At 70.8% G+C, this 56058-nt stretch carries 53 protein-coding genes (1 of these 53 only partly in view); 27 read left to right on the forward strand and 26 right to left on the reverse strand.

Annotated features, from left to right (window positions below; all coding sequences use genetic code 11):
- Positions 1-8: 8 nt before the first annotated feature.
- A complete protein-coding gene (locus ABIE38_RS12025; protein WP_354056560.1) occupies positions 9-1232 on the reverse strand; it encodes an IS30 family transposase in 1224 nt (407 codons plus the stop codon).
- A gap of 58 nt (positions 1233-1290) precedes the next feature.
- Between ABIE38_RS12025 and pta the strand changes: the two genes are divergently transcribed.
- The gene (gene pta, locus ABIE38_RS12030; protein ID WP_354056562.1) at positions 1291-2985 is read left to right on the forward strand and encodes a phosphate acetyltransferase; all 1695 of its coding nucleotides are present in this window, start codon (positions 1291-1293) and stop codon (positions 2983-2985) included.
- Positions 2982-4193 carry an acetate/propionate family kinase gene (locus tag ABIE38_RS12035; RefSeq protein ID WP_354056564.1) on the forward strand — a complete coding sequence of 404 codons (1212 nt, stop codon included), beginning with the start codon at positions 2982-2984 and terminating at the stop codon, positions 4191-4193. Before pta ends, ABIE38_RS12035 begins: the two co-directional genes overlap by 4 nt.
- A gap of 231 nt (positions 4194-4424) precedes the next feature.
- Here ABIE38_RS12035 and ABIE38_RS12040 read toward each other — a convergent pair whose 3' ends face one another.
- Genes ABIE38_RS12040 through ABIE38_RS12050 form a run of 3 tightly spaced genes read right to left on the reverse strand, consistent with a single transcriptional unit; the run spans position 4425 to position 9501 of the window.
- Positions 4425-6944, reverse strand: a complete 2520-nt coding sequence (locus ABIE38_RS12040; protein ID WP_354056566.1) for a serine/threonine protein kinase — start codon at positions 6942-6944, stop codon at positions 4425-4427.
- Complete coding sequence (locus ABIE38_RS12045) at positions 6941-8032, reverse strand: glutamate ABC transporter substrate-binding protein (protein ID WP_502914779.1); 1092 nt, start codon at positions 8030-8032, stop codon at positions 6941-6943. The genes ABIE38_RS12040 and ABIE38_RS12045 overlap by 4 nt, the downstream gene beginning before the upstream one ends.
- Complete coding sequence (locus tag ABIE38_RS12050; protein ID WP_354056568.1) at positions 8029-9501, reverse strand: GlnX family signal transduction membrane protein; 1473 nt, start codon at positions 9499-9501, stop codon at positions 8029-8031. Before ABIE38_RS12050 ends, ABIE38_RS12045 begins: the two co-directional genes overlap by 4 nt.
- A 173-nt stretch (positions 9502-9674) precedes the next feature.
- Between ABIE38_RS12050 and ABIE38_RS12055 the strand changes: the two genes are divergently transcribed.
- A complete protein-coding gene (locus ABIE38_RS12055; protein ID WP_354056570.1) occupies positions 9675-10721 on the forward strand; it encodes an NUDIX domain-containing protein in 1047 nt (348 codons plus the stop codon).
- A 74-nt stretch (positions 10722-10795) separates the two neighbouring features.
- Entirely contained in the window at positions 10796-12616 is a 1821-nt protein-coding gene (locus ABIE38_RS12060; RefSeq protein ID WP_354056572.1) for an alkaline phosphatase D family protein, read from the forward strand.
- Between the two features lie 96 nt (positions 12617-12712).
- Here the strand turns inward: ABIE38_RS12060 and thiE are convergent, their stop codons facing one another.
- On the reverse strand, positions 12713-13438 hold the full coding sequence (thiE, locus tag ABIE38_RS12065; RefSeq protein WP_354056574.1) for a thiamine phosphate synthase: 726 nt from the start codon (positions 13436-13438) through the stop codon (positions 12713-12715).
- Positions 13439-13478: 40 nt separating this feature from the next.
- Here thiE and ABIE38_RS12070 point away from each other — a divergent pair, with 40 nt between their 5' ends.
- The 3 genes from ABIE38_RS12070 to ABIE38_RS12080 all read left to right on the forward strand — a co-directional run bounded on the left by ABIE38_RS12070 (position 13479) and on the right by ABIE38_RS12080 (position 15797).
- Positions 13479-14684 (forward strand): FAD-dependent oxidoreductase, encoded by a 1206-nt coding sequence (locus ABIE38_RS12070; RefSeq protein WP_354056576.1) that lies wholly within the window; start codon positions 13479-13481, stop codon positions 14682-14684.
- Positions 14685-14761: 77 nt separating this feature from the next.
- Positions 14762-14962: a sulfur carrier protein ThiS gene (thiS, locus tag ABIE38_RS12075; protein WP_017837853.1), complete on the forward strand. Its 201-nt coding sequence runs from the start codon at positions 14762-14764 to the stop codon at positions 14960-14962.
- Positions 14963-15026: 64 nt separating this feature from the next.
- On the forward strand, positions 15027-15797 hold the full coding sequence (locus ABIE38_RS12080; RefSeq protein ID WP_354057031.1) for a thiazole synthase: 771 nt from the start codon (positions 15027-15029) through the stop codon (positions 15795-15797).
- Between the two features lie 42 nt (positions 15798-15839).
- Here the strand turns inward: ABIE38_RS12080 and ABIE38_RS12085 are convergent, their stop codons facing one another.
- A complete protein-coding gene (locus tag ABIE38_RS12085; protein WP_354056578.1) occupies positions 15840-16490 on the reverse strand; it encodes a DUF1707 SHOCT-like domain-containing protein in 651 nt (216 codons plus the stop codon).
- Between the two features lie 86 nt (positions 16491-16576).
- Between ABIE38_RS12085 and ABIE38_RS12090 the strand changes: the two genes are divergently transcribed.
- A complete protein-coding gene (locus ABIE38_RS12090) occupies positions 16577-17491 on the forward strand; it encodes an ATP-binding cassette domain-containing protein (RefSeq protein ID WP_182609662.1) in 915 nt (304 codons plus the stop codon).
- Complete coding sequence (locus ABIE38_RS12095; RefSeq protein ID WP_354056580.1) at positions 17488-18252, forward strand: ABC transporter permease; 765 nt, start codon at positions 17488-17490, stop codon at positions 18250-18252. The genes ABIE38_RS12090 and ABIE38_RS12095 overlap by 4 nt, the downstream gene beginning before the upstream one ends.
- Before the next feature lie 99 nt (positions 18253-18351).
- Here the strand turns inward: ABIE38_RS12095 and thiC are convergent, their stop codons facing one another.
- A complete protein-coding gene (gene thiC / locus ABIE38_RS12100) occupies positions 18352-20055 on the reverse strand; it encodes a phosphomethylpyrimidine synthase ThiC (RefSeq protein ID WP_354056582.1) in 1704 nt (567 codons plus the stop codon).
- A gap of 183 nt (positions 20056-20238) precedes the next feature.
- Between thiC and ABIE38_RS12105 the strand changes: the two genes are divergently transcribed.
- From ABIE38_RS12105 to ABIE38_RS12115, 3 genes are all read left to right on the forward strand, one after another.
- Positions 20239-20535 carry a GNAT family N-acetyltransferase gene (locus ABIE38_RS12105; protein WP_179523462.1) on the forward strand — a complete coding sequence of 99 codons (297 nt, stop codon included), beginning with the start codon at positions 20239-20241 and terminating at the stop codon, positions 20533-20535.
- 5 nt (positions 20536-20540) lie between these two features.
- Positions 20541-21695 (forward strand): winged helix DNA-binding domain-containing protein, encoded by a 1155-nt coding sequence (locus ABIE38_RS12110; protein ID WP_354056584.1) that lies wholly within the window; start codon positions 20541-20543, stop codon positions 21693-21695.
- Between the two features lie 91 nt (positions 21696-21786).
- Positions 21787-22224 (forward strand): CD225/dispanin family protein, encoded by a 438-nt coding sequence (locus ABIE38_RS12115; protein ID WP_354056586.1) that lies wholly within the window; start codon positions 21787-21789, stop codon positions 22222-22224.
- A 22-nt stretch (positions 22225-22246) separates the two neighbouring features.
- Here the strand turns inward: ABIE38_RS12115 and ABIE38_RS12120 are convergent, their stop codons facing one another.
- From ABIE38_RS12120 to ABIE38_RS12140, 5 genes are read right to left on the reverse strand one after another with little or no spacing between them, the layout of a single operon-like run.
- Positions 22247-22663 (reverse strand): CoA-binding protein, encoded by a 417-nt coding sequence (locus tag ABIE38_RS12120; protein WP_354056588.1) that lies wholly within the window; start codon positions 22661-22663, stop codon positions 22247-22249.
- 51 nt (positions 22664-22714) lie between these two features.
- Entirely contained in the window at positions 22715-23608 is an 894-nt protein-coding gene (ppk2, locus tag ABIE38_RS12125; protein ID WP_354056590.1) for a polyphosphate kinase 2, read from the reverse strand.
- A gap of 37 nt (positions 23609-23645) precedes the next feature.
- Complete coding sequence (locus tag ABIE38_RS12130; protein ID WP_354056592.1) at positions 23646-24446, reverse strand: exodeoxyribonuclease III; 801 nt, start codon at positions 24444-24446, stop codon at positions 23646-23648.
- Between the two features lie 13 nt (positions 24447-24459).
- Positions 24460-25587, reverse strand: coding sequence for a GNAT family N-acetyltransferase (locus ABIE38_RS12135; RefSeq protein ID WP_354056594.1), 1128 nt, complete (start codon positions 25585-25587; stop codon positions 24460-24462).
- Positions 25580-26242, reverse strand: a complete 663-nt coding sequence (locus ABIE38_RS12140; RefSeq protein ID WP_354056596.1) for a peptide deformylase — start codon at positions 26240-26242, stop codon at positions 25580-25582. The genes ABIE38_RS12135 and ABIE38_RS12140 overlap by 8 nt, the downstream gene beginning before the upstream one ends.
- 98 nt (positions 26243-26340) lie before the next feature.
- Between ABIE38_RS12140 and napA the strand changes: the two genes are divergently transcribed.
- The 3 genes from napA to ABIE38_RS12155 are packed head-to-tail and all read left to right on the forward strand — an operon-like array spanning position 26341 to position 27767.
- Positions 26341-26676 carry a nucleoid-associated protein NapA gene (gene napA / locus ABIE38_RS12145; RefSeq protein ID WP_354056598.1) on the forward strand — a complete coding sequence of 112 codons (336 nt, stop codon included), beginning with the start codon at positions 26341-26343 and terminating at the stop codon, positions 26674-26676.
- 15 nt (positions 26677-26691) lie between these two features.
- Positions 26692-27372 (forward strand): LytR C-terminal domain-containing protein, encoded by a 681-nt coding sequence (locus tag ABIE38_RS12150; protein WP_354056600.1) that lies wholly within the window; start codon positions 26692-26694, stop codon positions 27370-27372.
- Positions 27373-27386: 14 nt separating this feature from the next.
- A complete protein-coding gene (locus ABIE38_RS12155) occupies positions 27387-27767 on the forward strand; it encodes a hypothetical protein (RefSeq protein WP_354056602.1) in 381 nt (126 codons plus the stop codon).
- Positions 27768-27847: 80 nt separating this feature from the next.
- Here the strand turns inward: ABIE38_RS12155 and ABIE38_RS12160 are convergent, their stop codons facing one another.
- The 9 genes from ABIE38_RS12160 to ABIE38_RS12200 all read right to left on the reverse strand — a co-directional run bounded on the left by ABIE38_RS12160 (position 27848) and on the right by ABIE38_RS12200 (position 39125).
- Positions 27848-28216: a cation:proton antiporter gene (locus ABIE38_RS12160; protein ID WP_182610647.1), complete on the reverse strand. Its 369-nt coding sequence runs from the start codon at positions 28214-28216 to the stop codon at positions 27848-27850.
- Positions 28213-28506, reverse strand: a complete 294-nt coding sequence (locus ABIE38_RS12165; RefSeq protein WP_182610648.1) for a monovalent cation/H+ antiporter complex subunit F — start codon at positions 28504-28506, stop codon at positions 28213-28215. The genes ABIE38_RS12160 and ABIE38_RS12165 overlap by 4 nt, the downstream gene beginning before the upstream one ends.
- Entirely contained in the window at positions 28503-29177 is a 675-nt protein-coding gene (locus ABIE38_RS12170) for a Na+/H+ antiporter subunit E (RefSeq protein ID WP_354056604.1), read from the reverse strand. The genes ABIE38_RS12165 and ABIE38_RS12170 overlap by 4 nt, the downstream gene beginning before the upstream one ends.
- Position 29178: 1 nt before the next feature.
- Positions 29179-30804 carry a Na+/H+ antiporter subunit D gene (locus ABIE38_RS12175; protein ID WP_182652306.1) on the reverse strand — a complete coding sequence of 542 codons (1626 nt, stop codon included), beginning with the start codon at positions 30802-30804 and terminating at the stop codon, positions 29179-29181.
- A complete protein-coding gene (locus ABIE38_RS12180) occupies positions 30801-31388 on the reverse strand; it encodes a Na(+)/H(+) antiporter subunit C (protein WP_354056606.1) in 588 nt (195 codons plus the stop codon). Before ABIE38_RS12180 ends, ABIE38_RS12175 begins: the two co-directional genes overlap by 4 nt.
- Positions 31385-34429, reverse strand: coding sequence for a Na+/H+ antiporter subunit A (locus tag ABIE38_RS12185; RefSeq protein ID WP_354056608.1), 3045 nt, complete (start codon positions 34427-34429; stop codon positions 31385-31387). Before ABIE38_RS12185 ends, ABIE38_RS12180 begins: the two co-directional genes overlap by 4 nt.
- A gap of 133 nt (positions 34430-34562) precedes the next feature.
- Positions 34563-35078: a hypothetical protein gene (locus ABIE38_RS12190; RefSeq protein ID WP_354056610.1), complete on the reverse strand. Its 516-nt coding sequence runs from the start codon at positions 35076-35078 to the stop codon at positions 34563-34565.
- Between the two features lie 179 nt (positions 35079-35257).
- Positions 35258-37594, reverse strand: a complete 2337-nt coding sequence (locus tag ABIE38_RS12195) for an AAA family ATPase (RefSeq protein WP_354056612.1) — start codon at positions 37592-37594, stop codon at positions 35258-35260.
- Positions 37595-37658: 64 nt separating this feature from the next.
- The gene (locus ABIE38_RS12200; protein WP_354056614.1) at positions 37659-39125 is read right to left on the reverse strand and encodes a M20/M25/M40 family metallo-hydrolase; all 1467 of its coding nucleotides are present in this window, start codon (positions 39123-39125) and stop codon (positions 37659-37661) included.
- A 105-nt stretch (positions 39126-39230) separates the two neighbouring features.
- On the opposite strand from ABIE38_RS12200, the gene ABIE38_RS12205 reads away from it, so the two are divergent.
- Entirely contained in the window at positions 39231-39989 is a 759-nt protein-coding gene (locus tag ABIE38_RS12205; RefSeq protein WP_354056616.1) for a hypothetical protein, read from the forward strand.
- Between the two features lie 13 nt (positions 39990-40002).
- On the opposite strand, the gene ABIE38_RS12210 is transcribed toward ABIE38_RS12205, so the two are convergent.
- Together ABIE38_RS12210 and ABIE38_RS12215 are read right to left on the reverse strand one after the other, a co-directional pair.
- On the reverse strand, positions 40003-40758 hold the full coding sequence (locus tag ABIE38_RS12210; RefSeq protein ID WP_354056618.1) for a DUF8017 domain-containing protein: 756 nt from the start codon (positions 40756-40758) through the stop codon (positions 40003-40005).
- A 5-nt stretch (positions 40759-40763) separates the two neighbouring features.
- On the reverse strand, positions 40764-41237 hold the full coding sequence (locus ABIE38_RS12215; protein WP_354056620.1) for an SRPBCC family protein: 474 nt from the start codon (positions 41235-41237) through the stop codon (positions 40764-40766).
- Between the two features lie 283 nt (positions 41238-41520).
- Between ABIE38_RS12215 and groL the strand changes: the two genes are divergently transcribed.
- The 7 genes from groL (at position 41521) to ABIE38_RS12250 (ending at position 47150) form a co-directional block, all read left to right on the forward strand.
- The gene (gene groL, locus ABIE38_RS12220; RefSeq protein WP_179523441.1) at positions 41521-43143 is read left to right on the forward strand and encodes a chaperonin GroEL; all 1623 of its coding nucleotides are present in this window, start codon (positions 41521-41523) and stop codon (positions 43141-43143) included.
- A gap of 276 nt (positions 43144-43419) precedes the next feature.
- Positions 43420-43563 (forward strand): hypothetical protein, encoded by a 144-nt coding sequence (locus ABIE38_RS12225; protein WP_182609540.1) that lies wholly within the window; start codon positions 43420-43422, stop codon positions 43561-43563.
- A gap of 51 nt (positions 43564-43614) precedes the next feature.
- The gene (locus ABIE38_RS12230) at positions 43615-43773 is read left to right on the forward strand and encodes a hypothetical protein (RefSeq protein ID WP_179523440.1); all 159 of its coding nucleotides are present in this window, start codon (positions 43615-43617) and stop codon (positions 43771-43773) included.
- Positions 43774-44187: 414 nt separating this feature from the next.
- A complete protein-coding gene (locus tag ABIE38_RS12235) occupies positions 44188-44337 on the forward strand; it encodes a hypothetical protein (RefSeq protein ID WP_179523439.1) in 150 nt (49 codons plus the stop codon).
- Between the two features lie 120 nt (positions 44338-44457).
- Complete coding sequence (locus ABIE38_RS12240) at positions 44458-44619, forward strand: hypothetical protein (RefSeq protein WP_179523438.1); 162 nt, start codon at positions 44458-44460, stop codon at positions 44617-44619.
- A 368-nt stretch (positions 44620-44987) separates the two neighbouring features.
- Positions 44988-46097, forward strand: a complete 1110-nt coding sequence (locus tag ABIE38_RS12245) for an alpha/beta hydrolase (RefSeq protein WP_354056622.1) — start codon at positions 44988-44990, stop codon at positions 46095-46097.
- Between the two features lie 153 nt (positions 46098-46250).
- Positions 46251-47150: an alpha/beta fold hydrolase gene (locus tag ABIE38_RS12250; protein WP_354056624.1), complete on the forward strand. Its 900-nt coding sequence runs from the start codon at positions 46251-46253 to the stop codon at positions 47148-47150.
- On the opposite strand, the gene ABIE38_RS12255 is transcribed toward ABIE38_RS12250, so the two are convergent.
- Positions 47110-49296, reverse strand: a complete 2187-nt coding sequence (locus ABIE38_RS12255; protein ID WP_502914781.1) for a prolyl oligopeptidase family serine peptidase — start codon at positions 49294-49296, stop codon at positions 47110-47112. The two genes, ABIE38_RS12250 and ABIE38_RS12255, sit on opposite strands and share 41 nt — an antisense overlap.
- Before the next feature lie 167 nt (positions 49297-49463).
- Here ABIE38_RS12255 and ABIE38_RS12260 point away from each other — a divergent pair, with 167 nt between their 5' ends.
- On the forward strand, positions 49464-49619 hold the full coding sequence (locus ABIE38_RS12260; RefSeq protein WP_259848424.1) for a hypothetical protein: 156 nt from the start codon (positions 49464-49466) through the stop codon (positions 49617-49619).
- Between the two features lie 123 nt (positions 49620-49742).
- Positions 49743-51137, forward strand: coding sequence for a dihydrolipoyl dehydrogenase (gene lpdA, locus ABIE38_RS12265; RefSeq protein WP_354056628.1), 1395 nt, complete (start codon positions 49743-49745; stop codon positions 51135-51137).
- Positions 51138-51304: 167 nt separating this feature from the next.
- Here the strand turns inward: lpdA and ABIE38_RS12270 are convergent, their stop codons facing one another.
- The gene (locus tag ABIE38_RS12270; RefSeq protein WP_354056629.1) at positions 51305-52087 is read right to left on the reverse strand and encodes a hypothetical protein; all 783 of its coding nucleotides are present in this window, start codon (positions 52085-52087) and stop codon (positions 51305-51307) included.
- A 295-nt stretch (positions 52088-52382) separates the two neighbouring features.
- Between ABIE38_RS12270 and ABIE38_RS12275 the strand changes: the two genes are divergently transcribed.
- Positions 52383-53111: an HAD family hydrolase gene (locus ABIE38_RS12275; protein ID WP_354056631.1), complete on the forward strand. Its 729-nt coding sequence runs from the start codon at positions 52383-52385 to the stop codon at positions 53109-53111.
- On the forward strand, positions 53108-55609 hold the full coding sequence (locus tag ABIE38_RS12280; RefSeq protein ID WP_354056633.1) for a glycoside hydrolase family 65 protein: 2502 nt from the start codon (positions 53108-53110) through the stop codon (positions 55607-55609). Before ABIE38_RS12275 ends, ABIE38_RS12280 begins: the two co-directional genes overlap by 4 nt.
- A gap of 9 nt (positions 55610-55618) precedes the next feature.
- Here ABIE38_RS12280 and ABIE38_RS12285 read toward each other — a convergent pair whose 3' ends face one another.
- Positions 55619-56058, reverse strand: the 3' portion of a protein-coding gene (locus ABIE38_RS12285; RefSeq protein WP_354056635.1) for a carboxymuconolactone decarboxylase family protein. It continues 139 nt past the right edge of the window; 440 of the gene's 579 nt are visible here — the last part of the coding sequence; the start codon falls outside the window, past its right edge — the gene reads right to left on this strand; it ends in the stop codon at positions 55619-55621.

Below are 56058 nucleotides of genomic sequence, written 5' to 3' on the forward strand. Positions count from 1 at the left end.
GCTTGAGTTCAGGTGGTCAGTGCAACGCCTATTGAGGTGTTGAGGATATCGGTCGGGGTCTTCCATCCCAGGGTCTTTCGGATCCGGGCGTTGAGGTTGTCCTGGGCGTAGCGGATCTCCTCGTCGGTGACCTCGGAGAAGTCGGTGCCTTTGGGGAAGAAATCCCGGATGAGCCCGTTGGTGTTCTCGTTCGAACCGCGCTGCCAGGGTGAGTACGGGTCGCAGAAGTAGACCTTGGTGTCGGTGGCCAGGGTGAAGGTGGCGTGCTCGCTCATCTCGCTGCCGCGGTCCCAGGTCATCGTGCGGCGCAACTGCTCGGGCAGGTCCTTGATCATCTCCACCAGGGCGTCGGCCACGGTGGTGCCGTCGTGGCGCTCGGGCAGTCGCCGGATCAGCACGAACCGGCTGGTGCGCTCCACAAGGGTGATCAGGGCGGTCCGGTTGGCCTTGCCCAGTACCAGGTCGCCTTCCCAGTGACCGGGCACCGCCCGGTCGGCCACCTCGGCCGGCCGGTCGGAGATCGTCGCGTCGGCGCCGATCCAGCTCTTGTTTCCGCGCCTGGGCAGCTTGGAGGTCGGCCGCCGGCTGGTCCGGCCCGAACGAAGCGCCTTCTCCACAGTCAGCTCGTGCCGCAGTGCCCCTTTACCCTGCACATACAGGGCCTGGTAGATCGTTTCGTGACTGACGTTCATGCCTTCATCATCCGGGAACAGCAGCCTCATCCGGGCACTGATCTGTTCCGGGGAATCCCGACGATTAAGCCGCCCGGCCACCTGACAGCGAAGCGGCGTGCCCTCCGCGAGCTTGGACACCTTGGGGCGAGCAGCCATCCGTGCGGCACGCTGCTGGGCCTGCTGCGGCAGATAGGAGTCCCGGCCCCCGTTGCGAGCGATCTCCCGACCGATAGTGCCGCGGTGGGTGCCCAGAACTCGCGCGATCTGCGCATCCTTCTTGCCCTTGAGCAGCAAGTGGAACAGCACCCCCCGCCCGTGCGAGTTGAGCTGGCCACGAGCGTCGACATAGCTGCGCTGATCTGCGCTTTCCAGGCGGGGGTCCACGCCGCACAGTCTCTCCAGCAAGACCCGCGCACGCTCACGAGACTCGCTGGTCAACCCCGCATCCGGGCCCATCGAGCACATCAAACCGCGCGAGCGGGTCCACCCCTTCACCCAAGTCCGCGACACCCCCAACTCACGGGCGACCTGAACCTTGTTCTTGCCCTCCAGCAGCAACCTCACGCACCTGGCATGCACCAACACCGACAACGTCACAACACGACCTCCACGATCCGTGTTGCACCGACCACTGGAATTCACCGTGGGGATCGTGGTCAACCGGTGCGATTCCCGCGCGCTGGAGGCCATCCAGGCCGAGCTCGCGCCCCTGGACCTGCCCGCCTGGACACTGCCGAGCCAGGCCCTCCTCACTGCGCCCACGATGGGCGAGCTGGTGGATGCCGTGGACGGCACCCTCTACTCCGGCGACCCGGCCCTGCTGGACCGAGAGGTCATGGGCCTGATGGTGGGCGGGATGACCGGTGAGCGGATCCTGGAGCGGCTGGTGGACGGCATGGTCGTCATCGTCCCCGCTGACCGGACCGACGCCGTTCTCGCGGTCCTCACCGCGCACGGTGCGGAGGGCTTCCCCTCGTTGGCGGGGATGATCTGGAACGGGAGCCTGATGCCGAACGCGGCGATGGATCGACTGGTCCGCGGCATGCGCTCGACGTTGCCGATCGTGTGCACCGACCACGGCACCTACGACACCGCCCGCCTGGCGGCCGAGACACGGGGGCGCGTGTACTCCGGCTCCGGGCGCAAGGTGGAGACGGCGCTGAGCCTGATGGAGAAGTACGTCGACACCGAGGAACTGCTCGCCCGCCTGCGTGTGGACACCCCCGACGTCATGACGCCTCAGATGTTCGAGCACCAGCTCCTCGAGCGCGCCCGCGCGGACAAGCGGCACATCGTGCTGCCGGAGGGTGACGACGACCGTATCCTCCACGCCGCCGGCCGGCTGCTGCGCCGGGATGTCGCCGACCTGACGATCCTCGGCGACCCCGAGGCCGTGCAACGACGCGCGGATGAACTGGGAATCGACCTGTCCGGGGCGCAGGTCCTCGACCCTCGCACCAGCGAGCACGCCGAGCCGTTCGCCAGGCAGTACGCGGAGCTGCGCGAGCACAAGGGCATGACGCTGGACGTGGCCCGCGACCGGATGCTCGACATCTCTTATTTCGCCACGATGATGGTGCACACCGGCCTCGCCGACGGCATGGTCTCCGGCGCCGCGCACACCACAGCGCACACCATCCGGCCCGCGCTGGAGATCATCCGGACGAGGCCGGGCGTGAAGACCGTGTCCAGCGTGTTCCTCATGTGCCTCTCAGACCACGTCCTGGCGTTCGGCGACTGCGCGGTCGTTCCCGCCCCGACCGCCGAGCAGCTCGCCGACATCGCGTTGTCCTCCGCCGAGACCGCGTCCCGGTTCGGCGTGGACCCGCGAGTCGCGATGCTCTCCTACTCCACGGGGGACTCGGGCAGCGGAGCGGACGTGGACAAGGTGCGTGAGGCCACCGAGATCGTGTGCGCGCGGATCGCCGCGGCTGCCGAGGGTGACCCGATGGCGGACCTCGTCGTGGACGGACCGCTCCAGTTCGACGCCGCCGTCGACCCCACGGTGGCCCGCAAGAAGATGCCGGACTCGCCGCTCGCCGGCCGGGCCACCGTGCTGGTGTTCCCCGACCTCAACACCGGCAACAACACCTATAAGGCCGTGCAGCGCACCGCGCGTGCCGTCGCGATCGGGCCGGTCCTTCAGGGGCTCGGCAAGCCCATCAACGACCTCTCCCGCGGCGCGCTGGTGGAGGACATCGTCAACACGGTCGCCATCACCGCCGTTCAGGCGCAGGGCTCGGCCGTTCAGGCGCAGGGCTCCGACGCTGGGTCGCAAGGGACCGCCGAGGTCGGGGAGGGCGACTCGTGACCCGCGTCCTCGTCATCAACTCAGGCTCGTCCTCGCTCAAGCTGCAGATCCTCGACACCGCGCTCGAGACCGAGCTGGCATGGGCGCTGGTCGAGCGCATCGGCGAGCCCGTCGGCACCCTGACCGTGCGGCGCGGTGACCTGGCCGGTTCGCCGGGTGGGGAGCGCACCGTGGAGGCGACGGTCCCCGACCACACCGCGGCGCTCAGCCGGGTCCTGGAGTTGGCGGGCGAGCTCGGCGCCCACCCGACCGACCTGGGGGTCGAGGCGATCGGTCACCGGGTGGTCCACGGCGGGCCGGACTTCCACGATCCGGTGGAGATCACGCCCGAGGTGGAGGCAGGCATCGAGAAGCTCGAGCTGCTGGCGCCGCTGCACAATCCTGCCAACCTGCGCGGGATCCGAGTGGCCCGCGAGCTGTTGCCCGGCCTGCCGCACGTGGCGGTGTTCGACACCGGGTTCTTCCACACCCTGCCCGCCGCGGCTCACACCTACGCGATCGACCGCGCGGTGGCGAGCAGATGGGACCTGCGCCGATACGGCTTCCACGGCACCAGCCACGAGTTCGTCTCGCGCCGCACCGCCGAGATCCTGGGTCGGCCGTACGACGAGCTCGACCAGATCGTGCTGCATCTCGGCAACGGGGCGTCGGCCTCGGCGATCACCGGCGGGCGGGCGGTCGACACGTCCATGGGTCTGACCCCGCTCGAGGGTCTGGTCATGGGTACGCGTCCCGGCGACCTCGACCCCGGGCTGATCATCCACCTCATCCGCGACCGGGGCATGTCGCCCGAGGACGTCTCCACCCTGCTCAACCGCAGCTCGGGGCTGGAGGGGTTGGCGGGAGCCCGGGATTTCCGGGAACTGCTCGCGCGGGTCGATGCCGGCGACGACGACGCCGTGCTCGCCTACGAGGTGGTGATCCATCGCCTGCGTCGCTACATCGGCGGCTACTGGGCGGTTCTCGGGGAGGTCGGGGCCATCACGTTCACCGCCGGAGTGGGCGAGAACGTCGCCCGCCTGCGCGCGGACGCGCTGTCCACTCTCGGCGGCTGGGGGGTGGACATCGACCCTGAGGCCAACGAGAACGGGGCCGGGGAAAGAATCATCTCGCGCGCCGGCAGCCGGGTCACGGTTCTGGTGGTGCCGACCGACGAGGAATTGGCGATCGCCCGGGCGTGCGACAGGGTCCTGGGCCTGGGGGAGTGACCGGGCGGCCTCCCCGAAGAACGTGCTTACGCTTCAGGCCACCCCCTGGACTTCAGCCCGGGCCTGCTGAAACCGGTCGATGCCGAAGCACCCACTATCTCCGCGTGAACCCGAACCCGCCCGAGATACGCGGCCATGGCAGAGACGGGTGTGGGCGCGACCGACCTGCTGTTGTGGGCGCTCACCGCCGCCGCGGCGACCCCGAGGACTGAGCATTCGGGCCGGGACGGGTCAGAACATCGTTCGCGGCCGGATGCTGTTGGCCTGGTCCACCAGGCGGAAGCGCTGCTGGCGGGTCTCGGTGGACCGCGCGAGTGTCCGCAACACGGTCTCGGCACCCGTCCTGAGTCCGAACTCGGTGAACGGCACCCCGCGCATCAACGGGGAGGGCGAGGGCTCGTTGCCCGGGAGCTGGATCCAGGCGAGCGCGGTGGTGAGCACGGTCAGCCGGATCTGGAACGCCCGGTGCTCGCCGGCGGACAGGTTGGTGACCCGGCGCGCGGCCTCCCGCAGGTGGGATTCCTCGGTCTCCTGTAGGGGCCGCCCCTGGCACAGCAGCAGGATCGCAGTGAGGTTGGCCAGCGCCGAATAGCGCGAATTGGGCGGCACCCGGTCCAGTTCCTCGATCGCGGCCGACACCTCCCCACGCCTCTGCAGCTGACGCGCCAGGCCGAACGCGGAGCTGACCGCCGCCCGGTCCACCGACCACACGGTGCGGTAGAAGTGCTCGCTCGAGCGCGCCCAGCGGGTCCTGTCCCCCTCCGGGCACACGTCGAGGATGAGTTCGGCCGTCGCGGCCAGCGCCAACTTGGGGCCGTTCTCGCCCGGCATCGCCGACAACACCTGCTGGAACTTGGGATACGCGCCCACGGGGTCGCCCTTGAGCAGCGCGATCACCCCGACGTACCAGACCAGGCGCCACTCCGAGCGCAGCCGGTGGGCGTTCTCCTCCAGCAGCGCCTCGGCCGCGGCGAGGTCGCCGCTCTCGAGGTAGGCGCGGGTGAGCGACATGATCACGCCCACGCTCTCGTGGGCCTCGGACTCGGAGTCGGAGTACAGCTCACGGAGCGTGTCGATCCGTTGCTCGACGGAGGTGTACGAGGTGGCGGCGAGGATGCGTCCGGCGGGATCGGAGGATTCCATCAGCGGCACGGGCAGGGCGTCGACGAGTTCGGCGCCGGTCAGGGTCGTGTCGCGGGCGTGGCCGTCGACGAGGAAGTCGGTCGGCTCCACCGTGAACAGCGTGCCGAACGTCGACCGCTGCGGCGAGAACACCGAGGAGAACGCGGGGTGGGGGATTCCGGTACGGAGCGCCAGCACCTCCCGCAGCACGCCCATGAGCTGCCCGGCCATCCCGTTGGCGCTACGGAAGCGCATGTTCGGGTCCTCGTTGGTGGCGCGCAGCAGGAACCGGTAGAGCGAGTCGTACCGGCTGAACACCGGTTCCTCGACGGGGGAGGGGATGCCGTCGGCGTATCGGCCGTCGACCACCGGGAGCCGGACGATCAGCGAGGCCAGGGTGCGCCCCACCGTGTACAGGTCGGAGGCGATGGTGGGGCCGGTCACGGGGATCTCCGGTGCCTGGAAACCCGGTGTGCCGTAGATGTGCCCGTAGTCGCCCACGCCCGAGACGGCGCCCATGTCGATGAGCTTGACGTGGTCCTCGGTGAGCATGATGTTCTCGGGCTTGAGGTCGTTGTAGACCAGTCCCACGGAGTGCAGGTAGGACAGCGCTGTGAGGGCCTCGAGGACGTACGCGATCGCCTTCTCCACGGGCAGGACCCGGCCGGGCGCCGACCGCCGCACGTCCCGCAGGCTGGGGCCGCCGACGTACTCCATGACGATGTATCCGCCGTGGGTGGGCGAGGTGGCCCAGTCGTCGTGGATGAAGTTGTAGATCCGGACGATCGACGGGTGGGAGAGCTCGGCCAGGATCTCCCGCTCGGCCACCGCCACCTCCTGCGCCTCCGCCTGGTCGGCGTGGAGCAGGCCCTTGAGCACCACCCACCGGTCGGAGACGTTGTGGTCCACCGCGAGGTAGATCCAGCCCATCCCGCCGTGGGCCAGCGCGCCGCGGACTTCGTACTGGTCGGCCACCACGTCGCCGGGTCGGAGCTCGGGCCGCGGGAGACGGCCACCGGAGGCCTCGCACTCGGCCTCGATCTCCTCGGGCGAGAGCATGGCCGAGTTGGGGTCCACCGGGATGATGTACGGCAGGTCCACCAGCCCCTCCGACGCCGGACTCGGCCGGTCCTCGGGTTTGCTGGGTTGCCGCATCCGGAACGGTGCGGAGCCGGATCGGTCGCCGGTGGTGACCTCGCCGGTCCGGGCGGAGGGGCGCTCGGCGGGGACCGATCGGGTACGCGACTCCGGGTCGTCGGTGGCGTCCGCGGTCGACACGGGCCCGGTGACGGCACCCGCCTCGTCCTCGCGGGTGCCGGACCTGCCGGATGCGTCCGGGGTGCTGCCGGACCCCGAGGTGTCCTCGAGGTATCCCGTCATGGAGACGGCTCCGGTCGCCGAGATGGCCCCGGTGGCCTGCATCACCCCGGTGGCGGGCATCGCCCCCGTGGCGGCGACGGCCGACGTGGCCTCCGTCGGCTCGATGTCCCCCGTCGCGCCGGCGTCCCCCGCCGCGCCCGTCACCTCGAGTGCGCCGGTGACCGACCCGGGCTCGGGGCGGAACGTGGCCTGTGTCCCGGCGGTCGGCTCGTCGACCGCGGGCCCGTCGTCCCATTTCCGGTAGCTCATCTCGGCTCCTCCGGCACATAGGCCGGTGCGGGCATCCCGGGGCTCGGCCCGAGCCCGGAGAGCCACGTGGAGTACATGCGGTTCCAGGTGCCGTCGGCCCGGATCCGCTCGAGGGTCGAGTTGACCTGCCGGACCAGTCCGTCGGTGTTGTTACCTGGAGTCGACTTGGCGATGCCCACCCCGTACGGCTCCGCGTTGAGCTGTGGTCCGACGATCTCCAGGTACGGGTCCTGGGCGGTGATGCCCACCAGGATCGCGTCGTCCGTGGTGATGGCGTCCACCTGGTTCTGTTGGATGGCCACCAGGCAGTCGGCCCACGTGTTGACCGACAGCACCGTGAGCCGCTCGAGCTCCGCCCACAGTCGGGACGCCGAGGTGGTGCCGGCGGCCACGCACACCCGTCGGCCCTCGAGATGTTCGATCTCGGTGATCCCGGAGCCCCGCACCGCCAGCACGCGCTGGTAGGCCTGGTAGTAGGGCACCGAGAAGGTGATCAGCTCGCGGCGCGCGCACGTGATGGACATCGACCGGATCACCACGTCGACCTGGTTGTTCTCCAACGCCTCGATCCGGTTGACCGAGGTCAGTGAGCGGAACTCGACCTGGCCGGGATCGCCGAAGATGTCGCGGGCGATCTCGCGGGCCAGGTCCACGTCGAAGCCGGTGAGCTGCCCAGTGCCGGGGTCACGGAAGGAGAACAGGTTGGAGCCCTGGTCCAGCCCCACGATCAGCCGTCCTCGATCTCTGATGCGGGGGACGCGCTCCTCGGGCGGGGCGTCGTCCGGCCGCAGGCTCGGCAGCGGGTCGCAGGCCTCGTCATCGCTCACCTGGGGTAGCCCTGTCGGGCCCTCGGTGCTGATGACCGCGCCGGCCGGCAGCGGCATCACCGCGGACACCTCCGGGATCCCCACGTGATCCGACTCGGTGGCCTCGGAGATCATCTCCCGGTCCGGCCCGCCGTCGCCGCCGCGCGCCTCGTCGTCGTCGACCCCACACGCGCCGGCCAGCGCCAGGGCGGTGACCAGGACACCCCCGGTCACCACGCGGGCGGCCCGCCGCCCGGCATGCCACCTCACCCGCGGGCTCACAGGTACTCCCTGATCCGGGGCGCGATCCCCACGACCACGGCGAACGCGGCCAGGGCGGACAGCGCCATGATCAGGTCCGGCCCGGTGGCGGAGGTGCGCCGGGCGTTGTCGATGCGCGTGCGCAGCGTGTCGCGGGCCTCCTCGATGGCGTCCTGCATGGACTCGTCGAACTCGTCGAACGCGGCACCGGAATCACCCTCCTCCTGGCCCGAGGAGATGGTGATGGCCCCCTGGTAGTCGCCCTGTTGATAGAGCGAATCGGCGCGGTTCTGGGCGGCCATCCAGTCGTCCAGGGCCTCGATCGCGCTGGTGACGGCCCCGTCGCCGTCCAGGCTGATGCGGCTGCGCGACTGCTCGTCCGGGTCGAGGTAGACGGTCAACGAGTCACGGACGCCGCTGAGGATCGCGGCCCGCTCGGCCGCCGACCCCTCGGGGTCGGTCCGGCGCACCAGGTTGAGCGTCTCCTGCGCGCGCACCTTCTGGGCGTCGATCCGTTGCCGGGTGAGCTCGTTCATAGGTGCCGCGCCCTCGGACAGGCCGCGCGCGTTGTTGTTGGCGGCCAGGAAGCCGGCGATCATGGTGAGCAGGAAGGTCGCCACCATGAGCAGCGAGGCCAGCGCCAACGCGGGGTTGACCCGCCGTCCGGTGATCTTCCACAACCACTGCTGCAGCAGGACCAGGACCGCGATCGCCATCCCCAGCAGGATGAAGGAACCCCACGGCGGCGAGGACCATTCGCGGTCGGATTCGCCCACCGAGGTGGACTGGCGGTCGTACAGGTCGGCGGCCGCGGGCAGGATCGTGTCCTGCATGAGCGTCGACGCCGACGCGAGGTACGCCGAGCCGACCGGGTTGGCGACCCGGTTGTTGGTCCGCGCCGTCTCCACGAGGCCGGTGTAGGTGGTCAACTGGGCGTTGATGTGCGCCAGCTGGTCGATGGACTCCTCGTCCGAGCGGTCGAGGCCCAGGGAGGCGGCGATGATCGACGCCGACGAGGTGGCGATGGCCTGGAGGTAGCGGTCCCTGAGCTCGGCGGGTTCTATCCCGCCGGTGATGAAGGCGGTGTTGGCCGCCGAGTCGGCGATGGTCAGGGAGCTGTACAGCGTCTGGGAGGCGTTGGCGACGGGTTCGACCTCGGCCAGCAGGGTCTCGTGATGACTCTGGCGTTGGGTGATGGTCTGCGACGCCACGGTCCCGCCGAGCAGGATGGTGACGATCGCCGCCACCGCGAACACGGACATCCGCCCCGGTGTGGTGAGGACGTCGTTCCAGAACCGTGCGGCCCGGCGACGGACCGGTCGGCGGGGGCTCGCGGCGATCGTGTCGGAACCGGACCCCGCTGACGTTCCCGCACCGGGCCCGGCACCGGAACCTGCACGCGGACCCGTGGGCGACCCGGAGCGCGCGCCCGTACCGGACCCGGGCCGGGGGCCGGCGTCGCTGTTCTTGGTGAGGGTCGGGAGGCCCATCTGGTCTCTCACCTCCCGGTTCTCTCCCCGCCGGGGTCGAGGATCCGGTGGGCGTGTGTTCCAGGTTAGTGAAGTGGCGGGGCGACGTCGGGCAGACTGGTCGAGGAGTACGCAGTTCCGCCCTATCCGGGGCGGATCCGATCCGGTGGGGCGTTCGGTGGAGTGGAGGACCAGTGGCCACGAGTGAGGGCGACGGGAACGGCTGGGTGGTGTCGGCCGGCGGTGACCGACGGTGGGGCCGCTTCGGTGCCGCGGGCCTCCTCCTGCGCGCGGCCGACCCCACCGACCCCGACACCCCGCTCGTCCTGCTGCAGCACCGCGCGGTGTGGACGGCGTCCGGCGACACCTGGGCGCTGCCCGGGGGCGCGCGCGACTCCTACGAGGATGCGCCCCAGGCGGCCCTCCGGGAGACCCAGGAGGAGGCCGAGATCCGGCCCGCCGACGTGGTGGTCCGCGCCGTCCGGGTGACCTCGCGGATGCCCGGCACGGTGTGGCACCGACCCGGCCTGGACATGCGGCACGTGGCCGAGATGATGCGCCGCCTGCGGCCCGACCAGAAGCACTCGGAGGATCCGGGGGACCGCGGCCGGACGATCCCCCCGCTGGTGCAGGAGTCGACCGACGCGGTGGAGTGGACCTACACGACCGTGGTGGCCGACGCCCCGCGGCCGCTGGAGACCGTGCCGAACAACGAGAGCCTGGAACTGCGCTGGGTGCCCGAGACCCTGGTCGACGAGCTGCCGCTGATGCCCGCGTTCGCCCGCGCCTGGGCTGACGGCCTACGCGCCCGGCCGGTGGAACTCGTGGTGGACGTGGCCAACGTGCTGGGTTCCCGACCGGACGGGTGGTGGAGGGACCGGGCCGGCGCCACCACGACGTTGCTCGACGAGCTGGGCTCGGCCATGCCGCGGACGATCGAACTGCCCGACGGGTTCGGCTGGGTGGCCCGCGCCCACGCCGTGATCGAGGGGGCGGCCCGCCGGGCCGAGCACTCCGGCTCGTTCGTCGTCCACCGGGCACCCGGGTCGGGCGACGACGCGATCGTCGAGCTCGCCGCCGACCTGGCTGAAGGCCGCGCCGCCGACCCCGCCCCGGGTGGCACCGGCCCCGGGGCGGCGGGCGGGTCCCGCCGGGTGGTCGTGGTGACGGCCGACCGGGGACTGCGGGACAGACTGCCGGAGGACGTCGTCGCCGTCGGGCCCCGCGCCCTTCTCGGCTAGCTCCGGCGACCCCTGACGGCCCCCGGCGCACCCATCGCACCCGGCACCCCCCGGCCCGCGTGCACACTGGTGCAATGAGTCAGCCCCCCACGCCGCCCGAGATCCTGGTCGGCCCCATGCTCCGGTACGTCGACAGCACGGACGCGACGGTGTGGGTCGAGGTGTCCGCGCCGTGCACGGTGACGATCCGCGCCGGCGACGGCGAGGCCTCCGAACAGTCGTGGGGTGTCCACGGGCACCACTTCGCGGTGCTGCACCTACAGGATCTCGAGCCGGGCGTGGAGACGCCCTACAAGGTGGCACTCGACGGCGTGACCGCCTGGCCACTGGAGCCGGATCGCCCCAGCGTCATCCGCACCCCGCGCGCCGACGACACGGTCCGCCTGTCCTTCGGGTCCTGTCGCCGCGGGGAGAGCCAGACCCCGGTGGCGCTGCGGCGGATCGGTGCCGACGCCCTGGTGGCGCTCGCCCACCAGATGGCCCACACGGCGCACGACGACTGGCCCGACGCCATGTTGCTGCTCGGCGACCAGGTGTACGCCGACATCCCCAGCCGTGAGATCACCGAGCGGCTGGCCGCGCGCCGCCGGGCCGGGGAGGGGCCGCGGTCGGTGCGGGACTCCGCCGGTGACGGTGGGGACCGGGACGTGTCCGGGGAGATCTGCGACTTCGAGGAGTACTCCTGGCTGTACCACGAGTCGTGGCGCGACCCGGATGTGCGCTGGCTGCTGTCCACCGTGCCCAGCTGCATGATCCTCGACGACCACGACCTGCGCGACGACTGGAACTCCTCCCACGCCTGGCGCCGCGAGATGACGGCCCAGCCGTGGTGGCGCGACCGCGTGCGGGGGGCGTTCGCCAGCTACTTCGTCTACCAGCACCTGGGCAATCTCGCGCCGCGGGAGCTGGAGCAGGACGAGGTCTACCGGGCGGTCCGGGGGGCCCGGTCCGATGACGAACGTGAGCGGATCCTCGACGAGTTCGCCCTGTCCGCCGACGCCGACCGTGGTACCGCCCGGTGGAGCTTCAGTCGCGACTTCGGGCGGGTGCGGGTGGTGATGCTCGACGTCCGGGCCTCCCGCCGGCTGGACCCCACCGACCGCCGCGTGATGGACCCGCAGGAGTGGGAGTGGGCGCGGGAGGCCTGCCTCGGGGCCGAGGTCGACCACCTGGTGATCGCGTCGTCCCTGCCCGCGTTCATGCTGCCGGCGCTGCATCATCTCGAGGGGTGGAACGAGGCGGTGAGCCGCGACCGGCCGGACAAGCCGCTGAGCGCCCGGATCGGCGAATGGGTGCGGCTGACGGTGGACCTCGAGCACTGGGCGGCGTTCCGCAACAGTTTCGACGACCTCATCGGGCTGCTCACCGAGGTGGCGGCCGGCGACCACGGGCCCGCCCCCGCCTCGATCCTCATGCTGGGCGGCGACGTCCACTGCTCCTACCTCGAGGAGGTCGAGCTCACCGAAACGCGGGTGGCAGGGTCGCCGACGCGGGTGCACCAGCTGGTCATGTCCCCGTTCCGCAATCCTCTACAGAAGTCGATCCGGATGGTCAACCGGATCTCGGTGCGGTCTCCCGCGCCCGCGCTGACCCGCCGACTCGCCGAGGCCGTGGGCGTGCGGGAGCCACGGGTGAGGTGGGATGTCACCGACGGGATCTGGTTCCACAACGGGGTCATGACCCTGGTGATGCGCGGCCGCCGCGCCACCGTCAAGGTCGAGCACGCCCACGTCGAGTGGCCGGCCGGAGGCCTGGGGAGGGTGCTGACGTTGGTGCCGGGCCTGGCGCCGGACTCCTGGGGCCGGAGAGGGCGACGACGACGAGGTGGGGACGACCTCGACGCCAAGCCCCGTCAGGTGTTGCGCAGAACGCTGACCAAGGAGCTCACCGACTGACCGGGGCCCCGCGGTACCGCGTTGCTCGCCGGCCAGGACGCTCGCGGGCCCGCGTCCCTCGCCAGCCGGCGTCCCGCCGGTGCTCGTGTGGGCGGTTCAGTCCAGCGCCGAGCGCAGGTCGCGCGCGGCGGCCGCGGGGTCGTCCGCGTCGGTGATCGCGCGGACCACCACCACCCGCCGGGCGCCCGCGGCCAGCACCTCGGGCAAATTCTGCCGGTCGATCCCGCCGATGGCGAACCAGGGCTTGGACCCGGGGTGGTTCGCCCGCTCCGCGGCGTGCCCCACCAGGTCCAGGCCCGGAGCGTGACGGCCGGGCTTGGTGGGCGTGGGCCACACCGGGCCGGTGCAGAAGTAGTCCACCCGCGGATCGGTGGCCGCGGTGTCGACCTCCCCGGCGGCGTGGCAGGAGCGACCGACCACCACGTCGTCACCCACGATGCGACGCGCCCAGTCCAGCGGCAGGTCGTCCTGACCCAGGTGCACCACGTCGGCCCCGGAGGCGGCGGCCACGTCGGCCCGGTCGTTGACGGCCACCAGCGCGCCGTGCTGGTCGCACACCTCCCGCATCACCGCCAGCGCACGCAGTTCATGGGCGGCCTCCAGCGGTCCGAGGTCGCGCTCGCCGGGCGAGTTCTTGTCGCGGAGTTGGACGATGTCCACCCCGCCCACCAGTGCCGCCTCGACGTCCCGGCGCAGCGCGGGGAAGTCACCGGACCACCCTTCGGCCCGCGCCTGCTCGTCGAGGTGACGGCGCGCGTCGATGCAGAGGTAGAGGCGGGCGGCGGCGAGGCGGGAGCGGAGGCGGTCGGCGCGAGCGGTCATGTGCGTAACCGTAGGCGATGGCCCCGATAGGCTGGCCGTCGTGACCGTCGACCCCGGACCCGCCGACCCGAGCAGCGGCGCCCGCAGCGCAGCCCGTCGCGTGTCCGTCGTCGGCGGATCGGTGATCGGACTCGCCTGCGCATGGGCGGTCGCACGCGCCGGGGTCGCCGACGAGGTCGTGGTCCACGAGCCCGACGACTCCGGGCCCGGCGGCGTGCCCGCCTCCGCCGCCGCGTGGGTGGCGGGCGGCATGTTCGCCCCGTTCAGCGAGGCCTGGCCGGGGGAGGAGGCGGTGTTCGCGCTCGGCGTGGACTCGCTGCGTCGTTGGCCGGAGATGCTCCGCGCGCTCGGGCCGCACGTCCCGCCCGGCCCTCCCGTCCGGACCGCGGAGCACACGCACATGCTGGCCGTCGACGAGGCCGACGCCCGCGACCTCGACATGGCCATGGACTGGGCCGCCCGTCAGCCCGACCCCACGGCGGTTGCAGATCGCCCCGGATCGGGCTCCGCGCCCGGCATCACCGCGGCAGACCTGCGCCGCGTGACCCGCCGAGAACTCCGCGACGCCGAGCCGTCCCTGGCCCGGATCGCCCGCGCCGCGTACCGCATGGACTCCGAGGGGGCCGTCGACAACCGCGTCCTGCTGGCCGCCCTGACCCGCGCCTGCCTCGCCGAGGGGGTGACCTGGGTGCGCAGCGCGGTGACCGCGCTCGACCGCGTCGACGCGGACCACGTCGTCCTGGCCGCGGGCACCGGGTCCGCCGCGCTGGCGGGGCTACCCGTCCGACCGGTCAAGGGCGAGGTCCTCCGGTTGCGCGCCAGGCCCGGTTGCGAGGACCCCCCGCGCGGGGTGGTCCGCGCGTTCGTGCGTGGCCGGCCGCTGTACCTCGTCCCCCGCGAGGGCGGTCTGGTCGTGGGCGCCACGCAGTACGAACACGGCGACGACCGGCAGGTCACGGTGGCCGGGGTGCGAGACCTGCTCGCCGACGCCGAGACGGTCTTCCCCGGGATCGGCGAGTACGAGTTGGCGGAGACCATCGCGGGGTTGCGACCGATGTCGCCGGACAATCTCCCGTTCCTCGGCCCCGATCCCACGGACCCGCGCCTCGTCCACGCCACCGGGCATGGCCGGAACGGCATCGCGCTCACCCCGGTGACCGCCGTGGCGGTCGTGGCGCACCTGCAGGGCCGACCGGGCCCGCAGGCGGCGCTGGCGGCCTCGCCCGACCGCGTCCGTCGCGGATGAGGTCCCGGGCACCGACCACTACGCTGGGGGCACACGTCACCACCCCGGTGCGCCACGACCGTGAAGCAGGAGGCCCCATGATCGTCACCGTGAACGGCGAGGACCGCACACTCGCCGACGGCGCGACCGTCCGCGTGCTCGTCACCGAACTCGACCTCCCCGACGAGGGCGTGGCCGTGGCGGTCGACGGCGTGGTGGTGCCCAGCTCGGGCTGGGATCAGGCCGCACTGGGCGCGGGCGCGGAGGTGGACGTCCTCACGGCGGTCCAGGGTGGCTGAGTCCGGCGGCGCGTCCCACGCGGGAGACGGTGCCGAGGAGTCGGCGGCGGCCACACCCGCCGCGGTGCTGGACTCCTCGCTGGTCATCGCCGGTGAGGAGCTGGGGTCCCGGCTCATCATGGGCACCGGCGGGGCCGGCAACCAGGACGTCCTGCGGGAGGCCCTGATCGCGTCCGGGACCGCCCTGACCACCGTGTCCATCCGCAAGGTCGATCTGCGCCTGGGGTCCGACGGGCTCGGGTTGCTCGGGCTGCTGCGCGAACTGGGCATCCGGCCGCTGCCCAACACCGCCGGCTGCCGGGGGGCCGCCGAGGCGGTCAAGACCGCGCGGCTCGCGCGGGAGGCGCTCGGCACGAACTGGGTCAAGCTCGAGGTGATCGCCGACGAGCGCACGCTGCTCCCCGACGCCCTCGAGCTCGTCGACGCCGCGGAGGACCTGGTCGACGACGGGTTCGTCGTCCTGCCCTACACCACCGACGACCCGGTGCTGGCCCGCCGCCTCGAGGACGTGGGCTGCGCGGCCGTCATGCCACTCGGTGCCCCCATCGGCACCGGGTTGGGCATCTGCAACCCGCACAACCTGGAGATGATCGTCGAGCGCGCCGGGGTCCCGGTGATCTGCGACGCGGGGATCGGCACCGCCTCGGACGCCGCCCTGGCGATGGAGCTGGGCTGCGACGGGGTCCTCCTGGCCACCGCGGTGACCCGCGCCGAGAACCCGCCGCTCATGGCGGCCGCCATGCGGGAGGCCGTCCGCGCCGGTCACGCCGCCCGCGCCGCCGGACGGATCCCCAAGCGGTTCTGGGCCCGGGCGTCCAGCCCGCCGGTGGACTGAGGCCTCTGCTACGGCCTGCACGGCCTACGGGGCCCGCGTCGGCTACCGCGTGCGGGGAACCCGGCGCACCTCGACGCCCCCCATCAGAGCGAGCCCGGTGATCCGCACGACCGGCGCGCCCGGGGGAGCCTGGCGGACCGGTCGGGGATCGGGCTTCCACCTGCCCGCCTCCTCGCTGAATCCGCCCATCAGACCGAGGCCCTCGACCACGACGTGGATGTCGTCCGGCACGTAGATCTCGACCCCGCCCATGATCGCGAAGGCGCGGATCGTGGTCTCGTGTGCCTGCAGAGTGGCCTGGCGCAGATCGAGTTCGACCCCACCCATCATGGCGAACGCCGTGTGTTCGGCCGGAACCGTCCACGTGCCCTTGCGCTCGCACCCGCCCATGAACGCCAGGGACGTGGACGGACCACTCCCGCCGGAGACCCTGCGTGCGGGTGCCTCCTCGTGGTGCGCTGCCGGCGCGACCCCGCCCTCGCGACGGGCGGGGGACAGGTCGCGGGTGAGCTCGGCCAGGTCGGACTGGAAGAGCGCCCCGTAGGCCTTGGTGGTCCGCTCGTCGAACTCGGCGAGGGTCAGGCGCCCTTCCGAGAAGGACTGCTGGAGGAACCTCGCCGTCGCCTCACGCTCGTGGTCCGAGGCGCGGATCGACGGGAGTTCGGGACCGGGATCAGGGCGGGCGTCTTCCATGGGACGAGGGTAAGCCCTGACACACCTGTACGGGAGCTGAGTGGGAGGAGCCCGCTTCCCGCGCCCCGGCAGGCACACTGGAGACCATGATCGAGGTACGCAATCTCACCAAACGCTTCGGCGCCGCTACGGCGGTCGAGGACCTGAGCTTCGTGGTGCGGCCGGGCGTCGTCACCGGCTTTCTCGGCCCGAACGGGGCCGGGAAGTCCACCACCATGCGGATGATCGTCGGCCTGGACACCCCCACCTCGGGTGAGGCGCTGATCAACGGCCGGCGCTACCGGGAACTCGAGCGGCCCACCCACACCGTCGGGTGCCTGCTCGACGCGTCCTGGACCCACGCCAACCGGTCAGCGGGCGCACACCTGAAGATGATCGCCGCCGCGGGTGGTCTGCCCGCCACCCGCGTCGACGAGGTGCTGTCGCTGGTCGGACTGAGCGACGTGGCCGGCCGCAAGGTGGGCGGGTACTCGCTGGGCATGCGCCAGCGGCTCGGGCTGGCCACCGCCATGCTCGGCGACCCCGAGGTGCTGCTCTTCGATGAGCCGGTCAACGGTCTCGACCCCGAGGGCATCCTCTGGATCCGCCGCTTCATGCACGCCCGCGCCGCCGAGGGGCGGACGGTGCTCGTGTCGAGCCACCTGCTGTCGGAGATGGCACAGACCGCCCAGGACCTCGTCGTCATCGGTCGGGGCGTCCTCCGCGCACAGACGTCCGTCGAGGAGTTCCTCTCCGCGGCCACGTCCTCCGTCCTCCTCCGGACACCGCACGTCGACGAGTTCACCGCCGCCGCCCGGGAGGAGGGGATCACCGCCACCTTCGATCCCGAGGCCGGCGTGTTCCTCGTCGAGGGACTGCCCGCACCCCGGGTCGGTGACCTCGCCGCGAGTCTGGGGATCACCGTCCACGAACTGCACGAGAAGCGGGCGTCGCTCGAGGAGGCCTTCATGGCGCTCACCGACCAGGACGTCGAGTACCACGGTCAGGAGACCACCCGATGAACCTGCTGAAGTCCGAGTGGATCAAGGTCACCACCACCAAGAGCGCCTACTGGCTGTACGGCCTGGGGATCGCCCTCGCCCTCGGCCTGGCCGTGATCATCGGCCAGTTCGAGCAGCCCTCGGCGGGGGACCCGATCGTCGGGGAACCCGGCGGCGGCGGCGATCCGCTGTTCGCGATCCTGGGGGTCGGCGTCTTCACCGTGATCCTCGCGTGGATCGCGGCGATCGTCGCCGTGACCGGCGAATACCGGTTCCACACGAACAAGGCCACCTTCCTCGCGGTGCCGTCCCGGTGGCCGGCCGTGGTGGCCAAGACGGTGCTGTTCACCGTGATGTCGATGGTCGTCACCGCCGTCGCGGTGGTGGTCTCGCTGCTGGTGGCGGGAGCCCTGTCCGGACTGGACTCGTGGACCCCGTTCTCGGGAGACGGGCTGACGTACCTGGTGCGGTTCCCCGTCTACGCGGCGTTGGGCACGCTCGCCGTGATGGGCTTGGCGTACATCATGCGTAACGCGGCCGGCACCATCTCGCTGTTCCTGGTGTGGACGTTGGCGCTGGAGGGCATGGTCTCCCTGATCCCACGGGTGGGGCAGGACATCGCCGGCTGGATGCCGTTCGCCAACGGCGACTTCTGGACCCAGGGTGAGACCGCGCGCGGGTTCATCACATGGGGAGAGTGGCCGGCCTTCGCGTGGTTCGCGGCGGTCTGTGTGGCGCTGTGGGTCGCGGGTCTGGTGATCACCCTGCGCCGCGACGCCTGAGCTACACCATTCACACGGCCCGGGTGTGCGTACACCCGGGCCGTGTCGCGTCGTGAGTCGGGCCGACGCGCGGGGTCAGGCGCCCCGTGGGACAGAAGGTCAGGTCTGGCTGATCGGCAGGTAGACGCGGGAGCCCTGCTCGGCGAATTCGGCCGACTTCTCCGCCATCCCCGCCTCGATCGCCTCGACCGTCTCCATCCCGTGCTCGGCGGCGTAGTCCCGGATGTCCTGGGAGATCCGCATCGAGCAGAATTTGGGACCGCACATCGAGCAGAAGTGGGCGGTCTTGGCCGGCTCGGCGGGCAGCGTCGCATCGTGGTACGCCAGCGCGGTGTCCGGGTCGAGCGCCAGGGCGAACTGGTCCATCCACCGGAACTCGAACCGCGCGGTGCTCAGAGCGTCATCCCGTCTCTGTGCCCCGGGGTGCCCCTTGGCCAGGTCCGCCGAGTGGGCGGCGATCTTGTAGGTGATCACGCCGGTCTTGACGTCGTCGCGATCGGGCAGACCCAGGTGTTCCTTGGGGGTGACGTAACAGAGCATCGCCGTACCCGCCTCCGCGATCCGCGCGGCCCCGATGGCGGAGGTGATGTGGTCGTAGCCCGGTGCGATGTCCGTGGCCAGCGGCCCCAGCGTGTAGAAGGGCGCCTCCTCGCACCACTCCTCCTCGAGCCGCACGTTCTCCACGATCATGTGCATCGGAACGTGTCCGGGACCCTCGATCATCACCTGGACGCCGTGGCGCTTGGCGATCCCGGTGAGCTCACCCAGCGTGCGCAGCTCGGCGAACTGCGCCTCGTCGTTGGCGTCCGCGATCGATCCGGGCCTCAGGCCGTCCCCGAGGGAGAACGTCACGTCATAGCGCGCGAGGATCTCGCAGAGCTCGGTGAAGTGGGTGTAGAGGAACGACTCACGGTGGTGCGCCAGGCACCACGCCGCCATGATCGAGCCTCCGCGCGAGACGATCCCGGTGACGCGCTTGGCGGCGAGCGGGACGTACCGCAGGAGCACGCCCGCGTGCACGGTCATGTAGTCCACGCCCTGCTCGCACTGCTCGATGACGGTGTCCCGGTAGAGCTCCCAGGTCAGCGCGGTCGGATCGCCGCCCACCTTCTCCAGTGCCTGGTAGATCGGCACGGTGCCCACGGGAACGGGGGAGTTGCGCATGATCCACTCGCGGGTCTCGTGGATGTCCCGCCCGGTGGACAGGTCCATGATGGTGTCCGCGCCCCACCGGGAGGCCCACACCATCTTCTCGACCTCCTCCGCGATCGAACTGGTGACCGCGGAATTGCCGATGTTGGCGTTGATCTTGGTCAGGAAGCGCTTGCCGATGATCATCGGTTCGCTCTCCGGGTGACGGTGATTGGCCGGGATGACGGCGCGGCCGGCCGCCACCTCGGTCCGCACCACCTCCACGTCGATCCCCTCGCGCGCGGCGATGAAGCGCATCTCCGGGGTGATGAGGCCCGCGCGGGCCCAGGCCAGCTGGGTCCGTACCGGAGTGGGGTCCTCCGAGGAGGCGGGCACGGCCTCCGGGTGGGCCCAGCCGTCGCGGGTGGGCGGCAGTCCGGCGGCGAGGTCGTGGCACTCCGCGGCGTCGGCGTACCCGGTGTACGGACCGGAGGTGTCGTAGACGTCGAACGTCGTGTCGTTGGTCAGTGAGATCCGACGGACGGGCACGCGCAGCGTGCTGCCCTCCGCCGGGACCTCGAGGTAGGACTTACTGCTGGAATGGATGGGACCGCAGGTCACCGCATCGATCGAGGCGGTGTGTGCGCTGGTGGTGGACGTGTTTCTGCCCATGATGTTCACTGCTCCCTACGCCGGCATGACCCGGACAGGTTCAACGGTCGACGGCCCGGCTGGCCGTCCTCTCAGCCCGCGCTCCGATGCGGACTCCCGTGTGGACGAGTATGAAATTGTGCCGGGCGAGCGTACCCCGGCGAGTAGCATCACGTGTGGAACACACCCTGCCGAAGGAGCCCCATGTCCCGAGTAGAGTCACTGGTGTTGGTCCACAACACCGATAGAGACCGGTTCGAACTGTGGGACGGCGAGACGTTCATGGGCCTGGTGGGGTACGAGAAGGACGGCGAGGTCTACATCCTTCTCCACACCGTCATCGAAGAGCACTTCGGGCAACAGGGCATCGCCCGCCTGCTGGTCAGTCTGGTCCTCACCCGGATGCGTCTGGACGGGAACAAGATCCGGCCGGTGTGCAGCTATGTCCGCCGCTTCCTCATCCGCTTCCCGGAGTACCAACTCCTCGTCGCCCCTCGCTGACCCCGGTGAGGGAGGCGTCCGGGACCACTACGGTCACCCGACGCGAACTCGCCCGCCTTCGTCTGGCCTCGCAGCGGCTCGTGGGGGAACGCTCCTCCTCGCCCGCCGAGGCGGTGCGGTGGATGGCGTGCATGCAGGGGCAGGACCTGCCCGGCGTCCTCGAATCGGTCGCCCTGCGCTCTCTCGGTCGGGACGGCGGGCCCGCGATGATCACCGACGTGCGCGCCGCCCTCGCCGACGGGTCCGTCGTCCGTTCGTGGCCCATGCGCGGCACCCTCCATCTCGTGCCCGGTGAGGACCTCGGGTGGATGGTCGGGGTGGCCGCGGGGCGGTCGCGTTCCGCCGCGGTGGGGCGGCTCGCCGCGCTCGGGGTCGACGACGCCGGGATCGACCGCGCTCACAGAGTTCTGTTGGAGGAGATCGCCGGAACGCGTGTCCGGACCCGTGCACAACTGCTGGAGCGCTGGCACGCGGAGGGGGTGGACGTCTCGGCGGGCCGCGGCTATCACCTGCTGTATCTCTTCGCCATCGACGGGCTCGTCAGCCAGGTCGACGGCATGGGGTCCGACGACACCGGGCCAGACGGTGCGGGATCCGCGGGCCCCGTACACGGGTTCGCGCACCACGGGCGGTGGCTGGCGGCGCACGGGGTCGTCCCGCGTACACCCACGCGCGAGCAGGCCGTCGCGGAGTGGCTCGAGAGGTTCCTGCGGTCGCACGGACCCGCGCGGGCCGAGGACTTCCGGCGCTGGACCGGCCTGCCGTTACGGGATGTCCGCCCCGCCCTGGAGGCCGTGTCCGGGGGGCTCGAGGCCGTGTCGTTCGACGGCGCCACCTACTGGATGGATCCGGAGGCGCCCGATCGGCTGGCTGCTGCCGGTCGGTCCGCGGACACCGTGCTCCTGCTCCCGGGCTTCGACGAATACCTGCTCGGCTACGGCGACCGGTCCCACGCGGTGGACCCGGACAACGCCGGAGCGATCGTTCCCGGCAACAACGGCGTGTTCCGGCGGACAGTGGTGCACCGGAGCAGGGTGATCGCCACGTGGAGTGTGGTGGGCTCGGGCCGCCGGCGTCGCATAGAGACCACGCCGTTCGCGCCTCTGTCCGGGGTGCAGTCGACTGGGATCGCGCGGGCGTTTCGCCGGTATCCGACCTGACGGTGCCGCGCGCGGCACCGGCCCGATGGGGGGCCATCCGTTCAGCGGGAGGGTGTTTCGGCAGAACTCACTCCGGGGATACGATTCGGGCATGACGAACCCGAGCTATCCCGGATCCGCCTCCGACTCACCGTTCGGGGCGGGCCAGTCCCACGGACAGGAGTCCGGCTACTGGCAGGACTCGTCCTACGGCCAGAGCGCACCCTCGTACGGGCAGAACCCCGGCTACGGGGGCCAGGCCACCGGGGCGTTCACCGGCTCCCCCGGGGCCGCTCGACCCGGCCCGCCGTCGAACATCGGGTGGGCGGTGGCCTCTCTCCTGTTCTTCTGGCCGCTGTCGTTCGTCGCGATGACCCGCGCCTCGGACGTCTACCCGCTGTGGGCGGCCGGCCACCACGCCGAGGCCGAGGCCGCGAGCGCCTCCGCCAAGAAACTGGGCCTCATCTCGCTCGCCATCTTCGGCGGACTCGTGGTCCTCTACTTCGTCTTCATCATCGCCATGGTGGGGCTGGCGTCCGTCGGATACTGATCCCCGGCGCGCGACCGCGCCTTTAGATCAGCCCCAGTCGCGGCGCCTCGATGGCCGGGCACGTGTCCATCACCACGTCGAGACCGGCCTCCGCGGCCCGCTTGGCGGCGTCCTCGTCGACGACCCCCTGTTGCAGCCAGACGGCCTTCGCCCCCCGGGCGATGGCGTCGTCGATGACTCCGCCCGCGAGGTGCGAGTTGACGAACACGTTCACGACATCGATGTCCCCGGGCACCGACGCCAGGTCCGGGTAGCCCTTCTGCCCGTGGACCGTCTCGGCCTTCGGATGGACCGGCACGATCTCGTGGCCCAGGTCCCGGACGTAGGCGGCGATCCCGTACGCGGTGCGTCCGGCGTTCGAAGACAGGCCCACCACGGCCCACCGCCCGCGATCCGAGAGCAGGCGCGTGATGACGGTCGGATCATTCGTGTGGCTCATACCCTGTGCAATGCGCGGCGTCGCGCAGACATTCCCCGGATTCCTGTGGGGTCAGTCCCCGACGGCGACCTTGCCGCGACGGACGATCTTCGGGTCGGGCTCGAACACGACCTGCGGGTCTTTCTCCGGGTAGTCGAACTGGTTGAGGAAGTGGCGCATCGCGTTGATGCGCGCCCGCTTCTTGTCGTTGGACTTGATGGTGATCCAGGGCGCCCAGTCGGTGTCGGTGCGCCGGAACATCTCCTCCTTGGCGGCGGTGTACTTGTCCCACTTGTCCAGGGATTCCAGGTCCATCGGGGAGAGCTTCCACCGCCGGACCGGGTCCAGCTGACGGATCGCGAACCGGGTCTTCTGCTCCTCCCGGGTGACCGAGAACCAGAACTTGGTCAGCCCGATTCCGGACTCCACGAGCATCTTCTCGAACATGGGCGCCTGCTCCATGAACGTGGAGTACTGCGCGTCGGTGCAGAACCCCATCACCCGCTCGACACCGGCCCGGTTGTACCAGGACCGGTCGAACATCACGAGCTCGCCGCGGGTGGGCAGATGGCTGATGTAGCGCTGGAAATACCACTGGTACAGCTCGGTCTCGGTGGGCTTGATCAGCGCCACCACGCGGGCCTGGCGCACGTTGATGTACTCGGTGAACCGCTTGATGGTCCCGCCCTTGCCGGCGGCGTCCCGGCCCTCGAACACGATCACGTGCCGGTGACCCGACTCGGCCTGCCAGTTCTGGAACTTGAGCAGCTCGATCTGCAGCAGGTACTTCTCGACCTCGTACTGGTTGCGGTCCAGCCGGTGGTCGTACGGGTAGTTCTCCCGCCACGTGTCCACGGCCCGGCCGTTGATGTCGATGAGGTCGGGGTCCTCACCGTGGTCGTCGCGGACGGTGAAGCCCTCGGCGCGCAGCCGGTCGATGTAGTGACGGAGTTGGAACGTGGACATCGGTGGGAGCTCCTGGTGCTGAGACGAGGTGGCGGTGCTAGTCGAGGTCCACGACGACGGGCGCGTGGTCGGAGGCGCCCTTGCCCTTGCGTTCCTCGCGGTCGATGAACGCGCCCGTCACCCGTGCCGCCAGCTCCGGTGAGTGCAGCTGGAAGTCGATGCGCATGCCCTGCTTCTTGGGGAAGCGCAGCTGGGTGTAGTCCCAGTAGGTGTAGACGCCGGGGCCCGGGGTGTATTCGCGGGTGACCTCGCGGAAGCCCGCTCCGTCGAAGGCGGCGAAGGCCTGCCGTTCGGGCTCCGAGACGTGGGTCTTGCCGTCGAAGACCTCCATGTCCCACACGTCGTCGTCGTGGGGTGCCACGTTCCAGTCGCCCACCAGCGCCACCTGCGCGGCCGGGTCGGCGGCGAGCTCGGCGGAGGCGTGGTCGCGGAGCCGGGCCAGCCACTCGAGCTTGTAGGTGTAGTGCGGATCCGCCAGTTCGCGGCCGTTGGGCACGTAGAGGCTGTAGACGCGGACGCCGTCGCACACCGCCGAGATGGCGCGTGCCTCCGGGTCCTGCGTGACCTCGGGGTCCTTGTGGAAACCGGGCATCTCGTCGAAGCCCAGCCGGACGTCGTCGAGCCCCACCCGCGAGGCCACGGCCACGCCGTTCCATTGGCTGAGCCCGTGGTGGGCGACCTGGTACCCCAGCTCCTCGAAGGCCTCGTGCGGGAACTGGTCGTCCTTGCACTTGGTCTCCTGCATGGCCAGCACGTCCACGTCCGAGCGTTCCAGCCAGGCCACGACCCGGTCCCGTCGAGCTCTGATCGAGTTCACATTCCAGGTGGCCAGGCGCATGGCGAGCAGTCTATTACCCCGGGTCGGATCGCGCGGACCGTGGAGCCGAACCCTCGACGACGACGAGGTGACGCATCGAATGATGCGGGGCCAACCCGAGCTTGGCCCACAGGCCGCGACCGGCCGAGTTGTCCGCGAACACGTGGAGGTGACACTCCTGCGCACCCAGCGTCCGTCCCCACTCGACGAGCGCGCCGGTGACCACCTCGGCGAGCCCGCGGCGGCGGTGGGCGTCGGCGGTCTGCACGCACGACACCGCGACGCGGGGAGCCCCGTCCGGCCCGGTGGTGACGGCACCGCGGGCGATCGCGGCCAGGTCACCGTCGTGCTCCACGCGCGCGAACACCACGTGCCCGCCCGGCCCCGGCTCGCCGCTCTCCGGTCCTGCGCCGCCCTGGTCACCCCCGCCCAGTCCCGCGGTCGCCAGCATCGCGGGCCGGACGCGGTCGGGCTCCAGGCCCGCGGTGGCGTGGTAGAGCGCGAGCCAGTCGTCCTCGGGGGAGTCGGCCAATACCACCTCGGGGCGGGCACCGGCGGGGACCGTGGCGTCCACGCGGGCCAATAGATCGAGGCTGTCGGCGGTGCACAGCAGCAGTTCCCGATCCGCGCTCACCCGTGCGGGATCCACCGGTACCCCGTCGAGCATCATCCGGTCGGCGTCCACCAACCGGTCCACGGCCACCAGGCGTAGCGGCAGACCGCGCGCGGAGTACCAGTCGCGGACCCCGTCGAGTTCCAGGCAACTGGCCCACGGCAGCACCGGGACCGCCGAGTTCCCGCGATAGGACCAGTCGTCCCCGGCGCGGCAGAACCAGCCGTCCACCAGCTCGAACTCGGTACCCGGCCACGCCAGCGCACCCGCGTACTCGTGGGCTCGGACGTCGCGGGCCCGGACCGGGCGGGGCGGCAACACCTTGAGCACGGCGATATCGGGGTCTGCGATCCGCACCTCCTCGCCCGACTCCCGGCGCACCACCAGATCGGGGTCCAGCGCGATCACGTGCCCGATGACGTCGGTGTAGAGGTGCGAACTCTGCCCGGCCTCCAGATGACGACGTACCACCACGCGCATCCCCACCTCCACGCCTCTGCCGGCGTTCCACCGGGACCGGTCCGCCAGACCCCGGTCCTGCTCAGCCATGGAGGTCGGTGGCCTCGTCGTCGTCGTCCTCCTCGTCGGCGAACGGATCGGGATCGGTGGTCGGGTCCCAGCTCAGCCCGGGCACGCCCCAGCCGGCGTCGCGGATGTGCCGCTTGGCGGCCTTGCGGTTCCGGCCGATGAGTCCGTCCGTGTAGAGGACGCCGTCGAGGTGGCCCACCTCGTGCTGCAGGCACCGCGCGAACAGGCCGTAGCCCTCCACCGAGACCGGCTCGCCGTTCTCGTCGGTGCCGGTGACCCGGGCCCACCAGGCGCGCCCGCGCGGGAAGTTCACGCCGGGGACGGACAGGCACCCCTCGAGGTCCTCCTCCGGGTCCGGCATGGTCTCCGGGATCTCGGAGGTCTCCAACACCGGATTGATCACGCAGCCGCGCCGGTTGATCCAGCCGCCACGGGCCTCGACGTCCTCGCGTGAGACGCCCTCGCCGTCCTCGGTGTCCAGGTCGGGGCAGTCGTAGACGAACACCCGCCTTCGTACGCCCACCTGATTGGCGGCCAGCCCCACGCCATTGGCGGCGTCCATCGTCTCGTAGAGGTCGCGGACGAGGTCGCGGATCTCCTCCGGGGACCCGGTGACGGGCTCGGTGGGGGCGTGGAGGGCGGGATCGCCGAGGATGACGATGGGCAGGACGGCCATGGCAGACGATCCTAGTGCGCACCTGGCAGGGTGTCGGATCCGTGTGGTTCACTACGGGGGAATCACAACGGTGTGATCCGGACACAGGAGGCGCGCGCATGGGTCGATCAGCTACTGCGGCACGCGGGCCGCAACTCGAATCGGGGACTCAACCCGCGGCCGAGCTGCACGCCGCCGACCCGGTCCTGTCCGACCGGGACCAGGCCATGCTCGAGTTCGAGCGGCAGTGGTGGAAGTTCGCCGGCTCCAAGGAGGAGGCGATCCGGCAGAAGTTCGAGATGTCCGGCACGCGCTACTTCCAGATCCTCAACGACCTCATCGACCGCCCCGAGGCGCTGGCCGCGGACCCGCTGCTCGTCAAGCGGCTGCGGCGCATGCGGAGCAGTCGTCAGAAGGCTCGCGCGGCGCGCAACCTGGGAATGCGACTCGACTGACCTACACTCACCGGCGTGAGCTCCCAGCCCGAAACCTCGCAGTACGATCCCTACGGCCCGGGCGCGCCCGCTGGCGACGCCGCGGTCGGTCCCGACCCGGATGAGCCGACCGGCCCTCCCTACCGGGCCATCGCGATGGTCCTCCTCGCCGCCGTGGTCCTGGCGATCGGCATCGGGCTCGTCCAGCTGTTCGGGGGCGACGACGAGACCCCGACCGCCGCCGACCAGGACACCGCGCAGGTCGAGCAGCCCGAGCAGGGTCAGGCCGTCGACCCGGGACAAACCGGGGACGCCCCCGCCGGCCAGGACCCGCAGGGCTCCCCCGACGGTCAGGCGGTTCCCGGCCAGCCCGCCGAGCCCGCCTCGCCGCCTCCCGCCGATCAGCCCGGCGGCGCGCCGGCGGTGACCTCGGTGCCCGTCCAGGTCTTCAACAACAGCAACGTCTCCGGGCTCGCCGGCCGGACAGGTGAAGCCCTCCGCGAGTCCGGCTTCGCCGTCGGAGAGGTGGCCAACCTGCCCTCCAACCGGCCGGTGGTGTCCGAGTCGACCGTGTACTTCGGAACCGGCGCCGGTGAGCGCCAGGCCGCCGAGGCCGTCGCTGCCCAGCTGGGCATCCCCGCCCTGCCCCGGCCCGCCGATCTCGAGGTGGGTACCCCCGGCGTGATCGTGATCGTCACCCAGGACCTCGACCGCTGACGGCTGAGGATATGATGAGCCCACGCACTCTGCCCGCCGGGGCGCGTGCTCTCAGCGACCTGCAGCTTTCCGAGATCGAAGGAGCCCTCATGGCCCCGCGTCAGACCGCCCGCCGCCTCATGGTCGCGGTTCCCGCATTCGCACTCGCGTTCGCCGTGACCGCGTGTACCCCGCCCAACGAGCAGCCCGCGGATCCCGACGCCCCGTACACCCTGCCCACCTACACGGGCGAGGCGGGCTCGGAGGCGGAGGAGAACGCGGACGAGGCCGAGGTCGAGGGTGCCGAGGGCGCAGTCGAGGGCGAGGAGGACATCCTCGTGGAGGTCCCGGTCGAGGATCAGCCCGGCGAGGGGCAGGCCGAACCCGCCGCCCCGCCCGCGCAGCCGGCCCCCTGATCTCCCGGTAACCGGCCCCGCGCCAGCGAACGAGCCCCGCCCCTGCGAAGGGGAGCGGGGCTCGGGTCGTCGACGCCCGGTCAGGGCGTGTTCTTGCGGTTGGCCTCGCTCGCCTGGAACTTCTCCAGGACCGGGGCCTCGTGGGTGATGGTGCCGTCCTCGACGCTCTCGTGATACGCCAGGTTGCCCACGCGGTTGGCGATCACGGGCGCGGTGCACACGGCCACGATCCCGGCCAGCAGGAGCATCCCCAGGTCGATGTGGGGGAAGATCCGGACGCTGGCGCCGAACAGCACGAGCACCAGGCCCAGCACCTGTGGTTTGGCGGCCGGGTGCATCCGGCTCAGGGTGTCGCGGAAGCGCACCAGGCCGATGGCGCTGGCGAGGGTCAGCAGGGCCCCGGCGAGGACGAACAGCGCGGAGACGATCTCCCTGGGGTCGTCGGTCATGTGAGGGCCTCCTTGTGGACGCCGGTGGAGTCGCTGACCCGGAACCGGGCCACGGACACCGATCCGAGGAAGGCGACCAGCGCCAACGCCACGAGAGCGGCCGCGGCGGTCGTGTCCTTGCTCCAGGCGATGTACACGCCGACCCCGCACTGCGCGATGGCGGCGAGCATGTCCAGCGAGATCAGCCGGTCGAGGGTGTTGGGTCCACCGATCAGGCGGATCATCGTGGTGAACAGTGCGAGCGTCAGGGCGACCACGGCCGCGCTCCACAGCAGCAGTGACAGGCTCATCGGTGCTCCTCGCTGTCGCGTACGGGGCTGTCTCGTACAGGTTCGGGTGCGAGGTCGTGGGCGCGGTCGTCGACGCGGTCCGGGCCGCTGCTCCCGTATTCCTCTGCCGGGGCGCAATAGTGCTGCGGACTGGGTCTCCAGTCCTCGGGACGTTCGAACGCCCTCACGTACAACTGTTCCACGTGGGCGGTCTGGCGACGGAACCTCTCGACCGCCTCGGGACTCCCGGCGTCCAGGACGTGGACGTACACGTACCGGGCCACCGGGTCGACGCGCACGACGATGCCGCCGGGCATGAGGTTCAGGGTGTTGACGGCCAGGGCGAGGGTGAAGTCCGATTTGAGCCGCATCGGTGCCCTGAGCACGGCGGACCGGGGCGGAGCCTGCGGGCGCACGGACAACCACGCCACGGCGATCGACGAGCGGACGAGGTAGTAGGCCACCACGATCACCAGCCACGCCGTGGACACAGGCCTGAGCAGGCCCTCCACCGGGACTCGGGGCAGTGGGAGCAACACCATCACCACGATCGCGACAAGCACCCCGGCGACGATCGTGCCGACCTCGACCGGCCCCCACAGCATGACCCAGGCGACCGTCAGCCACAGCATCATGAACACGCGGGACCCGACGACCCGGGGGTCGAGACGGGCTCTTATCCTGCGGGCCATGTCAGCGCACCCCCGTCACGGAGTCGACGTAGCGTTCGGGCGTGGAATCGAGGGGGATGGTGTCCAGGTAGTCATGCCGCTCCATGAGGCTCTCGGCAGCCCGGTCGGTGACCCCGAGCAGCGGTCCGGCGAAGACCGTCATCAACAAGGAGACCACGATGAGGGCCATGGTGGGGGCGAGCATGCTCAGCGGCATCCGGCCCACCTCCTCGCGCTCGTCGAACTCCACGTACTCGTCGGAGGGCAGCAGGGCCAGCGGCTTGGCCAGGGCCACCGCGCCCTCGGGAGCGTCGGCGCGGGGGCGCCAGAACGCCTTGGACCACACGCGGACCACCACGTAGAGCGTCAGCAGGCTGGTGACCATGGCCCCGGCGATGAGCACCCACATGAGCGGCCCGCCGACCTCGGCACCGGCCTGCACCACCGCGAGCTTGCCGATGAAGCCGGAGAAGGGCGGGATCCCGCCGAGGTTGAGTGCGGGGATGAGAAAGACCACGGCGAGGACGGGGCTGGCCACGGCGAGTGACCCCAGGCGGCGCAGTGAGGACGACCCGGCCTGCCGTTCGATCAGCCCGACCACCAGGAACAGGGTCGTCTGCACGATGATGTGGTGGCCGACGTAGTAGATCGCCGCACTCAGCCCGTACCCGGTCGACAGGGCGATGCCGAAGATCATGTACCCGATGTGGCTGACGAGGGTGAACGACAGTATTCGTTTGATGTCCGACTGTGCGATCGCGCCGAGGATGCCGATCACCATCGTCAGCAGACCCGCCACCAGCAGGACGCCGTCCATCGACCCGCCGGGGAACACGAGGGTGTGGAAGCGGATGATCGCGTAGACGCCCACCTTGGTCAGCAGTCCGGCGAACACCGCGGTGACGGGGGCGGGAGCGGTGGGGTAGGAGTCGGGCAGCCAGGTCGACAGGGGGAACACGGCGGCCTTGATGCCGAAGGCCACCAGGAAGACGGCGAAGATCGTGTTCCGCAGCCCCTCCGGCACCTCGGCCATCCGGATGGACAGCTGCGCCAGGTTGAGCGTGCCCGCGGCCGAATAGGTCAGCGCGATGCCCAACAGGAACACCATCGACGACACCATCGACACGACTGTGTAGGAGACCCCAGCGCGGACTCGTTCCTGGCTGGCGCCGAGCGTGAGCAGGACGTAGGACGCGGCCAGCAGCATCTCGAACCCGACGAACAGGTTGAACAGGTCGCCGGCGATGAACGCCGCGTTCAGTCCCGCCGCGAGTGCCAGGTAGGTGGGGAGGAAGATCGAGGTGGGCTGGTCGCCGTCCCCGTCGCGGACACCCTGCCCCACGGCGTAGATGATCACCGTCAGCAGCACGATGGCCGACACGCAGAGCATGAGGGCGCTGAGCCGGTCCGCCACCAGGGTGATCCCGACCGGTGCGTCCCAGCCGCCCACCTGCACGGTGTGTACGCCGTGTTGGTCGGTGAGCACCAGCAGGATGCCGGCGATGACCAGCACCCCGGTGAGGGTGACGATGGTGATGATGTTCTGCACCCGGGGACGACGGGAGACCACCAGGCACAGCGCCGCGGCGAGCAGGGGGATCAGGACGACGGACGGGATGAGGTAGCCGAACAGTTCGGGGGAGATCACCGGCCACCCTCCTTTCCGTCGTCCGGGGTCCCGTCGTCCCGGCTCGTCCGCCTGCGGTCGCGCGAGGCGGCCGCAGCACGTTCGCGGGCCTCCGCTTCGGCTTCCGCCTCGGCCTCCTCCAGGTCCTCGTCGTCGTAGTCGACGTGGTCTCCCAGCTCGGTGGGTTGACCGGTGGTGTGGTCGTCGGACAGGTCCCGGTCGGGCGCCGACCAGGCGTCGGCGGGCGAGCGCTTGGCGATCTTGGTGTCCTCGGCGTCGTCGGCGACCTCGTCGGCGGTGGTGAACTGGTACGAGCGGTAGGCCAACGCCAGGATGAAGGCCCCGACGCCGGCGGTGATGACGATCGCGGTGAGGATCATCCCGTGGGACAGCGGGTCCGAGTCGGCGGCGTCGGGGCTCCGGCCACGCCCCATGATGGGCGGGCTGCCGGGCGGCCCCCCCGCGGCGAGCAGGAGCAGGTTGATCCCGTTGGAGAAGATCATGATCCCCAGCAGGATCTTGATGATCGCCCGCTCCAGCAGCAGGTAGACCCCGGCGGCGCAGAGGAGCCCGGCGAGCAGCAGCAACCCGAAGTCGGCGGTCATGACCTGCCTCCTGACGGGGCGCCCTGGTTCTCGGCGGCCTCGCGGCGGGCGGCGCGGTGGGCGGCCAGATCGGAGCGCGCGCCGTCGGCGTCGACGCCGGGGACGCTGCGCAGTGCGGCCGTGGACGGCGACTCGGTGGCGTCCACGTAGATGGCGCGGAGTTCCTCGAGGTCCTCGGCGTCCAGATCGAGTCGGGCGCCCAGGCTGCGGAGGATGTCCAGGACCAGACCGACGACGATGAGGTAGACGCCGGCGTCGAAGAGCAGCGCCGTGACGAACTTGACCTCGCCGAACACGGGCATCGTGGCCTCGAACGTGGCGCTCGACAGGGCGGGGGCGCCGAAGAACATGGAGGCGGTGGCCGTGCCGGCGGCCAGGAGCAGGCCGAGGCCGAGGATCCGGCCCGCGTCGATCGGGATGGCCTCCCCGAGCTCGTAGCGCCCGCCCGCGAGATAGCGCAGGACCAGCGCCAGACCGGCGACCAGGCCGCCCGCGAACCCGCCTCCGGGGTTGTTGTGGCCGGCGAAGAAGAAGAAGAGGCTGAGGACCATCATCGTGGGGAACACGAGCCGGGTGGTGACCTCGAGGACCAGCGAACGGGCGCGGGGGTCGCGGACGGTGGCGCCGACGAGCCACCGTCCGGGGGTCGCCCCCGGCGCCTCGATGACGATCCGGGCCGCCTCGACACCGCGCCGACCCGAGCGGGTCTTGTCGACGTCGGCCAGGCGCGGGCCGGAACCGTAGCGGCGGTTGCGGAACACGAGGCTGGCCACTCCGGTGGCGGCGACCAGCAGGACGGTGATCTCGCCGAGGGTGTCCCACGCGCGGATGTCGACGAGGGTGACGTTGACGGCGTTGGCGCCGTTGCCGATCTGGTACGCGATGTCGGGGAAGACGAGCGAGACGGCCGGGTGCTGGCGGGCGTTGATCGCGTAGGCGCCGGTCACCACCACGAGCAGCCCGACGCCGATCCCGAGCCAGGCCCGGAGCCGGCGGAACCCGTTGGAGAGCGGCACCTCGGCGGGCATCGTGCGCAGGACCAGCACGAACGCGACCATCAGGAGCGTCTCGACGAGCGCCTGGGTGAGCGCGAGGTCCGGGGCGCCGTGGAAGGCGAAGATCACGGCGAGCCCGTAGCCGGTGACGGACATGCAGATCACGGCGGCGAGGCGGTTGCGCAGCACCGCGGCGGCCACCGCGGCGAGCGCCATGGGGATCATGACGATCAGCACGACCGGGTTCGCCGACAACTCCATGCGCAGGCCCTCGCGGGTGCCGGCGAGGAGTGAGACGAACGGGAACACCACGAGGGTCACCAGGATGATCCCGAGGGTGAGCGGTAGGGAGCCTCGCTGGATGCTCGCCGTCAGGCGCAACGAGAGGGTGTCGAAGAACTTCAGGACGGCGTCGTAGATGCGGTCGGCGTTGCCGAGGGCAGGCGACTCGAACTGCATCCTCTCGACGGTCCGCTGCGCCACGTAGAGCAGGGTGCCCAGCACGTAGACCACCAGGGTGAGGGCGAGCGGGATGCCGATGCCGTGCCACAGGCCCAGGTGGTAGCCCTCGGGGCCGCGCCATGGACTGCCGGGCGGGAACGCCACGTCGACGTACCGGGCGATGAGGTTCTCGACGGGCGCGTTCCACAACCCCAGCACCAGGCCGGAGACGGCCAGGATGGCGGGGACGGAGAGGAACAGCGGACCCGCCGGACGGGAGGCGGCGACGGCGGGGCTGATGCCGTCGGGGAAGGACCGCTTGGCCCGGAAGGCGCCCATGACCAGGCGCGCCGTGTAGGAGAAGGTGAGGACGGACCCCGCCACGAGCCCCGCGGTGACGACCAGTGACGGCATCCCGTGCAGTCGCTCCTCGGACAGGACCGTGGCGAACGCGGCCTCCTTCCCGACGAACCCGAGGAAGGGGGGCAGGCCCGCCATCGAGGCTGCGGCGAGGGTGAAGACGACCGCGAGCGCGGGTCGCTTCCGGCCGAGGCCCGACAGGTCCCGGATCTCCCGGGTGCCGGTGGTCTTGTCGATCACGCCGACGGACATGAACAACGCCGACTTGAACAGGGAGTGCGCGAGCAGCATCGTCAGGCCGGCGAGCATCGTGTCACGTGAACCGATGCCCACCAGGACGAGGAGGAACCCCAGCTGACTCACGGTGCCGAACGCGAGCACGAGCTTGAGATCCGTCTCGCGCAGCGCGCGCCACCCGGCCATGAGGAGCGAGACCAGGCCCAGCACGATGAGCGGGAGCTGCCAGGTGGACGATCCGGACAGTCCGGGGGTCATGGCAGCGACGAGGAAGACCCCGGCTTTGACCATCGCGGCGGAATGCAGGTACGCGCTCACCGGCGTGGGGGCCGACATGGCGCCCGGGAGCCAGAAGTGCAGCGGGGCGATCGCGGACTTGCTCCCCGCGCCGATGATCACCAGCACCAGGGCCCAGTGGATGAGCGGACCCGACGGTGGCGACGCGACGACGTCGCTGATCAGGTAGGACCCGGTGGCCTGGCCGAGGATGATCAACCCGACGAGCATCGCCAGACCGCCGAGGGTGGTGACGAGCAGGGCCTGGGTGGCCGCGCGGCGGGCGGAGGCCCGCGCCGCGTAGTGACCGACCAACAGGAAGCTCAGGACCGAGGTGATCTCCCAGAAGATGTAGAGGAGGATCATGTTGTCGGCCACCACCAGGCCGAACATGACCCCGGCGAAGGCCACGAGCTCGGCGGCGAACAGGTGCAGGCGGGGTTCGTCGTCCTTGAAGTACCAGGTGCAGTAGACCAGGACCAGGGCGCCCACGCCGAGGGCGATGAGCGCCAACAGTGCCGACAACGCATCCATCCGCAGATCGAGCGCGAGGTGGATGCCGGGGGCCCACTGGATGGACTCGGTGGGGACGCGACCCAGGTTGGCGGCCACCCACACCGCTCCCGCCGCCGGTACGAGGGCGAGCGCCAGGAACGCTCGGCGACCGAACCTCAGGACCAGGGGGACCGCGAGCAGGGTGGCCACGGCGTGGGCCGAGAGGATCGCGATCACCGGCGGCTCCTCTCGTCGTGTGGACCGGAGAACGACGCGCGGACGCCCCCGCCGGAAGAGGACGGGGTGCCGGTGGTCGACCAGGGTCGGGGTTCGCCGATCACTTTACAGAAAGTGACCGACAGGCCTTCACTCAGCGCAGGTGGAGCAGGGTCGCCGCGCTCAGGAGCGCGGCGATCGAGGCCTCTCCCGGGGACTGCCCGAAACCCATGGCCCATGTCGCGCGCCGCCCGCAGGTGGCCCGCAGGATCGTGCACCAGGACTCGGTCCGGCCGAACGCGTCTCCCTCGTATTGGTGGAACCGCTCGATCTCCACGCGGGCCCCGATCCTGCCCAGCATCTCGGACATGGCGGTGAGGTCTCCGCAGGACTCGGTGGTCAGGCGGTGGGCGGTGAACTCACCCGGGGCGGAGGGGTCGCGGGTGGCCAGGATCGCCTCGTAGGCGGTGATCCCGCGGCCCAGCGGACGGCGGGTGAGGTCGGCCAGGTGGAAGTGGTCGGTCGACGGCGCGTAGGTGTCGACCAGCGTGCGCCAGTCCAGTGCGGCCGCCTCGTCGGCGAAGCCGCGCGGCAACCGGCGACCGAAGCGCTCGCCGAAGGGGCAGGAGGTCGTCCCGGCGGGGGAGGTGGCGGTGGTGGTGGTGTACATGGGGTTCTCGTCTCAGACGTCGGTGCGGGGACCGACGGAGATCGAGCAACCACGCAACGGGGGTGCCGGTCTTCAGGCCCCGTTACGTCCGGTTACTACGAGAATCTTCCGCATGACCGAGAACTCTAAACCGCGGGGGCGTGCCGCGGCAAGCGGACGTGACCGGGTTCTCCGCCTGCCTAGTTCTCCCGCCGATCGGCGTACAGCCGCAGGCTCTCGACCTGGTCGGGGTCGAGCGAGGGTGGGACCACCCGTCGCGCACGGGCCACGTCGTCCGCGGTGACCTCGGCGGCGTCGATGTCGCGCCGCATGGCGGTGAGGGCCGACTCCCGCAGGAGGGCGGCGCAGTCCGCCGCGGAGTAGCCGTCCAGGTCAGCGGCGAGAGCGGTCAGGTCCACGTCGTGGGCGAGCGGGACACTGCGGCCGGCCGCGCGCAGGATGTCGGCGCGAGCCTCGGCGTCCGGCGGGGGGACGAAGACGAGTCGCTCGAGCCGGCCCGGCCGCAACAGCGCCGGGTCGATGAGTTCGGGGCGGTTGGTCGCGCCCAGGATCACCACGTCGCCCAGCGGCTCGGCGCCGTCGAGCTCGGTGAGCAGCGCCGCCACGACGCGGTCCCCGACCCCGGAGTCCCCGGACTGGCCGCGGCGTGGGGCGAGGGCGTCGATCTCGTCGAGGAACACCAGCGACGGGGCCGAGTCCCGGGCCTTGCGGAACAGGTCCCGCACCGCTTTCTCCGACGAGCCGACCCACTTGTCCATGAGCTCTGCGCCCTTGACCATGTGCACCGTCAGGCGGCCGCTCGCCGCCAGCGCGCGGACGACGAAGGTCTTCCCACAGCCGGGCGGCCCGTAGAGCAGGACGCCGCGCGGTGGTTGCACGCCCAGGCGCTCGAACGAGTCGCGGTGCTGGAGCGGCCACAGGACCGTCTCGGTGAGGGCCTGGCGCACCTCCTCCATGTCGCCGACGTCGTCGAGGGTGATCGATCCCAGGCTCAGCTCCTCGGTCCCCGAGCGGGACAGCGGCCGGATCACGGCGATGGCGCCCATGAGGTCGTCCTGCTCCAGGCGGGCGGACACGGGCTCGTCGCCCGCGCCACCGCCACCGTTCCCGCCGGTACCACCGTTCCCGCCGGCGGCGCGGCCGGCGGCTCGTAGCGCGGCCTCGCGGGTGAGAGCACGCAGGTCTCCCGCCACGTAACCGGGGGTCCGGTCCGCCACCGCGGACAGGTCCAGCTCACCGCTGGGCACGTCCCGCAAGAGCACGCCGAGCAGGGCGGCACGGTCCGCGGAGCCGGGAAGTGGCAGGTCCAGGACGCGATCGCAGACGTCGGGCTCCCGGAGCCGGGCGTCGGCGTCCTCGGGACGCACGCACGTGGCCACCAGCACCGATCCCGGATGTGCGACCACAGAGCGCAGCCGGTCCAGCACCAGGGTGGACACCGGTTCGGTCTGCGCGGGCAGCAGCGCGTCCACATCGGTGACGAGCAGGATCCCGCCGTTCTCCCGGGTCCTCTCGGCGGCGGCACGGACGGCTTCGAGGCGGCCCGCCGGGTCCAGCGACCCCACGGACGGGCCGTCGAGCACCTCCAGTCGCCGGTCTCCGGCGACAGACCGCACCAGAGTGGCCTTGCCGACCCCGGGCGGGCCCGCCACCAGCACGCCGAGATGCGGGGAGGCGCCCAGGGTGCGCAGGAGCTCCGCCCGGTCCAGTGCCAGGGCGAGCCACTGCTCCAGCACCTCGGCCTGGTCGGTCACGCCCACCAGGTCCTCGCGGTCGACCGCGGTGATCGCCGCTCCCGCGGAGGGCTGGCCCCCGCCGCCGGGGGAGTGTCCTCCGGCGCGCGACGTGGTCCCGGCCCCCGTGCCGGTGCCCGACCCGGCGCCCGTGGCGGCTCCGGCGAGTGACCCTGCGTCCGCCCCGGCGCGGGTCACGGCTGCGGCTCCCGTGACGGCTCCGGCGCCCGTGGCGACCACCGCCGTGGTGGGTTGGACCGACACGACCCCGTCGGGAACCGTCGCGGTGACCGTGAGCAGCTCAGTGCTCCACTGCACACCCATGGAGTTGCGCAAGGTGCGGGAGGTGTCGCCGGTGGGGTAGTCGGGGCCGAGGTCACGGGGCAGCAGCGTCACGGAGTCGCCCACCCGCACCACCTTGCCCAGCAGCGCCGACCGCAGCACCCGCTCGGCCACGCCCCGGCCCGCGGGCGGCAGGCCCTGGACCTCCACGGACTGGGCGCCGGTGACCCGGGCCGCACGGACGGTCACCCGCGCGTCCTCGCCCAGACCGCAGTTGGCGGCGATCACCTCGTCCACCACCAGGACCCCACTCGGGGAGCCGGCGGCGGCCGCGGCGACCACGGCCGCGGTGGTGCGGGCGCCCACGATCTCGATCGCGTCCCACTCGCGCATCCCCAGCGCGAGGATCACCTCCGGGTGCGCGCGGACGATCCCTCGGCGGGAGTCGGCGGCGGACGCCGAGAGACGGAGGGTCAGGTCCAGGTCCGGGCGGTGGTTCACGCGTGCGAGCGTATCGCCGATCCCGTCATGGCCGCGTCACGCACCGCGGTCCGGCGGAGCGAGGTCACCGGAAGCGCTGGAGGAACGCCGCTTCGGCCAGCGCGATGCGCTCGATCTCCCGTGGGTCCACGCTCTCGTCGGGGGAGTGGATCGCGGCGGCCGGATCCTCCACCCCGAACAACGCGATGCCGGCCCGTGGATGGGCCTCGCGCAGAGCCGTGCACAGTGGGATCGACCCGCCGGAACCGACCTCCGCCACGTCCGCCCTCCCGTACGCCTGCGCCAGGCACTCCGACAGCAGGTCGTGTACGGCGTCCGAGCCTCCCGCGGGGACCGAACTGAACGGGTACCCCACCGTCTCCTTCTCCACCGACACGCGAGCGTTCCAGGGACGGCGCCGCTCGATGTGCGCCGCGAGGAGCTCCTGCGCCTCGACCGGGTCCGTACCGGGCGGGACGCGGAGGTTGACCAGGGCGCGGGCCCGCGGTTGGACGGCGGCGATCGCTCCCTCGACCGGCGGGCAGTCGATACCCAGGACGGTGACCGCCGGTCGCGACCACACCAGATCGGCCACCGGGGCCGCCGTCGACGGGGCCACCCCGTCGAGGATCCCGGCGTCGGCGCGGAAGGTCTCCTCGGGATACGGCTGCCCGGACCACCGTCCGGAGAAGTCCAACCCGTCGACGGTCGTGGCGCCGGTACCGGGATCCCGGAGCGAGGCCAGGATCGAGACGAGCGCGCCCAGGGCGTCGGGCGCCGCGCCACCGAACTGTCCGGAGTGGACCCCGGCCTCGAGGGTGTCCACGACGACGACGACGTTCGCGATCCCCCGGAGACTCGTCGTGAGCGTGGGCACGCCCACCGAGACGTTCCCGGAGTCCGCGATGAGGATCGCGTCGGCGTCCACGAGGTCGGGCCGCGTGGCCACCAGATCGTCCAGGCCCCCGCCGCCGGTCTCCTCGGAGCCCTCGACGACGATCCTGATCCCCAGACCGTTCAGTGGGTCCGGCGGGCCCTGACGGCCGGTGCGCTCCTCGTCGTCGTCGTGTTCCCGGTCGTCCGCCCCGCCCAGGGCGGCGAGGGCTCGCAGCGCGGTGAGGTGGGCGACCAGGTTGCCCTTGCAGTCGGCGGACCCACGGCCGTACCAGCGGCCGTCACGCTCGGTCAGCTCCCACGGCGACGTGGTCCACTCGTCGGGATCGCCGGCGGGCTGGACGTCGTAGTGGCTGTAGAGGAGCACGGTGGGGCGGCCGGGAGCGGCGGGCCGGTGGGCGAACACCGCCAGGGAGCCGTCGGAGGTCTCGACGACCTCCACCGCGTCCGGACCGAGGCCGGGGACGGGTAACTCGCCGATCAGGGTGCGCACCAGCTCGCAGGCCCTCGCGCACGCGTCCGGCTCGCTGCCGTGGACGGAGGGCAGGGCCACCAGGTCGCCGAGGTCGGTGCGCGCGCGGTCGAGTAGCGCGACCACCGCGTCGGCGAGCGGGGCCAACGCCGGATGCGGGGCCGGGAACGGGGAGGAGGCGGACATGGCGACAGCCTAGTTCTGCCGTCCGGATGGCTCTGCCGCCCGAATGGTTCTGCCGTCCCACAACATGAACAGCAGATGAACCGGGGATGAAGTAAAGTGGTCGGCATGAGCTATGTGATTGTCGTCACCCCGGCCGAGCCGACCTTCCGGGACGCGGCCCACCTCGATGATCTCCCCCAGCACATCCGGGCCGATCTCGAGGAACTCCGCGATCAGGTCAGTGCGCGTTTCCCCGAGGCGGACGCCGTGGGTGAGACCGGCGCGCTCACCCGACGCCCGTATATCGACGGCGTCGGCGTGGTGATCCACCCCGGGGTGATCACCCGACCACTCGTCGTCAACGCCGTCATGCGGTACGCGGCGCCCCACCAACTCGTGGTGACCGCGCCGGAGTTGGGGCTGGTGGCCGATCCGCGCGTCCGGATCGACATCGACGTCCACCGCCGACCCACCACCGCCGGTGCGTGCATCACCGACCACGCCGTCCGTGGCCGGCCGCACGGCACACTGCCGTGGGTGACGCACGAACTGCTGCACCAGCTGGTGTGCGCGCTGGAGGTGGACGGGGACCGTCTCGAGCTCGAGGTCGACGAGGACCGCTGGTTCCGGTACGAGCTCACCGGGCCCTGCCTGCGCATCCAGGTCGCCGACGGCCCTGGGGCGCCGGTGGTCGAGCGGGCCCTGGCGGCCGGCGGTGTCGGGGCCGGGGCGGCGGCCGCGGCCGGGTGGGCCTGGGCCCGGGGCGACCGGCACTGGCTCGGGGAGATCACCGGCGGAGTCGCGGCCGATCAGACCGACGACGCGGTGGGGAGTGCCCAGTCGCTCAGCGGCGCACTGGTGGCGGGCGGGGTCACCGCGGCCTGAGTGGCGGGCGCGGTCAGACCGAGTTGTCGTAGCGCAGCGACGCCACAACGGCGTCGATCGTCGTCTCCGGCTGGACCCCCGGCTCGTCCTCGTCGGACATGAGGACGAACACGATCGAGGCCGGGGCACCGTCCGCCGCCCTGGTGGAGACCGCGATCGTGTCGAACCGGATGGTCGGCGGCGTGCAGGAGTCGCGGGGCGGCCGGACCGCCCCGCGGAGCGAGACGTACCACGCCGGGACGCCCGAGACGCCGATGCTCCGCGCCTCGGGTACGGGGACGTCGGCACCGTTCCGGGTGAAGCGGCGGTCGATCGAGTCCGCCATGGCCCGGGAGGCGGACTCGGCCTGCTCGCGGGCGTCGCCGGGGAGCACCGCGCTGATGCCGGCCAGCGTGCGGAACGACAGCCCGGAGGCGGCACAGTAGCCACGGTCGGCGATCGAGTTGGCCGTGGTGACGAATCCCGAGCCCCAGTCCGACCCCGGGTCCTGCGGGACGTCCTGGTCGCCGGGCGCGGGGGAGCCGAACGGGTCGCCCACCTCCCACTCAGGCGGAACGGAGTAGACCAGGCCGGTCGGGCTGCGGACGTCCTGCCAGTCGCCGGGAGGTGGACCCGCGGCCAGGGTGGGGCCGGGTTCCTCGCGGTCGGGGGTGGCCGGGTCCGTGTCGTCGGTCCAGAGCGCGCACCCGGTGAGCGCCGCCACGAGCGAGCCCGCGAGGATCGTCGACAGCCCGGTCCGGGCCGCCGCGACCACGCCCACCCCGGCCATGTCGGTCAGCCCTGCTCGACGAGGGCCTTGATCCGCTTCAGGGAGGTCGACACGCCCCTGTCCAGCTCCCTGGTGAACGAGGGCTGGCCGCCGAAGACCTTGTCGGTGAGGAACGTCGAGATGAAGGTCAGGCCGCTCGGGACCTCACGACGTTCGGTGAGTCGGGTGCCGCCGTCGGCGGTGGGCTCGAGCTCGAAGACCCAGACGGTGGTGTTCTCGGTGATGCGGTTGGCGAACCGGCGGCCGGGCTCGAACTCGACGACACGGCTGGTGGTGGGCCAGAAGAGCGGCCCGCGCTTGTTGATGTTGAGCGCCCACGTCCCGGCGGTCGTGCGACCACCGAGGGCGACGACCTTGTGCGCCTGGCTGCTCCACTGGGGGGCGTTGCGGACCTCGGAGACGACCTCCCAGACCCGGGCCGGTGGGGCGTCGATCTCGATCGAACTCTCGATGGCGGCGGGGGCGGACTCGGTGGGCATGGATGGCCTTCCAACGGGGACGGGCGTGATGGCGTCTCGATGGTAGGGGACGGGGCGCGACCGTGCGTGTCGTTCGCCCGCCGCGAACACCGGGCCGCACCCTTTGCACTCGTCGGGGGCGAGTGCTAGAAAAGCGGTTGGCACTCGGCTACCCTGAGTGCCAGTAACACCTGAACTGAGGTCGCAAGGTGAGGCGCGGATCTGACACGGTCCGCTCCGTCCGTCGCGGGCGCCGACGCCGACCACATACGTGTCACCCCACACCCGGAGGATGATTCACCCAATGGCAAAGATGATCGCGTTCGATGAAGAGGCCCGCCGCGGCTTGGAGAGCGGTCTCAACCAGCTCGCCGACGCCGTCAAGGTCACGCTCGGCCCCAAGGGTCGCAACGTCGTGCTGGAGAAGAAGTGGGGCGCCCCCACGATCACCAACGACGGCGTCTCCATCGCCAAGGAGATCGAGCTCGAGGACCCGTACGAGAAGATCGGTGCGGAGCTCGTCAAGGAGGTCGCCAAGAAGACCGACGACGTCGCGGGCGACGGAACCACCACCGCCACCGTCCTGGCCCAGGCGCTCGTGCGCGAGGGCCTGCGCAACGTCGCCGCCGGTGCCAACCCCATGGGCATCAAGCGTGGCATCGAGAAGGCGGTCGAGGCCGTCACCGCGCACCTGATCGCCTCCGCCAAGGAGATCGAGACCAAGGAGCAGATCGCTGCGACCGCCGGTATCTCCGCGGCCGACCCGGCCATCGGCGAGCTCATCGCCCAGGCCATGGACAAGGTCGGCAAGGAGGGCGTGATCACGGTCGAGGAGTCGCAGACCTTCGGCCTGGATCTCGAGCTCACCGAGGGTATGCGCTTCGACAAGGGCTACATCTCGCAGTACTTCATGACGGATCCGGAGCGCCAGGAGGCGGTCATGGAGGATCCGTACGTCCTTCTGGTCTCGGGCAAGGTCTCCACCGTCAAGGACCTCCTGCCGCTGCTGGAGAAGGTCATCGGCGAGGGCAAGTCCCTGCTGATCATCGCCGAGGACGTCGAGGGCGAGGCCCTGTCCACGCTCGTCGTGAACAAGATCCGCGGCACATTCAAGTCCGTCGCCGTCAAGGCTCCGGGCTTCGGTGACCGTCGCAAGGCCATGCTGCAGGACATCGCGATCCTCACCGGTGGCCAGGTCATCTCGGAGGAGGTCGGCCTCTCGCTCGAGACCGCCGACATCTCCATGCTGGGCAAGGCGCGCAAGGTCGTCGTGACCAAGGACGAGACCACCATCGTCGAGGGCGCGGGCGACCAGGGGCAGATCGAGGGACGGGTCAACCAGATCCGCGCCGAGATCGAGAACTCCGACTCGGACTACGACCGTGAGAAGCTCCAGGAGCGCCTCGCGAAGCTCGCCGGCGGCGTCGCCGTGATCAAGGCGGGCGCGGCCACCGAGGTCGAGCTCAAGGAGCGCAAGCACCGCATCGAGGACGCCGTCCGTAACGCCAAGGCCGCGGTCGAGGAGGGCATCGTCGCCGGCGGCGGCGTCGCCCTGGTCAAGTCCGAGGTCGCCATCGACGGGCTGTCCCTCGAGGGCGAGGAGGCCACCGGTGCGAAGATCGTCAAGTTCGCGCTGAGCGCCCCGCTCAAGCAGATCGCCTTCAACGCCGGCCTCGAGCCGGGCGTCGTGGCGGAGAAGGTCCGGAGCCTCCCGGGCGCCCAGGGCCTCAACGCCGCCACCGGCGAGTACGAGGACCTGCTGGAGGCCGGTATCAACGATCCGGTCAAGGTGACGCGCTCGGCGCTGCAGAACGCCGCCTCCATCGCGGCGCTCTTCCTCACCACCGAGGCCGTCGTGGCCGACAAGCCCGAGCCCGCCGGTCAGGCGATGCCGGGTGGCGACGAGATGGGTGGAATGGGCTTCTGACCCGAGCCCACACAGAACGCCGGGCCGTGGCCCGCACCGGAACTCCGGTGCGGGCCACGGCTTTGTCGTGTGCCCTCGGAGTTCACGGTGGGCCGGTCGCTCGTGGGACGCGGTGCCGGCCCCGTAACAGGAACGTCATCTTCACCCCGTCGCGTAAATAGCCTGTGATCTGCGGTTACAGTGCCGTTTCGCCCATTGTGGTGGACGTGCGTCCTTTTTAGAGTTCCTGTCAGGCGCCTCGAAGGGTGCCGTGAACGCACGAGAACGGAGAACACCATGCCCGACTTCGGTCAGCTGTCCGACCTCTTCGGAGGCATCACCGACATCCTCGGAGCCGTCGTCACATTCACCGGGTCGCTGGGGGGCGAGGGGGGCATGAACGACTTCTTCGATGCCGTGTCGAGCATCAGCGCCGACTGATCCCAGAGCCCACCTCCAGAGATAACCACCCAGCAGACCCAGGAGCACACCATGTTCTTCCCCGAGTTCGGATCTCTCGCCGGCGTCAGTGGCGCCCTCGGCTATGTCAACGACTTCCTCGGCGCCTTCGGAGACCTGTTCTCCGGCCTGGCCTACTTCACCGGAGGCGACTTCGAGGAGGCCCTCGCCGGGGGCTTCATGATGTGGTGACCCGAGCCTGCTGAGGGCGGCCATGCCCCCAGCACACCGGTGCGGCCCGTGCGATCTCCCTCGCGCGGGCCGTACCTGTGTGTGTGGCGCGGTGTACGGGGCGGGCCGGTTTGTCAGCGGCGGGAGATAAAGAACTCCTAGTGAAGCCCCGGTGAACGCCGGGCGTGGCATGAAAGTGTATGAGTAGAAGCTAACTAAGCAGCATATGCGCATGACTTTTTATGGTTTGCGCAGCTACCGCGGGATGTTAGGATTTCCTCGCATCGGTGATCTACGCCACTAAGGATGCCCTGAGTTAGCCTCGTCGTCACCTGGTCTCCGTAGAGACGGAAGTCACAATTGACTTCGGAGCCGCTCAGATTACTCTGACTCTGGCCCCATGAGCCGGGGCACCACTTTCAAAGGGAGACACACATGCCTGACTTCAGCGCCATCAGCGCCGCGCTCACCGCGGTCAAGAACCTCATCGACGGCGTCGTCAGCTTCACGGGTTCGGTCACGGGCGAGGGCACCCTCGACGCGCTGGCGGCACTCGGCAGCCTCGGCGGCGAGACCGTCAACTGATCGGTTTGCCGATCCTCGCGCTCCGGCGCACCGCCCCGGCTGCGGCGTAAAGCAGCCGACCCCCCGAAAATCATCTCGGCCCGGATCTGTCCGGACCACACCTCTCCATAGGAGTACAGCATGGGTATCGATCTCGGTTCCGTCGGCGAGCTGCTCGGCCCGAAGGGTCTCGTGGACCTCGCGGGCGGCCTGCTCGGCGCCGTCAACAACGTCGTCAAGGGCATCGGCTACTTCGCCGGTGGCGACTTCCAGAAGGCGCTCGACGCCGGCTTCATGGCCTGAGTCGTACGGCTGATCGAGAAAGGGCTCCGGGCCTCGCCCCGGGGCCCTTTCTCGTGTGTCATCCGGTGTGGCGCCCGCACGGGCTCTGCGAGGGGTGTATCGGATTTTCTTCATATCGGTAACAAGAGCTCGGGTAGCGTCGATAATGTTGACGTGAGCCGCAAGGGTGGTTCCGCGGTTACTGGCGGGCCACCCGGGTATGTCATCCTCGGATGGTGCCCGGCGGGCGCGAGACTCGGTCCTACAGCCAAACTCCTACCGGGAGTGTGCTTAGTGGGACTTGTGTGACTATTGGGAATCGGGTTAGCTGTCGAGCGAGGGTTTGCCCGGGTCCGTCTGTGAACAACGAGAAGGTTAGGCGTCGGAATATGCGTTCAGTCAAGAGCGGCCGGTTGGGCACCAAGGTCGCCGCAGCGGCCATCGCCGCGGCCATGGTCCCCGTCGTTGCCACGGGCACGGCACAGGCCCAGGGTGGCAACATCCAGTACACCAAGGCCACCGCCCAGAACAAGGTCGTCGAGACCCAGCTTCCCGACGGTCGACTGATCGTGTCGGTGTGGTCGGACAAGATGGCCATCGAGGTCCCGAACATCGTGCAGCGCCCGCGCGACGGTAACGCCGGCGCTCCGGTGCTCTACCTGGTCAACGGGGCCGGTGGCGGCGAGGACTCGGCCACCTGGCAGGCGCAGTCGGACGTCCGGGCCTTCATGTCCGACAAGGACGTCTGGACCGTCACGCCGATCGGTGGTGCCTTCTCGTACTACACGGACTGGCAGCGTCACGATCCCAACGTCCAGACCCGCTACGCCCGCGAGACCGACCGCCCGATGGCGTTCGAGACCTACCTCGCCCAGGAGCTCCCGAACCTCTTCGAGGGCCGGTACGGCGGCAACTACCCGAACCGCAAGCGCAGCCTCGCCGCGATCTCGATGACCGCCACCTCGGTCCTGACGATCGCCCAGAACCATCCGGGCCGCTTCCAGGCCATCGGTTCGTACTCGGGTTGTGCCGAGACGTCGACCCCGATCGGCTACCAGTTCATCAACATCGTCACCGGCATGCGTGGCGGCGCGAACCTCGACAACATGTGGGGCCCCTACCCGGGTCCGGGCTGGGTGGCCAACGACCCGGTCGCCCAGGCACACAAGTTCGTCGCCCAGCGCGACAACGGCACCCTGCCGGCCATGTTCATCTCCACCGGCAACGGCCTGCCCGGCCCGCACGAGTCGTTGGAGAACTGGCGTCTGCGCAACAGCATCCCGGCCCTCGCCAACCAGGCGATCGTCGGCGGCATCATCGAGGCGGCCACGCAGTACTGCACGGCCAACCTCGCCCGCCGCTTCGGTGAGCTGCAGATCCCGGCCCAGTTCGACTTCGCGCCCAACGGCACGCACTCGTGGGGCTACTGGGAAGACGACCTCAAGCAGTCCTGGCCGATGATGGCCCAGGCCATGAACGCGCGCTACGGCCCGATCTGATCGGCTGACGCGCCGGCGCCCGGCGGGTCCCGGCTCAGACGGACCCCGTCCCACCATCCGAGTGGGTCGGGGTCCGTCGTCGTCTGCGGGCGAGCAGGGCGGTCACGTCGGGCCGGGTGAGGTGTGGGCAGGGGACTGCGGCATTCTGTACACATGACCAAGACCGACGACCCGCGGCGGATCGAGCTCCGGCACGCGGACGGCAGCACGAGTCCGTTGTTGATGGTGGAAGCCGGGGCTCGGGACTCCGACAGGCCCGCCGTGTTGGTCCTGCCCGGCATCGCCGTCGGCGCCCGGTACTACCTCCCGCTGGCCCGCGCGCTGGCCGCCGAGGGCGTGGATGTGGCGATCACGGAACTGCGGGGCCAGGGCGAGAGCACCCACCGCATCGGCCGGGGCGGCGCGGCGGCGGGCTACCACGAGAGCGCCGCCGAGGACGTCCCGCTGGCGCTGGAGGCCATGCTGCGCGAGCTGGGGACGCGGCGCGTGGTGCTGCTGGGCCACAGCATGGGCGCCCAGATCGGCGTGTATCACCTGGCGCGGCACGACCCCCGGGTGGTGGGCCTCGTCGCGGTGGCGGCGCAGTCCCCGTTCCATCGCGGATATCCCCGGCGCGTGGGCCGGCGCCTGCGAGTGGGTTCGATCCTGCTCCCCACCATCGGGTGGCTGGCAGGACACGTGCCCGGACAGTTCTTCGGCGCGAGCGGGAGGATCCCGGCCGAGCGCATCAGTGACTGGTCGCGCCTCGCGGCCCGGGGCGACATGCAGCCGGCGCGCGCCGACCTCGACTACCGGGCGGGCCTGGCCCGCGTCACGGTCCCGGCGCTCTCGGTGGTCATCGCCGACGACCCGCTCGCCCCGGAGAGCGCGGCCCGTGGACTGCTGGCGATGCTGCCCGCCGCCCGGACGAGCCTCGAGGTGGAGCCGGAGGCGCTCGGTCACAACTCGTGGGCGCGCACGCCCGCCCAGGTGGTCACCCGGGTGCTGGCGTGGATGGACCGGGAGGTGGCCCTCAGTCCGTCACGGGACGACGACGAGGGAGCCGACGCCTGAAGAACTCATAGGTGAGGACTGCTTTCCGGGCCTCCTGCGAGTTGTCCGCCGCGCCGGCGTGCCCGCCCTCGACGTTCTCGTAGTACGCGACCTCGTGCCCGGCGGCCTCGAGCGCGGCCGTCATCTTGCGGGCGTGCCCCGGGTGCACGCGGTCGTCCCGGGTCGAGGTGGTCATGAGCACCGGGGGGTAGGGGCGATCCGCGGCGGGTTCGACGTGCTGGTACGGCGAGTACGCACCCAGGAAGTCGTCCCAGTCCGCGGAGTCGGGGTCACCGTACTCGGCCATCCAGGACGCGCCGGCCAGCAGCAGGTGGTAGCGCCGCATGTCCAGGAGCGGGACCGCGATCGCGATCGCGCCGAACAGTTCCGGATAACGGGTGAGCATGACGCCCATGAGCAGTCCCCCGTTGGACCCGCCGGTCGCGCCGAGCTGGTCGCGGGTGGTCACCCCCGTGGAGACGAGGGCCCGTGCGACGGCCGCGAAGTCTTCGAACGCGCGGGGGCGGTTCTCGCGGACGGCGGACTTGTGCCAGGCGGGCCCGTACTCGCCCCCGCCGCGGATCCCCGCGACCACGTAGACGCCGCCCCCGGTGAGCCAGAGCGCCCCACGCAGCGCCGCGTACGACGGTCGCATGGACACCTCGAAGCCGCCGTAGCCGTAGAGGATGGTCGGCCTGGGCCCGTCGGGGCCGGGGCCGCGCATCACGGTGTAGGGCACGCGGGTGCCGTCGTCGCTGACCGCCGTGTGCCGGGTGACCTCGATGCCGGTGGTGTCGAAACGGTCGGGGGTGGACCCCAGCGTGGTGGTGGTGGCGTCCGCGCGGAGCAGCACCAGCGAGGGCGGGACGACGGGACCGGAGACCGCCAGGACGGCGTCGTCCGGGTGGGGGCTCTCGTCGTCGTCCACTCCGCCATCACCACCCACGCCGTCACCACGCCCGCCGTCGCCTCCACCCTGACCGGACAGGCGGTCACACGACAGCACGTCCACCGACACGTGGTCCGGTAGGCCCTCGACGGGGCGGGGCTCCCAGGCCCCGTCCGCGGAGTCGGGGACCGTGTACGCCTCGAGGCGGGACTCGGTGTCGTCGAGGATCGTCAGCAGGATCCGGCCCCGGCCCCAGGTCACGTCCTCGACGGTGGTGGAGGGGGTGGGGGAGAACAGGACGACGGGTTCGGGCAACACCGAGGGGTCGGTGTCGATCGGGGCCCACGGCAGCACCAGGACCGACCCGCCGGCGTGGGTGCGGCCGGCGACCTCGAGATCGGTGCGCGGCCGCAGCAGCAGCCAGTCCCCGCACGACTCCACACGGCAGTCCTCGGGGACCGGAACCCGTCGGGGCGCGGTGGTCGCGGGGTTGGCCCCCGGGGACCAGAACCACTCCTCGGATGTGTGGAAGTCGGGGGCGCGGCTGGCCGTGTACCGGCCGGAGGTGAGGTCGTACGCGCCGCCCACCGCCACGTCCTCCGATCGTCCGGAGAAGATCACCGGTGCGCTGATCGGGTCGGTCCCGCGACGCCACAGCCGCGTCAGGCGGGGGTACCCGGAGTCGGTGGCGTCCGATCCGTCGGGGTCCAGCGGTGAGGACAGCAGCAGGGTGTCCCGGTCCACCCAGGACGCCGAACTCTTGGCCTCGGACAACCGGAACCCGCCCTCGGACTCCGGGAGGAACCGGCGGGCGGTCAGATCGAACTCGCGGACCTCCACCGCGTCCGCGCCCCCGCGGGAGAGCCTGATGAGCGCCCTGTCGTCCGCGGGCCGCCGGACCACCGTGCCCGAGTAGACCCAGTTGACCCCTTCCTCGGAGGCCAGGGAGTCCACGTCCACGAGGGTCTCCCAGGCCGGGTGGTCGACGCCCGGGGCTCCACGCACCAGCACGGACCACGGCACCCGTCGCCACAGGCCGCGGGGATGGTCGGCGTCCCGCCAGAGGGTGTAGGCGTGGCGGCCGCGCAGGACCGGCCAGGCGATACGGTCCGAGGCGTCGAGGATCTCCAGGGCGCGGGTGTACGCGGTCTCGGCCTCCGGCCCGGAGGCGAGCTCCGCCACGGTCCGGTCGCTCCGTTCCCGGACCCACTCCAGTGCCCCGGCGGAGTCGACGTCCTCGAGATGCAGGAAGGGGTCGGGAGACGCGGATGAGTTCATGCCCCGATGATGCCGTGTGCGGCCCGTCGGCAACTGAACCGGTGTAAGAAATCCACAGGCTCTTGTTACCGGGCCGTAGCGTCAGTACCATCAACGCCATGCAGGGGTCGCCTGACCCGGCCGTTCTCGAAATGCTCGGGAATGCACTCGATAAACGGAGATACACAATGGGTTCCCTCACCGACATCCTCAGCAGCGGCTCGGGCGATTCCGGTTCGCTCAGCGGCGGCAGCGCCACCGGCAACATCACCGACACGATCGCCGAGACCATCGGCGACATCGTCGCCACCGCTCTCAAGTCGGTTCTGGGCAACCTGTCCTGAGCGCACCCCAGTCGGGTACCGTCGCCGCCCCTCCCCCCGGGAGGAGGCGGCGACGGTCATTTCGGGTGGGGTTCCGCGCCGCTCCGCCGCTCGGTGCCCGTCGGGAGCGCTACCCTGTGTGTCGTGGCTGACACTCATTACGACCTCATCGTCCTCGGCGCGGGCCCCGGTGGCTACGTCGCCGCGATCCGCGCCTCGCAGCTCGGCCTCAAGGTGGCCGTGATCGAGGAGAAATACTGGGGCGGTGTGTGCCTCAACGTCGGGTGCATCCCCTCGAAGGCGCTGCTGCGCAACGCCGAGCTGGCCAACACGGTGCTGCGCGACGCCAAGACGTTCGGGATCTCCGGGGACGTCTCCTTCGACTACGGGGTGGCCCACGACCGCAGCCGCAAGGTCTCGGACAACATCGTCAAGGGTGTCCACTTCCTGATGAAGAAGAACAAGATCACCGAGATCGACGGCTTCGGCACCTTCACCGACGACAAGACGATCGAGGTCGACGGCACCTCGTACACGTTCGACAACTGCATCATCGCCACCGGTTCCGTGGTCAAGACGCTGCCCGGGATCGAGCTGAGCGAGAACGTGGTGGACTACGAGGACCAGATCCTCTCCCGCGAGCTGCCGGACTCCGTCGTGATCGTCGGCGCCGGGGCCATCGGCATGGAGTTCGCCTACGTCATGTCCAACTACGGCGTCGAGGTGACGATCGTCGAGTTCATGGACCGCCTCCTGCCGAACGAGGACGAGGAGGTCTCCAAGGAGATCGCCAAGCACTACAAGAAGCTCGGTGTGAAGGTCCTGACCGGGCACAAGACCACCAAGGTCACCGACAACGGCGACTCGGTGGAGGTGGAGGTCGAGAAGAACGGTGAGGAGGGCAAGTCCCAGACCCTGACCGTGGACAAGGTGCTGATGGCCGTGGGGTTCGCGCCCCGCGTCGAGGGCTACGGCCTGGACAAGACCGGCGTCGAGCTCACCGACCGCGGCGCCATCGCCATCGACGACAACATGCGGACCAACGTCAAGGGCATCTACGCCCTCGGCGACGTCACCGCCAAGCTGCAGTTGGCCCACGTGGCCGAGGCGCAGGGAGTCGTGGCGGCCGAGACCATGGCCGGCGCCCCGACGCAGACCCTGGGCGACTACCGCATGATGCCGCGCGCCACGTTCTGTCAGCCGCAGGTGGCCTCGTTCGGGCTGACAGAGGCCCAGGCCCGCGACGAGGGCTACGACGTCAAGGTGGGCAGGTTCCCCTTCTCCGCCAACGGCAAGGCGCACGGGCTCGGTCACGCGGTCGGGTTCGTCAAGGTCGTGGCCGACGGCACGCACGGTGAACTGCTCGGTGCCCACCTCATCGGCCCCGACGTCTCCGAGCTGCTGCCCGAGCTGACCCTGGCGCAGATGTGGGACCTCACCGCCGAGGACGTGGCACGCAACGTGCACACCCACCCGACCCTCTCGGAGGCCATGAAGGAGGCCGTCGAGGGCGTGAGCGGCCACATGATCAACCTGTAGGGCGCCGGCCCGGCCCCCACCGGCCGGGCTCACCGGGCCCGCCCCTCACCGGGCCCGCCCCTGATCGGCTGACGGTCAACGACAAGAGCGTTCCGCGCACCGCCTCTCGGGCGACGTGCGCGGAACGCTCTTCTCGTCGGCTGGGGCGCCAGCCGAGGACGAGGGGCTTACTCGGCCACCACGATCTTGGCCATCTGCGCCTCGTAGATGGCGTCCAGGGCGCCGGCCGCGGAGGGCAGGACCGGGTCCGCGTCCGGGTTGTTGTTGCGGGCCGCGTACTCGACACTCACGGTGGTGTCACGGGTGAAGCCGTGGATCGCGATGGCCCGGCTCAGCGAGCGGGTGCCGTCCGGCCGGGTGGTGATGAAGTCGCTGGTGACCCGGAATCCCTCGGTGCCCTCGAGCGCCGGGGCGTCCGCCACGGTCATGACGAGTTCGACATCGGGGTTGGTGGAGCTCCGCGAGGAGGTGCAGGCCTCGTACAGGGAGCGGTCCATGAAGTCGTCGAGCCTCTGACCCACCATGCCGATCCCGAAGCGATGCTCGGTGTCGTCCTCCTCCGACTGCTTGTACCGCACCGCTGCGGTCAACCCGTCGGTGGTCGCGAAGTTGGAGACCGTCTCGAGGCGGGAGACCCTGTCGCACGCCGGGTCCTCCATGAGCTGCTTGCCCTGGTCGGCGACGAGCTTGTCGACCGCCTCCTGGAGGAGATTCGGCTCGATCACCTGCACCACACCGCCGCCGGGGGCCTCGCCCTCGGCCAGGACCAGCTGGTCGAGAGGCGCCTCGGGTGCGGACTCGTCGATGGTCGCCGTGGTCTGGGTGTCGCCCGAGGCGTCACCGTTCCCGGAGTCGTCGGAGTCCGACGTGCAGGCCGTGAGTGCGGCCGCGGTGACCAGTGCGAGGCCGGCGATCGCGACACGGCGGGGATTGCGGGTGCGAAGTCGCATCTCTCTCCTTCTAGTCCAGAGTCACCGACCATAGTGCCACCGGGCACCCGGCAACAGTGCATTCCGCCCCGCGTGGAGGCCAGGTGGCCCCCACATCCCCTCCCGCGCGGAGGCCGGGCGGGGCCCCACATCCCCTCCCGCGCGGAGGCCGGGCGGGGCCCCACATCTCTGCCCCCGGGCGTGAGATCGGCCGCACGGGGGGAGGTGAGGGGTTCGGTAAGGCGGCCGGGTGTCTACCCTTGATGCGTCACCGGACGAGCCCGATCGGCCCACCGACCCGGAAGCAGGATTCGACATGGACCATGACGGCATTGATGCCGTGCTCTTCGACCTGGACGGGGTCATCACCCCGACGGCCGAGAAGCACATGCAGGCGTGGAACCGGATGTTCTCCGCGTACTTCGCCGACCGCGGGATCGACCCCTACTCGGACGAGGACTACTTCCGCTATATCGACGGCAAACCGCGGGTGGAGGGGATCGCGTCGATGCTCGCCGCGCGCGGCATCACGCTGCCCGAGGGCGACGACCAGGGGCCGGCCGAGTCGGACACGATCACCGGGCTGGGCCTGCGCAAGAACATCGTCTTCCGCGAGCTGCTCGACGAGGGGATCGAGGCCTACCCGGGGTCGGTCGCCTACCTCGACGCCCTCGACGCCGCCGGGATCGCCTCCTGCGTGGTCTCCAGCTCCAAGAACGCCCGCCCCGTGCTCGAGGCGGCGGGACTGCTGGACCGCTTCGAGGTCATCGTCGACGGACTGGTGGCGCAGGCCGAGGGCATCCCCGGTAAGCCGCGGCCCGACACGTACCTGCGGGGGGCCGAACTGCTGGGCGTCCCCGCGGACCGCTGCGTGGTGATCGAGGACGCCGTCTCGGGCGTGCAGGCCGGTGCCGCCGGCGGGTTCGCGCACGTCGTCGGCGTGGACCGCGGCGCGGGTCGCGAGGTCCTGCTCCGGGAGGGCGCCGACCTCGTCGTCGTCGACCTGGCCGAGTTGATCCCCGGGCTGACGGGGGCACGGTCATGACACCCGTGCCCCCCGGGCGCGGACCGGTCCACGACACGATCGGCCAGTCCGTCCCCGGCAACATCCGGACGACCTACGGCGTCAACCTCCGCAGCCACCTCGAGGTGCCGGAGATCAACCGCTCCACGCACCCCGCGGACCCGTGGCGCTGGGTGGAGACCAACCCCAAGGCCTCCCCGCTCGGCGTCTCCGAGACGCAGTTCGCCGTGGCCAACGGCTACCTGGGCATGCGCGGCAACCCCGAGGAGGGCCGTGATTCCCACACGCACGGCACCTACGTCAACGGGTTCCACGAGACCTGGCACATCCAGCACGCCGAGGACGCGTTCGGTCTTGCGCGCGAGGGCCAGACCATGGTGGACGCGCCCGACACCAAGACGATCCGTATCTACGTGGACGACGAGCCGCTGCGGGTGAGCGAGGCCGACCTCGAGCACTACGAGCGCAGCATCGACTTCCGCGACGGCATCCTGCGACGCGAGCTGGTCTGGCGCACGCCGGCCGGCAAGAAGGTGGTCATCCGGACCACCCGCATGGTCTCGATGGTGGAGAAGCACCTCGCGGTGATGACCTACGAGATCGAGCTGCCCGAGGAGCCCGCTCCCGTGGTGATCTCGTCGCAGGTGCTCAACCGGCAGGACGGGGAGGACGAGTACCGCTCCGCCGAGACCGTCCCGGAGGGCTTCGACCCGCGCCGCTCGGACGGGCTCGACCACCGCGTGCTCGAGCCGGTGGTCTCCGACGGCCAGCGCGGTTACCAGGTGCACGGGTACCGCTGCGCCAACTCGGGGATGTCGATCGCCGTGGCCGTGGACCACGAGGTGGAGACCGAGGACGAGGTCGACATGAGCGTGGAGAGCGACGACGACGCGTCCAAGGTCGTCTACCACGCCCACGCCACCCCGGGCCGCGTCCTGAGGCTGACCAAGCTGGCGGCGTACCACACCTCCGAGAAGGTGCCCGCCGGAGAGCTCGCCGACCGGTGCGCGCGCACCCTGTCCCGCGCGCGCGACCGTGGCGTGGAGGACCTCCAGCGCACGCAGCGCGACTGGTACGACCACTTCTGGCACCGCGGGGACGTGGAGGTGGACGGCCCGCCCGAGACCCAGCAGGCGATCCGCTTCAACCTGTTCCAGCTGGCACAGGCCTCCGCCCGCGCCGAGACCTACGGGATCGCCGCGAAGGGCGTCACCGGCAGCGGCTACTCCGGTCACTACTTCTGGGACACCGAGACCTACGTCCTGCCGTTCCTCACCTACACGATGCCGCGGTTCGCACGGAACGCCCTGCGCTTCCGCTACTCGATGCTCGACAAGGCCCGCGCCCGCGCCCGCTTCCTGTCCGTGAACGGTGCGCTGTACCCGTGGCGGACGATCAACGGCGAGGAGGCCTCCGCCTACTACGAGGCCGGCACCGCGCAGTACCACATCAACGCCGACATCGCGCACGCCATGGTCAAGTACCTGTGGGCGACCGAGGACCAGGAGTTCATGATCCGCGAGGGCGTGGACGTGCTGGTCGAGACCGCCCGGATGTGGGTCTCGCTCGGGTTCTTCGCCGACGACGGTTGCTTCAACATCCACGGCGTCACCGGGCCCGACGAGTACACCACCGTGGTGGACAACAACCTGTTCACCAACGCCATGGCGAGGTTCAACCTGGTGGCCGCCGCGATCGCGTGCAAGCGGATCGCCGAACTGGGTGACGGTCGGTGGGCGGGGATCTGTCGGCGCCTGAAGATCGACGACGGCGAGATCGCGGAATGGCGGCGTGCCGCCGAGAACATGGTGATCGCCTACGACGACGCGCTGGGTGTGCACCCCCAGGACCAGGACTTCCTGGCCAAGGAGGTCTGGGACCAGGACCTGGAGCACCCGCGCCGCCCGCTGCTGCTGCACTTCCACCCGCTGGTGATCTACCGGCACCAGGTGCTCAAGCAGGCCGACGTGGTGCTGGCGATGTTCCTGCGCGGCGACGAGTTCACCGAGGAGCAGAAGCGGGCCAACTTCGAGTACTACGACCCGCTCACCACCGGCGACTCGACGCTCTCGGCGGTCGTGCAGTCGATCATCGCCGCTGAGATCGGGTACTGCGACGAGGCGTTCGAGCACTTCTCCAAGGCACTGGTGGTGGACCTGGCGGACGTGCACGGCAACGCCGCCCACGGGATCCACGTGGCCTCCGCGGGCGGGGTGTGGTCGGCGCTCGTGAGCGGGTTCGGCGGGATGCGCGACTACCGGGGCGAGATCTCGTTCGACCCCCGGGTGCCCGCCGAGTGGGGCGCGTTGACGTTCCGGCTGACCGTGCGCGGGACGCACGTGAAGGTCCGGTGCACCCACACGGAGATCACGATCGACAACCTCAACGGCGCGGACTTCGAGTGCACCGTGCAGGGGCAGCCGGTGACCGTGCCCGCCGGCCAGACCCTCACGCTGGGGCTGGACGAGCGGGCCCGCGCCTGCCTGTCCCGCGCCGAGCTCGCCGCGGTGGAGAACTGAGGGGAGCGGTCAGCGGGGGAGGTCGGGCTGGATCCGCAGGGCCCGGAGGGACGTGGCCAGGCCGTCGTACTGCGCCACCAACTGCACCAGACCCACCAGCTCCGCCTCGGTCAGGTGGGTCGCCACCTCCGCCCACGTGTCATCGGCGACGTCCTTGGTCCGCACCAGCTCGTCGACCGCGGTCAACACCGCGCGCAGCCGATCCGACCAGCCGGCGTCCGCAGGGTCGCGCAGGGTGCGGATGATCTCGTCGTCGTCGAGCCCCACCCGCGCGCCGATCCGCTCGTGGTGGGCCCGCTCGTAGGCGCTGCCGCGCAGGTGGGCCACGCGCAGGATCACCAGCTCGGTGGTCCGGCGGTCGAGGACCCCGAACGGCATCATCATCCCGGAGTAGGCCAGCCACGCGGGGAAGAGCCGGCGCACACGGCCGAGCGTGGCGAACAGATGGA

Origin of the sequence: Dietzia sp. 2505 (genome assembly GCF_040546785.1) — a bacterium.
Lineage (GTDB): Bacteria > Actinomycetota > Actinomycetes > Mycobacteriales > Mycobacteriaceae > Dietzia.

Excerpts from the sequence above, each read along its gene's own strand:
- ABIE38_RS12115 (WP_354056586.1), top strand. The coding sequence starts at position 21,787 with ATGACGAACCCGAGCTATCCCGGATCCGCCTCCGACTCACCGTTCGGG.
- ABIE38_RS12210 (WP_354056618.1), bottom strand. The coding sequence starts at position 40,758 with ATGGCCGGGGTGGGCGTGGTCGCGGCGGCCCGGACCGGGCTGTCGACG.
- ABIE38_RS12255 (WP_502914781.1), bottom strand. The coding sequence starts at position 49,296 with ATGAACTCATCCGCGTCTCCCGACCCCTTCCTGCATCTCGAGGACGTC.
- ABIE38_RS12120 (WP_354056588.1), bottom strand. The coding sequence starts at position 22,663 with ATGAGCCACACGAATGATCCGACCGTCATCACGCGCCTGCTCTCGGAT.
- ABIE38_RS12105 (WP_179523462.1), top strand. The coding sequence starts at position 20,239 with ATGTCCCGAGTAGAGTCACTGGTGTTGGTCCACAACACCGATAGAGAC.
- napA (WP_354056598.1), top strand. The coding sequence starts at position 26,341 with ATGGGTCGATCAGCTACTGCGGCACGCGGGCCGCAACTCGAATCGGGG.
- ABIE38_RS12280 (WP_354056633.1), top strand. The coding sequence starts at position 53,108 with ATGACACCCGTGCCCCCCGGGCGCGGACCGGTCCACGACACGATCGGC.
- ABIE38_RS12235 (WP_179523439.1), top strand. The coding sequence starts at position 44,188 with ATGCCTGACTTCAGCGCCATCAGCGCCGCGCTCACCGCGGTCAAGAAC.
- ABIE38_RS12230 (WP_179523440.1), top strand. The coding sequence starts at position 43,615 with ATGTTCTTCCCCGAGTTCGGATCTCTCGCCGGCGTCAGTGGCGCCCTC.
- ABIE38_RS12090 (WP_182609662.1), top strand. The coding sequence starts at position 16,577 with ATGATCGAGGTACGCAATCTCACCAAACGCTTCGGCGCCGCTACGGCG.
- ABIE38_RS12165 (WP_182610648.1), bottom strand. The coding sequence starts at position 28,506 with ATGAGCCTGTCACTGCTGCTGTGGAGCGCGGCCGTGGTCGCCCTGACG.
- ppk2 (WP_354056590.1), bottom strand. The coding sequence starts at position 23,608 with ATGTCCACGTTCCAACTCCGTCACTACATCGACCGGCTGCGCGCCGAG.
- ABIE38_RS12240 (WP_179523438.1), top strand. The coding sequence starts at position 44,458 with ATGGGTATCGATCTCGGTTCCGTCGGCGAGCTGCTCGGCCCGAAGGGT.
- ABIE38_RS12040 (WP_354056566.1), bottom strand. The coding sequence starts at position 6,944 with ATGAGCTACCGGAAATGGGACGACGGGCCCGCGGTCGACGAGCCGACC.
- ABIE38_RS12160 (WP_182610647.1), bottom strand. The coding sequence starts at position 28,216 with ATGACCGACGACCCCAGGGAGATCGTCTCCGCGCTGTTCGTCCTCGCC.
- thiC (WP_354056582.1), bottom strand. The coding sequence starts at position 20,055 with ATGGGCAGAAACACGTCCACCACCAGCGCACACACCGCCTCGATCGAT.
- thiS (WP_017837853.1), top strand. The coding sequence starts at position 14,762 with ATGATCGTCACCGTGAACGGCGAGGACCGCACACTCGCCGACGGCGCG.
- ABIE38_RS12215 (WP_354056620.1), bottom strand. The coding sequence starts at position 41,237 with ATGCCCACCGAGTCCGCCCCCGCCGCCATCGAGAGTTCGATCGAGATC.
- ABIE38_RS12155 (WP_354056602.1), top strand. The coding sequence starts at position 27,387 with ATGAGCCCACGCACTCTGCCCGCCGGGGCGCGTGCTCTCAGCGACCTG.
- ABIE38_RS12130 (WP_354056592.1), bottom strand. The coding sequence starts at position 24,446 with ATGCGCCTGGCCACCTGGAATGTGAACTCGATCAGAGCTCGACGGGAC.
- ABIE38_RS12205 (WP_354056616.1), top strand. The coding sequence starts at position 39,231 with ATGAGCTATGTGATTGTCGTCACCCCGGCCGAGCCGACCTTCCGGGAC.
- thiE (WP_354056574.1), bottom strand. The coding sequence starts at position 13,438 with ATGACCGCTCGCGCCGACCGCCTCCGCTCCCGCCTCGCCGCCGCCCGC.
- ABIE38_RS12275 (WP_354056631.1), top strand. The coding sequence starts at position 52,383 with ATGGACCATGACGGCATTGATGCCGTGCTCTTCGACCTGGACGGGGTC.
- ABIE38_RS12225 (WP_182609540.1), top strand. The coding sequence starts at position 43,420 with ATGCCCGACTTCGGTCAGCTGTCCGACCTCTTCGGAGGCATCACCGAC.
- ABIE38_RS12245 (WP_354056622.1), top strand. The coding sequence starts at position 44,988 with ATGCGTTCAGTCAAGAGCGGCCGGTTGGGCACCAAGGTCGCCGCAGCG.
- ABIE38_RS12200 (WP_354056614.1), bottom strand. The coding sequence starts at position 39,125 with ATGTCCGCCTCCTCCCCGTTCCCGGCCCCGCATCCGGCGTTGGCCCCG.
- ABIE38_RS12170 (WP_354056604.1), bottom strand. The coding sequence starts at position 29,177 with ATGGCCCGCAGGATAAGAGCCCGTCTCGACCCCCGGGTCGTCGGGTCC.
- ABIE38_RS12260 (WP_259848424.1), top strand. The coding sequence starts at position 49,464 with ATGGGTTCCCTCACCGACATCCTCAGCAGCGGCTCGGGCGATTCCGGT.
- ABIE38_RS12190 (WP_354056610.1), bottom strand. The coding sequence starts at position 35,078 with ATGTACACCACCACCACCGCCACCTCCCCCGCCGGGACGACCTCCTGC.
- ABIE38_RS12060 (WP_354056572.1), top strand. The coding sequence starts at position 10,796 with ATGAGTCAGCCCCCCACGCCGCCCGAGATCCTGGTCGGCCCCATGCTC.
- ABIE38_RS12095 (WP_354056580.1), top strand. The coding sequence starts at position 17,488 with ATGAACCTGCTGAAGTCCGAGTGGATCAAGGTCACCACCACCAAGAGC.
- ABIE38_RS12180 (WP_354056606.1), bottom strand. The coding sequence starts at position 31,388 with ATGACCGCCGACTTCGGGTTGCTGCTGCTCGCCGGGCTCCTCTGCGCC.
- ABIE38_RS12250 (WP_354056624.1), top strand. The coding sequence starts at position 46,251 with ATGACCAAGACCGACGACCCGCGGCGGATCGAGCTCCGGCACGCGGAC.
- ABIE38_RS12085 (WP_354056578.1), bottom strand. The coding sequence starts at position 16,490 with ATGGAAGACGCCCGCCCTGATCCCGGTCCCGAACTCCCGTCGATCCGC.
- ABIE38_RS12135 (WP_354056594.1), bottom strand. The coding sequence starts at position 25,587 with ATGGCTGAGCAGGACCGGGGTCTGGCGGACCGGTCCCGGTGGAACGCC.
- ABIE38_RS12270 (WP_354056629.1), bottom strand. The coding sequence starts at position 52,087 with ATGCGACTTCGCACCCGCAATCCCCGCCGTGTCGCGATCGCCGGCCTC.
- ABIE38_RS12140 (WP_354056596.1), bottom strand. The coding sequence starts at position 26,242 with ATGGCCGTCCTGCCCATCGTCATCCTCGGCGATCCCGCCCTCCACGCC.
- groL (WP_179523441.1), top strand. The coding sequence starts at position 41,521 with ATGGCAAAGATGATCGCGTTCGATGAAGAGGCCCGCCGCGGCTTGGAG.
- ABIE38_RS12050 (WP_354056568.1), bottom strand. The coding sequence starts at position 9,501 with ATGGGCCTCCCGACCCTCACCAAGAACAGCGACGCCGGCCCCCGGCCC.